Origin of the sequence: Streptomyces chattanoogensis (genome assembly GCF_001294335.1) — a bacterium.
Taxonomy (GTDB): domain Bacteria; phylum Actinomycetota; class Actinomycetes; order Streptomycetales; family Streptomycetaceae; genus Streptomyces; species Streptomyces chattanoogensis.
In genome coordinates this window covers 168167-224474 of the sequence record NZ_LGKG01000163.1, presented here as the reverse complement: position 1 = coordinate 224474, position 56308 = coordinate 168167, and the positions used below count along the sequence as shown (strand labels likewise).

Annotated in this window: 54 protein-coding genes (2 of these 54 cut by a window edge); 34 read left to right on the top strand and 20 right to left on the bottom strand. The window is 72.0% G+C overall.

The features are described 5' to 3' along the window. Together ADL29_RS30750 and ADL29_RS30745 are read right to left on the bottom strand one after the other, a co-directional pair. A protein-coding gene (locus ADL29_RS30750) for a cytochrome P450 family protein (RefSeq protein WP_053926808.1) crosses the window boundary here: on the bottom strand, window positions 1–719 show its 5' portion. It extends 499 nt beyond the left edge of the window; the window shows 719 of its 1218 coding nt (coding positions 1–719); its start codon is at window positions 717–719; the stop codon falls past the left edge of the window. Next, entirely contained in the window at window positions 716–1156 is a 441-nt protein-coding gene (locus ADL29_RS30745; protein ID WP_053926807.1) for a MarR family winged helix-turn-helix transcriptional regulator, read from the bottom strand. The genes ADL29_RS30750 and ADL29_RS30745 overlap by 4 nt, the downstream gene beginning before the upstream one ends. A gap of 122 nt (window positions 1157–1278) precedes the next feature. On the opposite strand from ADL29_RS30745, the gene ADL29_RS30740 reads away from it, so the two are divergent. Beyond that, window positions 1279–1506: a hypothetical protein gene (locus ADL29_RS30740; protein ID WP_053926806.1), complete on the top strand. Its 228-nt coding sequence runs from the start codon at window positions 1279–1281 to the stop codon at window positions 1504–1506. A 77-nt stretch (window positions 1507–1583) separates the two neighbouring features. On the opposite strand, the gene ADL29_RS30735 is transcribed toward ADL29_RS30740, so the two are convergent. Both ADL29_RS30735 and ADL29_RS30730 read right to left on the bottom strand, forming a co-directional pair. Further along, window positions 1584–2348, bottom strand: coding sequence for an SDR family NAD(P)-dependent oxidoreductase (locus ADL29_RS30735; protein WP_053926805.1), 765 nt, complete (start codon window positions 2346–2348; stop codon window positions 1584–1586). A 153-nt stretch (window positions 2349–2501) separates the two neighbouring features. Continuing rightward, the gene (locus ADL29_RS30730) at window positions 2502–3473 is read right to left on the bottom strand and encodes a ScbA/BarX family gamma-butyrolactone biosynthesis protein (RefSeq protein WP_281181983.1); all 972 of its coding nucleotides are present in this window, start codon (window positions 3471–3473) and stop codon (window positions 2502–2504) included. A 190-nt stretch (window positions 3474–3663) separates the two neighbouring features. Here ADL29_RS30730 and ADL29_RS30725 point away from each other — a divergent pair, with 190 nt between their 5' ends. From ADL29_RS30725 to ADL29_RS44685, 19 genes are all read left to right on the top strand, one after another. Next, window positions 3664–4326, top strand: a complete 663-nt coding sequence (locus ADL29_RS30725; RefSeq protein WP_053926803.1) for a ScbR family autoregulator-binding transcription factor — start codon at window positions 3664–3666, stop codon at window positions 4324–4326. A 279-nt stretch (window positions 4327–4605) separates the two neighbouring features. After that, window positions 4606–4932, top strand: coding sequence for a hypothetical protein (locus tag ADL29_RS30720; protein WP_053926802.1), 327 nt, complete (start codon window positions 4606–4608; stop codon window positions 4930–4932). A gap of 276 nt (window positions 4933–5208) precedes the next feature. After that, entirely contained in the window at window positions 5209–5928 is a 720-nt protein-coding gene (locus tag ADL29_RS30715; RefSeq protein WP_053926801.1) for a DUF4232 domain-containing protein, read from the top strand. Between the two features lie 476 nt (window positions 5929–6404). Further along, a complete protein-coding gene (locus ADL29_RS30710; RefSeq protein WP_046924300.1) occupies window positions 6405–7496 on the top strand; it encodes an NADH-quinone oxidoreductase subunit B family protein in 1092 nt (363 codons plus the stop codon). A 167-nt stretch (window positions 7497–7663) separates the two neighbouring features. Further along, entirely contained in the window at window positions 7664–9448 is a 1785-nt protein-coding gene (locus tag ADL29_RS30705; RefSeq protein ID WP_053926800.1) for a nickel-dependent hydrogenase large subunit, read from the top strand. Continuing rightward, window positions 9445–10005 (top strand): NifU family protein, encoded by a 561-nt coding sequence (locus ADL29_RS30700; protein WP_053926799.1) that lies wholly within the window; start codon window positions 9445–9447, stop codon window positions 10003–10005. The genes ADL29_RS30705 and ADL29_RS30700 overlap by 4 nt, the downstream gene beginning before the upstream one ends. Next, a complete protein-coding gene (locus ADL29_RS30695) occupies window positions 10002–10664 on the top strand; it encodes a DUF5947 family protein (protein ID WP_053926798.1) in 663 nt (220 codons plus the stop codon). Before ADL29_RS30700 ends, ADL29_RS30695 begins: the two co-directional genes overlap by 4 nt. Beyond that, window positions 10661–11356, top strand: coding sequence for a DUF6084 family protein (locus ADL29_RS30690; RefSeq protein ID WP_053926797.1), 696 nt, complete (start codon window positions 10661–10663; stop codon window positions 11354–11356). Before ADL29_RS30695 ends, ADL29_RS30690 begins: the two co-directional genes overlap by 4 nt. Window positions 11357–11379: 23 nt before the next feature. Continuing rightward, window positions 11380–12771, top strand: coding sequence for a hypothetical protein (locus tag ADL29_RS30685; RefSeq protein ID WP_211274421.1), 1392 nt, complete (start codon window positions 11380–11382; stop codon window positions 12769–12771). Then, window positions 12768–13319 carry a hydrogenase maturation protease gene (locus ADL29_RS30680; protein ID WP_053926795.1) on the top strand — a complete coding sequence of 184 codons (552 nt, stop codon included), beginning with the start codon at window positions 12768–12770 and terminating at the stop codon, window positions 13317–13319. Before ADL29_RS30685 ends, ADL29_RS30680 begins: the two co-directional genes overlap by 4 nt. Before the next feature lie 16 nt (window positions 13320–13335). Next, window positions 13336–13440, top strand: coding sequence for a DUF6893 family small protein (locus ADL29_RS46750; protein ID WP_425424294.1), 105 nt, complete (start codon window positions 13336–13338; stop codon window positions 13438–13440). Between the two features lie 169 nt (window positions 13441–13609). After that, entirely contained in the window at window positions 13610–13990 is a 381-nt protein-coding gene (gene hypA / locus ADL29_RS30675; protein ID WP_046924293.1) for a hydrogenase maturation nickel metallochaperone HypA, read from the top strand. A 4-nt stretch (window positions 13991–13994) separates the two neighbouring features. Next, window positions 13995–14759 (top strand): hydrogenase nickel incorporation protein HypB, encoded by a 765-nt coding sequence (hypB, locus tag ADL29_RS30670; protein ID WP_053926794.1) that lies wholly within the window; start codon window positions 13995–13997, stop codon window positions 14757–14759. Next, window positions 14756–17113, top strand: a complete 2358-nt coding sequence (hypF, locus tag ADL29_RS30665) for a carbamoyltransferase HypF (RefSeq protein ID WP_053926793.1) — start codon at window positions 14756–14758, stop codon at window positions 17111–17113. Before hypB ends, hypF begins: the two co-directional genes overlap by 4 nt. Before the next feature lie 62 nt (window positions 17114–17175). Continuing rightward, window positions 17176–17499, top strand: coding sequence for a HypC/HybG/HupF family hydrogenase formation chaperone (locus tag ADL29_RS30660; protein WP_046930396.1), 324 nt, complete (start codon window positions 17176–17178; stop codon window positions 17497–17499). Next, window positions 17496–18620 (top strand): hydrogenase formation protein HypD, encoded by a 1125-nt coding sequence (hypD, locus tag ADL29_RS30655; protein WP_053926792.1) that lies wholly within the window; start codon window positions 17496–17498, stop codon window positions 18618–18620. The genes ADL29_RS30660 and hypD overlap by 4 nt, the downstream gene beginning before the upstream one ends. Then, window positions 18613–19683 carry a hydrogenase expression/formation protein HypE gene (gene hypE, locus ADL29_RS30650; protein ID WP_053926791.1) on the top strand — a complete coding sequence of 357 codons (1071 nt, stop codon included), beginning with the start codon at window positions 18613–18615 and terminating at the stop codon, window positions 19681–19683. Before hypD ends, hypE begins: the two co-directional genes overlap by 8 nt. A 497-nt stretch (window positions 19684–20180) precedes the next feature. Further along, window positions 20181–21398, top strand: a complete 1218-nt coding sequence (locus ADL29_RS30645; RefSeq protein ID WP_053926790.1) for a lipase family protein — start codon at window positions 20181–20183, stop codon at window positions 21396–21398. Between the two features lie 133 nt (window positions 21399–21531). Continuing rightward, the gene (locus ADL29_RS44685; RefSeq protein ID WP_046924287.1) at window positions 21532–21756 is read left to right on the top strand and encodes an acyl-CoA carboxylase subunit epsilon; all 225 of its coding nucleotides are present in this window, start codon (window positions 21532–21534) and stop codon (window positions 21754–21756) included. Window positions 21757–21771: 15 nt separating this feature from the next. Here ADL29_RS44685 and ADL29_RS30635 read toward each other — a convergent pair whose 3' ends face one another. Further along, window positions 21772–24009: a HelD family protein gene (locus tag ADL29_RS30635; RefSeq protein WP_053926831.1), complete on the bottom strand. Its 2238-nt coding sequence runs from the start codon at window positions 24007–24009 to the stop codon at window positions 21772–21774. 352 nt (window positions 24010–24361) lie between these two features. Here ADL29_RS30635 and ADL29_RS30630 point away from each other — a divergent pair, with 352 nt between their 5' ends. The 3 genes from ADL29_RS30630 to ADL29_RS30620 all read left to right on the top strand — a co-directional run bounded on the left by ADL29_RS30630 (window position 24362) and on the right by ADL29_RS30620 (window position 28011). After that, complete coding sequence (locus ADL29_RS30630) at window positions 24362–25903, top strand: APC family permease (RefSeq protein WP_245689704.1); 1542 nt, start codon at window positions 24362–24364, stop codon at window positions 25901–25903. Window positions 25904–26126: 223 nt separating this feature from the next. After that, window positions 26127–26960 (top strand): PP2C family protein-serine/threonine phosphatase, encoded by an 834-nt coding sequence (locus tag ADL29_RS30625; protein ID WP_053926788.1) that lies wholly within the window; start codon window positions 26127–26129, stop codon window positions 26958–26960. A gap of 64 nt (window positions 26961–27024) precedes the next feature. Beyond that, window positions 27025–28011 carry an MASE1 domain-containing protein gene (locus ADL29_RS30620; protein WP_053926787.1) on the top strand — a complete coding sequence of 329 codons (987 nt, stop codon included), beginning with the start codon at window positions 27025–27027 and terminating at the stop codon, window positions 28009–28011. Between the two features lie 8 nt (window positions 28012–28019). On the opposite strand, the gene ADL29_RS30615 is transcribed toward ADL29_RS30620, so the two are convergent. After that, on the bottom strand, window positions 28020–29081 hold the full coding sequence (locus tag ADL29_RS30615) for an ATP-dependent DNA ligase (protein WP_053926786.1): 1062 nt from the start codon (window positions 29079–29081) through the stop codon (window positions 28020–28022). Window positions 29082–29171: 90 nt separating this feature from the next. Here ADL29_RS30615 and ligD point away from each other — a divergent pair, with 90 nt between their 5' ends. Beyond that, window positions 29172–30182 carry a non-homologous end-joining DNA ligase gene (gene ligD, locus ADL29_RS30610; RefSeq protein WP_053926785.1) on the top strand — a complete coding sequence of 337 codons (1011 nt, stop codon included), beginning with the start codon at window positions 29172–29174 and terminating at the stop codon, window positions 30180–30182. Window positions 30183–30214: 32 nt separating this feature from the next. Next, window positions 30215–30433, top strand: coding sequence for a hypothetical protein (locus ADL29_RS30605; protein ID WP_046924281.1), 219 nt, complete (start codon window positions 30215–30217; stop codon window positions 30431–30433). A 245-nt stretch (window positions 30434–30678) separates the two neighbouring features. Here ADL29_RS30605 and ADL29_RS30600 read toward each other — a convergent pair whose 3' ends face one another. Then, on the bottom strand, window positions 30679–32226 hold the full coding sequence (locus ADL29_RS30600) for an AMP-binding protein (RefSeq protein WP_053926784.1): 1548 nt from the start codon (window positions 32224–32226) through the stop codon (window positions 30679–30681). Between the two features lie 496 nt (window positions 32227–32722). Here ADL29_RS30600 and ADL29_RS30595 point away from each other — a divergent pair, with 496 nt between their 5' ends. Together ADL29_RS30595 and ADL29_RS30590 are read left to right on the top strand one after the other, a co-directional pair. Next, window positions 32723–34801: a SpoIIE family protein phosphatase gene (locus ADL29_RS30595; RefSeq protein WP_053926783.1), complete on the top strand. Its 2079-nt coding sequence runs from the start codon at window positions 32723–32725 to the stop codon at window positions 34799–34801. A 311-nt stretch (window positions 34802–35112) separates the two neighbouring features. Beyond that, window positions 35113–36561, top strand: a complete 1449-nt coding sequence (locus tag ADL29_RS30590) for an APC family permease (RefSeq protein ID WP_053926782.1) — start codon at window positions 35113–35115, stop codon at window positions 36559–36561. A gap of 321 nt (window positions 36562–36882) precedes the next feature. Here the strand turns inward: ADL29_RS30590 and ADL29_RS30585 are convergent, their stop codons facing one another. Then, window positions 36883–37221 (bottom strand): hypothetical protein, encoded by a 339-nt coding sequence (locus ADL29_RS30585; RefSeq protein ID WP_053926830.1) that lies wholly within the window; start codon window positions 37219–37221, stop codon window positions 36883–36885. Window positions 37222–37772: 551 nt separating this feature from the next. Between ADL29_RS30585 and ADL29_RS30580 the strand changes: the two genes are divergently transcribed. After that, window positions 37773–40502 carry a SpoIIE family protein phosphatase/ATP-binding protein gene (locus ADL29_RS30580; RefSeq protein WP_053926781.1) on the top strand — a complete coding sequence of 910 codons (2730 nt, stop codon included), beginning with the start codon at window positions 37773–37775 and terminating at the stop codon, window positions 40500–40502. Between the two features lie 33 nt (window positions 40503–40535). On the opposite strand, the gene ADL29_RS30575 is transcribed toward ADL29_RS30580, so the two are convergent. Next, the gene (locus ADL29_RS30575; RefSeq protein ID WP_053926780.1) at window positions 40536–41597 is read right to left on the bottom strand and encodes an isopenicillin N synthase family dioxygenase; all 1062 of its coding nucleotides are present in this window, start codon (window positions 41595–41597) and stop codon (window positions 40536–40538) included. Between the two features lie 217 nt (window positions 41598–41814). On the opposite strand from ADL29_RS30575, the gene ADL29_RS30570 reads away from it, so the two are divergent. Beyond that, window positions 41815–42540 carry a Mut7-C RNAse domain-containing protein gene (locus tag ADL29_RS30570; RefSeq protein ID WP_053926779.1) on the top strand — a complete coding sequence of 242 codons (726 nt, stop codon included), beginning with the start codon at window positions 41815–41817 and terminating at the stop codon, window positions 42538–42540. A 27-nt stretch (window positions 42541–42567) separates the two neighbouring features. On the opposite strand, the gene ADL29_RS30565 is transcribed toward ADL29_RS30570, so the two are convergent. The 4 genes from ADL29_RS30565 to ADL29_RS30550 all read right to left on the bottom strand — a co-directional run bounded on the left by ADL29_RS30565 (window position 42568) and on the right by ADL29_RS30550 (window position 46470). Continuing rightward, entirely contained in the window at window positions 42568–43281 is a 714-nt protein-coding gene (locus ADL29_RS30565) for a flavodoxin family protein (protein WP_053926778.1), read from the bottom strand. A gap of 117 nt (window positions 43282–43398) precedes the next feature. Beyond that, the gene (locus ADL29_RS30560; RefSeq protein WP_053926777.1) at window positions 43399–44148 is read right to left on the bottom strand and encodes a glucose 1-dehydrogenase; all 750 of its coding nucleotides are present in this window, start codon (window positions 44146–44148) and stop codon (window positions 43399–43401) included. Further along, the gene (locus ADL29_RS30555; RefSeq protein ID WP_053926776.1) at window positions 44145–45152 is read right to left on the bottom strand and encodes an acyl-CoA dehydrogenase family protein; all 1008 of its coding nucleotides are present in this window, start codon (window positions 45150–45152) and stop codon (window positions 44145–44147) included. Before ADL29_RS30555 ends, ADL29_RS30560 begins: the two co-directional genes overlap by 4 nt. Window positions 45153–45297: 145 nt before the next feature. After that, window positions 45298–46470 carry an acyl-CoA dehydrogenase family protein gene (locus ADL29_RS30550; RefSeq protein ID WP_053926775.1) on the bottom strand — a complete coding sequence of 391 codons (1173 nt, stop codon included), beginning with the start codon at window positions 46468–46470 and terminating at the stop codon, window positions 45298–45300. A gap of 107 nt (window positions 46471–46577) precedes the next feature. On the opposite strand from ADL29_RS30550, the gene ADL29_RS30545 reads away from it, so the two are divergent. Both ADL29_RS30545 and ADL29_RS30540 read left to right on the top strand, forming a co-directional pair. Then, on the top strand, window positions 46578–47360 hold the full coding sequence (locus ADL29_RS30545) for an SDR family oxidoreductase (protein ID WP_053926774.1): 783 nt from the start codon (window positions 46578–46580) through the stop codon (window positions 47358–47360). 122 nt (window positions 47361–47482) lie between these two features. Further along, window positions 47483–48640, top strand: coding sequence for an acetyl-CoA C-acetyltransferase (locus ADL29_RS30540; protein ID WP_053926773.1), 1158 nt, complete (start codon window positions 47483–47485; stop codon window positions 48638–48640). Window positions 48641–48657: 17 nt separating this feature from the next. On the opposite strand, the gene ADL29_RS30535 is transcribed toward ADL29_RS30540, so the two are convergent. Genes ADL29_RS30535 through ADL29_RS30520 form a run of 4 tightly spaced genes read right to left on the bottom strand, consistent with a single transcriptional unit; the run spans window position 48658 to window position 52062 of the window. Then, window positions 48658–49701, bottom strand: a complete 1044-nt coding sequence (locus ADL29_RS30535; protein WP_053926829.1) for an NAD(P)H-dependent flavin oxidoreductase — start codon at window positions 49699–49701, stop codon at window positions 48658–48660. A gap of 11 nt (window positions 49702–49712) precedes the next feature. Next, a complete protein-coding gene (locus ADL29_RS30530) occupies window positions 49713–50456 on the bottom strand; it encodes a CoA-transferase subunit beta (protein ID WP_053926772.1) in 744 nt (247 codons plus the stop codon). Beyond that, on the bottom strand, window positions 50453–51292 hold the full coding sequence (locus tag ADL29_RS30525; protein ID WP_053926771.1) for a CoA transferase subunit A: 840 nt from the start codon (window positions 51290–51292) through the stop codon (window positions 50453–50455). The genes ADL29_RS30530 and ADL29_RS30525 overlap by 4 nt, the downstream gene beginning before the upstream one ends. Continuing rightward, window positions 51289–52062, bottom strand: coding sequence for an enoyl-CoA hydratase family protein (locus ADL29_RS30520; RefSeq protein ID WP_053926770.1), 774 nt, complete (start codon window positions 52060–52062; stop codon window positions 51289–51291). Before ADL29_RS30520 ends, ADL29_RS30525 begins: the two co-directional genes overlap by 4 nt. A gap of 114 nt (window positions 52063–52176) precedes the next feature. Here ADL29_RS30520 and ADL29_RS30515 point away from each other — a divergent pair, with 114 nt between their 5' ends. Then, window positions 52177–52965 (top strand): SDR family oxidoreductase, encoded by a 789-nt coding sequence (locus ADL29_RS30515; protein ID WP_046924265.1) that lies wholly within the window; start codon window positions 52177–52179, stop codon window positions 52963–52965. Window position 52966: 1 nt separating this feature from the next. After that, complete coding sequence (locus ADL29_RS30510; protein WP_053926769.1) at window positions 52967–53914, top strand: SDR family oxidoreductase; 948 nt, start codon at window positions 52967–52969, stop codon at window positions 53912–53914. A gap of 55 nt (window positions 53915–53969) precedes the next feature. On the opposite strand, the gene ADL29_RS30505 is transcribed toward ADL29_RS30510, so the two are convergent. Together ADL29_RS30505 and ADL29_RS30500 are read right to left on the bottom strand one after the other, a co-directional pair. Continuing rightward, a complete protein-coding gene (locus ADL29_RS30505; RefSeq protein WP_342671184.1) occupies window positions 53970–54200 on the bottom strand; it encodes a ferredoxin in 231 nt (76 codons plus the stop codon). Then, window positions 54197–55387, bottom strand: a complete 1191-nt coding sequence (locus tag ADL29_RS30500; RefSeq protein ID WP_053926767.1) for a cytochrome P450 — start codon at window positions 55385–55387, stop codon at window positions 54197–54199. Before ADL29_RS30500 ends, ADL29_RS30505 begins: the two co-directional genes overlap by 4 nt. A gap of 116 nt (window positions 55388–55503) precedes the next feature. Between ADL29_RS30500 and ADL29_RS30495 the strand changes: the two genes are divergently transcribed. Continuing rightward, window positions 55504–56142 (top strand): TetR/AcrR family transcriptional regulator, encoded by a 639-nt coding sequence (locus tag ADL29_RS30495; protein WP_053926766.1) that lies wholly within the window; start codon window positions 55504–55506, stop codon window positions 56140–56142. Here ADL29_RS30495 and ADL29_RS30490 read toward each other — a convergent pair whose 3' ends face one another. After that, window positions 56143–56308: the end of an FUSC family protein gene (locus ADL29_RS30490; protein ID WP_157878617.1), read on the bottom strand. It continues 2018 nt past the right edge of the window; the window shows 166 of its 2184 coding nt (coding positions 2019–2184); its start codon lies beyond the right edge, outside the window; its stop codon occupies window positions 56143–56145.

Below are 56308 nucleotides of genomic sequence, written 5' to 3'. Positions count from 1 at the left end.
GTCGTGGTCTCATGGCCGGCCACCACCAACAGCACGGCCAGGGAGACCAGTTCCGGCTCCGTCAGCCGGTCCTCCTCGTCCCGGGCGGCGATCAGTCCGCTGAGCACATCCTCCCCGGGGGAGTCGCGCCGGGCCGCGATCAGCTCCGTCATGTAGTCGCTCAGCTCGTGCGACGCACGGTCGACGACGTCGTCCGGATCGGCGGCGGCGAACAGGGTGTTGGACCACCGGCGCACGGCCGCCCGGTCCCGCTCCGGCACCCCGAGCAGTTCGCTGATCACGGCGATCGGCAGCGGTACGGCGAAGTCCTCGATGAGGTCGGCGGTCCCGCGCGCGGCAAGGCCGGCGGCCACCGCACCGGCCAGCTCCTCCGCGATCTCCCGGATACGGGGCTCCAGGCGGGCTACGGCCGCCGGGGTGAACGCCTTCATCGCCAGCTTCCGCAGCCGGCCGTGGTCGGGCGGGTCGGTGGCGAGCATGGTGCGGCTGACGGCGGGCGCCAGATTCCGGTGGGCCGGCCGGCCGGCGAAGTACCGGGCGGTGTTCTTCGACAGCCGCCCGTCGGCCAGCGCCGCCCGTGCCTGTGTCCACCCGGTGACGACCCAGGTCGTGCGGCCGTTACCGGTGCGTATCCGCTGGACGGGGCCGCGCTCCCGGAGGGCGGCGAGCAGCGGGTACGGGTCCCGGGAGAACTCCTGTGACTCCAGCGGACCGCTCACGGGCGCTCCGCCTGGGCCAGGGCCCTGCGGAGCAGCTGCAGGGCCGCCGCCTGGTCCTCGGGTCCCAGCGCCGCCAGCGGCGACTGCGCCACCATCGCCTCGATCAGCTCGCCGCGCACCAGCGCCCCCTTGTCCGTCAGCTCGACCGTTTTGGAGCGCCGGTCGGCCGGATCGGGCACCCGCTCCGTGAGCCCCTGCAGTTCCAGGCGGGTGACCAGAAATGTGGCGCTGGAGGGATCGCAGTGCAGCTGGCCCGCCAGCGTCTTCATCGACGGCGCGGGCTGCGCGGGATCGAGCACCCACAGCGCATCCGCGAGCGGGACCGTCAGCCCCAGCCGGTCGAGGGTCTCCCTGAGCTGGGTCTGGGACGCGCCGATGACCGCGCGGAAGGCGATGAGCAGCTCTCGCGTCAGTTCGTCCGGTGTCGGTGTCACCACAAGACCAGCCTACGGGGGACTGCTTGGAGGCTCAAAGCTCGGGGGTCGCGGCCCCCGGTGTGGGGGCCGCCGTCGCGGCTGTTCGACGTGCGCGGGCACGGAGCCCGGCGCACGCTGGACTCATGACCGAGCACCCGCCTGTCATCGTGCATCCGCCGACACCGTCCGGTGGCCGGCGCGTGACCGTACGGGGGCAGATCGTCGGCCTGGCCCACGGCCGGGGCGATGTCGCCGAATTCCTCCGCCGCGCGGGCATCGCCGGACCGGCCGGGGATGTCCAGCTCGATGACCCGCGGCTGGTCGAATGGCGCGGCGGCAACCTGGACGAATGGCCGATACCGCCGGCCTGAGCCGCGGAGCGCGGCGCGGCCGTCCGGGACGGTGGACCGCGGCGCGCGCCGGCCTCGTATCCCGTGCGCGGGCCGCGTCAGAGCATGGAGCCGCCGGTGACGTCGATGCACTGGCCGGTGATCCAGCGGGAGTCGTCGGAGGCGAGGAAGGCCGCGACGTCTGCGATGTCGGCGGGGCTGCCGAGGCGGTTGAACACCGAATAGGCCGCCAGCGCGGCCCGCCCCTCGGGCGTCGCCGTCCGCGCCTCGGTCACATGGGTCTCCACGTAGCCGGGGGCGATGGCGTTCACCGTGATCCCACGCTCGCCGAGGTCCTTGGCGAGCGTGCGGGTGAGAGTTTCCAGCCCGCCCTTGGAGACGCTGTAGGCGATCTGCGGCGGGTGCGCGATTCTCGTCACTGCCGACGAGACATTGATGATGCGTCCGCCGTCCCGCATCCGGCGCAGACCGTGCTGGATGAGAAAGAACGGCGCTTTGACGTTCACCGCGATGGTGCGGTCGAAGTCCTCTTCCGTGGCCTCGTCGATGCGCGCACGGAACCTGGTGCCCGCGTTGTTGACGAGAACGTCGAGGCCGGGTTCGCCGCCGTACGCGGCGAGTTCGGTGTCGAAGGCGGCGAACAGGTCCGCGGCGTCACCGGGTACCCCGAGTTCCGCGCGTAGGGCGAATGCCTGTCCGCCGGCGGCTCTGATGCTCTCGAGTGTTTCCTTGGCCGCGGTGTCGTCGCTGTTGTAGTGAACGGCGACCAGGGCACCGTCCCGGGCGAGGCGCTGGGCGATGGCGCGGCCGATGCCTCTGCTGGATCCGGTGACCAGCGCGGTCTTTCCGTTGAGATCACCCATGGTGGGATGGGGCGCCTTCCTGTCTGCCGTGGTGGTGCGCGAAGAGCTGCTCGTTCGCGCCACTGTCTCGTACGGATGCGTGCCGTGGCCGGTTTTCGACGCCTCGTGGTACCTCGTGACCTGCGGGAGGGTGCTTCTGGGGACGTGCGCGGTTCAGCGGTGCCGCTCCGGCGCGGTGAGGAGGGAGGTGAACACCGGCTCTCCCTGCTGATGGCCGGTCACCTCGACCGTGGTGGTCCCGGGGACGGCGGACGGCAGCCGCCGCGCTGCGATCTCGCAGGGTGCGCTGTGTTCGGCGTAGCGGTGGAACTCCGTGCTGAAGGCGTACGGGACGAAGGGCCCCGGCGCGGTCAGGGCGCGGGTGGCCTGCTGGGCGGCGTCGAGCAGCACCATCCCCGGCACATGGTCGTTCGCCGGGTTCACCAGCGCGGCATGGCCGGGTGCGATGCGCAGCAGCCAGCGGTCGCTTTGGCCGTCGGGGGCGAGCAGGACCTCGCTGTCCGTGCGGCTGCCGGTCAGCCAGTGCGGTACCGGCGCGGGGAGCGGGCTGTCGGCCCGGCGCGCCGAAAGGCGTTCGCCGCGGATCCGGCGGTAGACGGCGGGGGTGGTGACGCTGAACCGGGTGTGGCCCGTGGCGACGGTGCGGCCCGCCGCCCGGAAGGTCATGTCGATGCGGCAGCTGACCAGCGTGCCGACCCGCATGCGGGTGTGGGTCAGGGCGGCCTCGATCGTCAGCTGCCGGGGCCGGCCGTCGACGGCGAGATGTTCGGGGCGTGTGGTGTAGACCAGGTCGGTGAGGACGAAGTGGTGGCCGACGGGCACGCCGAGCTCCGTGTGCGAGAGCAAAAGTGCGGCCTGCCGGATCGTCTCGCCGACGAGCACGATGTTGTGGTGGCCGTGGTGCGGAGTGAAGTACCGGTGGTCGTGGGGCCACCGGGCGGTCAGTGAGAAACGGCTGTCGTCCAGCCGGTTCCACGCGGTGATCAGAATGTCCTCGGTGGCGGGGCGGTGCACGAATTCCCCGGGGACGCCGACGTCACGGCGAGGGCGCGGTACGGCTCGTGGGTCCGGAGCCGGTCGGACCGAGTGCAGGGCTCTTGGCCGAACCGTGCCATCGACGTACATCGTGTCGCTCATGGCTGCCCCCAGGCATCTGACGGATGGTGTCGAACGCGAACGCTGTTAAGATACGTACCATCCGGTTTTCTTTTCAATGCTGGGCGCCGAAAAATGGTAAATACCTGATCTGAAGACGACGGGAGCAGTGACCAGGCATTGCCCCCTTGGCACACTTCGACAGACAGGAGGCGTCCCGATGGTGCAACAGGATCGCGCGATCCGGACCCGGCGATTGATCTTGGAGGCGGCGGCCTCGGTTTTCGACGACCGTGGGTACGACCGGGCCACCATTGCCGAAGTTCTTGAACGCGCCGGCGTGACCAAGGGCGCCCTGTATTTCCACTTCGCCTCCAAGGAAGCGCTTGCGCTCGCCGTGCTGGACGAGCATGTGCTGGACATTGCCGTGGAGCCGCAGCCGATCAAATTGCAGGAATTCGTCGATGTGACACAGGTGCTGTCGCACCGGTTGTGCAGCGACCCGATCCAGCGCGGGGCGGCCCGGCTGGCCGTCGAACAGGGCTCCAACCACCTTGACCGCAAGCGGTCCATGATCTCCTGGACGCAGTTCGTCGAAGGGGTGCTGGGGGAGGCGAGGGATCGTGGCGAAGTCCTGAAAAGCGTGGTTATTCGTGAGACGGCCGAGTTGTATGTCGGTGCCTTTGCGGGGATCCAGTTGATGTCCCAAACCCTGGCGAACAGAACCGATCTCAATCGCCGGGTCACCGTTTTGCATCAGCACACACTGCCCTGCATTGCGGTGCCGGCGATTCTCGCGAAGCTGGATCTCGACCCGGAACGGGGCGAGGCACTCGATGCCGCTATCAAGGCCGGGGCGCTGGTGGATGCGACGGCGCCTTGAGGTTTTTGGTGTGATAACTGCGATTGCGTTGACTTAGGGAGATCAGTCCGTTTTCGGACGCCAAAAAATACCGTCCATATGGTTTTTACTGGCTCGGGTTTCAGGGGTGCCGCAGGAAATTCGGCGCTCCTGTCCGACTTCCGGAGGGGTGCGGCCCCGCGGCGGAGGCCCGACGGTGCTCGTCGGGCCGGGTCCGGCAGGGCCGGTGACGAGGATCATGTTCCGCGGTGCGCGGTATCGTCCGGCATGGGGACAGCGTCCGCGACAGAAACATTCGGTATGCACATACCGGGCCGCGAGGCCCGGCACCCGATGCCGCCGGGACGGAGCGCCGGGACGTCCGGCCGGGACTACCGCCCCGGCAACTCCCGCAAGGTGGCCTCGAGTTCGGTCTCCAGGGAGCGCCCGGGCCGCTTCCCCGTCGCCGCGGACCACCGCCTCCACCAGCTCCGCGTGCCGGGCGTCACCGTGCGGCGGGTCCGTATCGCGGAGATCCAGCAGCTCGACGAGTGCGGTCAGGCCCTTGCGCAGGACGCGGGGTTGTGCGCGGCGTTCCGGTCGTCCACGGGGCCGGGTGTCCCGCGCCCGCTGGTGCCTTGCCGGTGACCTCCGGCTCCGCGCCGGCTCCCGTGCTCTCGGCTTTCCGCCCCGTTTCCGCCCGGTTCCCGTCAATGTCACCCGTAGCGGACCGGAGCGGCGGGGCGCCGGGGGGAATTTCTGCGAGCCTGAGCGGCGCCAGGCCGGGCGCTCCGGCTCGTTAGCGGTGCGTTAGCGCCTCGTTAGCGGACCGGCAGCCCTCGGGGTCACGCTGGAAGCAGAACGGTCCGACCGTGCGCACCCCACCCCGCGAGGGTACGCAATCACCAGACGAGGGGGAGACTGATGTCGCTCACCACCACAACCCTCGGCCGCGGCCGCCGGGTCGCCGCCGGCTCACTGATCGCCGTCGCCGCACTCGCGCTCACCGCCTGCCAGAACGGGACGGATTCCGCGTCCCGCTCCTCGTCGGTCTCCGCGCCCGCAGCGGCCACCAGCCAGGACCCCGGTCACGGCGCGCAGCCGTCGGGCAACACCCCGCCGTCGGGCAACAACCCGCGCCCGTCCGGCAGTCAGGGCCGCTCCGCCGAGGCCTCGGGTCCCTCGTCCCACGCCCCCGGCCCGTCGCAGTCGCGCCCCTCGGCGATGACCGCCCCGGACCGCTGCACCGCGGACAACATGTCGTTGCGCCTGGGCCGCACGGACATCGGTGCGGGCAACATCCACATCCCCCTGGTGTTCACCAACAAGGGCAAGACGGCCTGTTCGCTGCGCGGCTTCCCCGGGGTCTCGCTGATCCTGCGCGACGGCTCGACCGTCGGCAAGCCCGCCACCCGCTCGGGCTCCGCGGGCGGTGCCGTCCGTCTGCAGCCCGGACAGAGCGCGCACGCCGTACTGCACACGGTCAACGACGGTGTCTCCGACACGCCGTGCTGGAAGAAGTCCCAGCTGGTCTTCGTCTACCCGCCCGGCTCCAAGGAGCCGATGACCACCGGCAGCGGCGGGCTGCGGGTGTGCGGCGGAGCGTTCGACGTGTCGACGGTGGAGGCCGGGTCGCTGGGCTGACGTTCGCCACGGCCGGGTAGCGGAAGACACTCCTGGTGGCCGTGGCCGTGGCCGTGGCCGTGGCCGTGGCCGCGCGCTCGGCTGCGCAAGGAGAGGCTTCGTACGCGGGCGTCGCACCATGGGTCCGGGCCGGACCCGGTGCGGCGCCCGCATCCGCCGTTGCGGGGAGTGCCGGGTCGCCGGGGCGCCGGCGGGCAGGGAGCGCATCCATGGGGAAGCGGGTCCGGGCGGCGGTGGGCCCAATCAGGTGATACGGGTGACGCGGACCGTCCGCGGCGCGGGGAGACCGCCCGGCGGCGCCTGCCGAGGGGGCCCGCGGCCCGCGCCACGCCCCCGTCACTGGAACGGACCGTGTGTGCGCTCCGGACGCGGTGATCGGTGTTACGAAGGGGATCGAAAGCCGTCGATCGGGCTTTTGACGCGTACCCCTGCACCCGTACACCCCCTGCACCGCGCCCCTGCGAGGAGGCATCCCCATGGATGCAGCACCGCCGACCGCCGCCGACCGTGCGCACGCGAACGGGAGCCCGCCCGGTGAGGACGAGCCCCCGATTCATGTGCTCTGGATCAATGCGGGCCTCAGCTGCGACGGCGACTCCGTGTCGCTGACCGCGGCGACCCAGCCCAGCATCGAGGAGATTGCGCTCAGCGCGCTGCCGGGCCTGCCCAAGATCCAGGTCCACTGGCCACTGATCGACTTCGAGTGCGGTCCGGTGCAGGGCGCGGACACGTTCATCGAGTGGTTCTTCAAGGGAGAGCGCGGCGAGATCGACCCGTTCGTGCTGGTCGTCGAGGGGTCCATCCCCAATGAGTCGATCAAGCCGGAAGGGTACTGGTGCGGTTTCGGCGACAACCCCGAGACCGGTCAGCCGATCACCACCAGTGAGTGGATCGACCGGCTGGCCCCCAAGGCACTGGCCGTCGTCGCGATCGGCACCTGCGCCACCTACGGCGGCATCCACGCGATGGCCGGCAACCCGACCGGCGCGATGGGCGTGCCCGACTACCTGGGCTGGGACTGGAAGTCCAAGGCCGGGATCCCGATCGTGTGTGTGCCCGGCTGCCCGATCAAGCCGGACAACTTCTCCGAGACGCTCACCTATCTGCTGTACCAGGCGGCGGGCTCGGCGCCGATGATCCCGCTGGACGACCAGCTGCGGCCGACCTGGCTCTTCGGGAACACCGTGCACGAGGGCTGTGACCGGGCCGGGTACTACGAACAAGGGCAGTTCGCGACCAGCTATGACTCGCCCAAGTGCTCGGTGAAGCTCGGATGCTGGGGCCCCGTGGTGAAGTGCAACGTGCCCAAGCGGGGCTGGATGGACGGCATCGGCGGCTGCCCGAACGTCGGCGGCATCTGCATCGCCTGCACCATGCCCGGCTTCCCCGACATGTTCATGCCGTTCATGGACGAGCCGCCGGGCGCGACGGTGTCCGTCACCGCCAGCTCCACCTACGGCAAGGTCATCCGCCGTCTGCGTGACATCACCGCCAGAACCGTGGACCACGAGCCCAAGTGGCGCCACCGCGGTGACAAGCTGACCACCGGCTACCGGTCCCCTTGGTAACCCGGCGGTAGCCCGCGCCCGGAGCCGTCCGGACCGGACCGCACCCCGGCGCTCCGGCACCCCGTCGGATCCGTTGCCCCGCACGCAGCGGACCCCCCACGCGTCAGGCCCCCTCGCCTCAGACCCACCCTCCCTCCCGCGCGTTAAAGAAGGGCACGGCACACACGATGGCACCGAAGACAAAGGCGGCCGGTGACGGCAGCGGTCTGACGGAGATGTCCTGGGATCCGATCACCCGGATCGTGGGCAGCCTCGGCATCCACACCAAGATCGACTTCAAGCAGAAGCAGGTGGCGGAGTGCTACAGCACCTCGTCGGTCTTCCGCGGCTACAGCGTCTTCATGCGCGGTAAGGACCCCCGCGACGCGCACTTCATCACCAGCCGGATCTGCGGCATCTGCGGCGACAACCACGCCACCTGCTCGGTGTACACGCAGAACATGGCCTACGGGGTGAAGCCGCCGCACCTGGGGGAATGGATCATCAACCTCGGCGAGTCCGCGGAGTACATGTTCGACCACAACATCTTCCAGGAGAACCTGGTCGGGGTCGACTACTGCGAGAAGATGGTCCGGGAGACCAATCCGGGGGTGTGGGAGCTCGCCCAGCGGACGGAGGCCCCGCACGCCGGCGACCACGGCTACCGCACCATCGCCGACATCATGACCGCCCTCAACCCCATCGAGGGGGAGTTCTACCGCGAGGCGCTCCAGGTCAGCCGCTACACCCGCGAGATGTTCTGCCTCATGGAGGGCCGCCATGTGCATCCCTCCACGCTCTACCCGGGCGGCGTCGGCACGGTCGCCAGCGTCCAGCTGTTCACCGACTACCTCACCCGCCTGATGCGCTACGTGGAATTCATGAAGCGCGTCGTGCCGCTCCACGACGACCTCTTCGACTTCTTCTACGAGGCGCTGCCCGGCTACGAACAGGTCGGACAGCGGCGGATCCTGCTGGGCTGCTGGGGCGCGCTCAACGACCCCGAACACTGCGACTTCACCTACCGCAACATGACGGACTGGGGCCGCAAGATGTTCGTCACCCCGGGCATCATCGTCGACGGCAAACTGGTCACCAACGACCTCACCCAGATCAACCTCGGCATCCGGATCCTGCTCGGCAGCTCCTACTACCAGGACTGGGAGGGCCAGGAGCAGTTCGTCACCCACGACCCGCTCGGCAACCCCGTCGACCCGCGCCACCCCTGGAACCAGCACACCATCCCCGCCCCGCAGAAGCGGGACTTCAACGACAAGTACAGCTGGGTGATGTCGCCGCGGTGGTTCGACGGCAAGGAGCACCTGGCACTGGACACCGGCGGCGGCCCGATCGCCCGGCTGTGGTCCACCGCGCTGAACGGACTCGTCGACACCCCCTACGTCAAGGCCACCGGCCAGAGCGTCGTCATCGACCTGCCGCGCAGCATGACCAAGCCCGAGGCCCGCTTCGAATGGAAGATCCCGAAGTGGAGCAACGCCCTGGAGCGCAACCGCGCCCGGACCTACTTCCAGGCGTACGCGGCCGCCATGGCGCTGCACTTCGCGGAGCAGGGCCTGGACGAGGTACGCGCCGGACGCACCCAGACATGGGAGAAGTTCGAGGTGCCGGACGAGTCGATCGGCTGCGGATTCACGGAGGCGGTGCGCGGCGTGCTGTCGCACCACATGGTCATCCGCGACGGCAAGATCGCCAACTACCACCCCTATCCGCCGACCCCCTGGAACGCCAGCACCCGCGACTCCTACGGCACCCCGGGCCCGTACGAGGACGCCGTCCAGAACACCCCGATCTTCGAGGAGAACACCCCGGACAACTTCAAGGGCATCGACATCATGCGCACGGTGCGCAGCTTCGACCCGTGTCTTCCCTGCGGTGTGCATATGTACGTCGGCGACGGCAAGTCCGTACAGAAGATGCATGTGCCCACCGGACTGAGCGGACTGGCCGGATGAGCGCCCCCGCCTCCGCCCCGGCCGCCGCGCCGGACGCCGGGACGACCGGCCGCCGCGTCGAGGAGATCCTGGACCGGCTTGCGGGCAGCGGCGACGAGGAGGCCACCGCAGCGGCTGCGGCCGCCGAGGAGCTCGTCCGCGCCCTGATGGACTTCTACGGCGCCGGCCTCGCCCGGGTGATGCGGCTCATCGGCGACGGCCAGCAACTCGCCCTGCTGGGCGATGAGTTGGTGGCCTCCATGCTGGTGCTGCACGATCTGCACCCCGAGAACGTCACGACCCGGATCGGCCGCGCCCTGGACACCGTCCGGGCCCGGCATCCCGTCGAGACGGAGGGCTTCGACCCGGACACCGGTGTGCTGCGGCTGCGGTCCACGTCCCCGGGCGGCTGCGGCTGCCCGAGCACGGCGCAGACGGCCCAGCAGGCCATCGAGAACGCCCTGTCCTGTTTCGCGCCCGAGGTGACCTCGGTGCGGCTGGACACGGCCACGGCGGCGCCGGAGCCGCCGCTGCTGCAGATCTCCCGCCGCCCGCCGACCGCCGCCACGGCCTCGTGAGCGCCCGGCCCACCGCGCCCGCGCACCCCGGAGCACCCCCCGCCCCCCGGGGCCTGCGCAGATTCCGCGCACCGCGACCACCCGCCCCCGAACGCTGCGAACTGTGCGGCGCACTGCTCGCCGACCCCTCCCACCGCCACCTCGTCGACACCGAACGCCGCGCGCTCGCATGTGCCTGCACCCCCTGTGCGCTGCTCTTCGAACGGCCCGGCGCCGGACGCTTCCGTACCGTCCCGGACCGCTATCTCGCCGACCCGGGCCACACCCTCGACGACACCACCTGGAACCTCCTCCAGATCCCCGTCGGTGTCGCCTTCTTCCTCAAGAACACCGACCTCGACCGGCTGGTTGCGTTCTATCCCAGCCCGGCCGGCGCCACCGAGAGCGAACTCGACCCCGGCACCTGGCAGACCGTCCTCGGCGCCACCACCCTCGCCGGCCTCCTCGCACCCGACGTGGAAGCACTGCTGGTGCGCCGCTTCGAGGGCTCGGTCGACTGCTACCTGGTGCCCGTGGACGTCTGCTACGAACTGGTGGGCCGGATGCGGCTGCTGTGGCAGGGCTTCGACGGCGGCGCCGAGGCACGCGCCGCCCTCGCCGACTTCTTCGGCCGGATCGCGCGCCGCGCCCGCGCGCCGAGGGAGGACGACCGTCCGTGACCGACCTCTCCTTCGACTGCACCGGCGTCCGCGCCGATCCCTACGCCGCCGGGCCCACCCTCGTCTTCCGGCTGCGCATCACGGCCGCCGACCCCGCCCGGGTGCACGCCCTCGCGCTGCGCTGCCAGATCCGCATCGAACCAGCCCGCCGCGGCTATGCCTCCGACGAAGCCGAGGGCCTGACCGACCTGTTCGGCGAGCGCTCGCGCTGGGGGAGCAGCCTCAACCCCCTCCAGTTCGCCCAGGTCTCCCTTGTCGTCCCCGGTTTCACCGGCATGACCGAGGTGGACCTCCCCGTCCCCTGCACCTACGACATGGACGTGGCCGCCGCCCGCTACTTCCACGCGCTGCGCGACGGCGAGGTCCCGCTGCGCCTGCTGTTCTCCGGCACGGCGTTCGCGGGACCCGGCGGCTTCAGCGTCTCACCGGTGCCCTGGGACAAAGAGGCCCTGCTGCGGATGCCGGTGTCCGTGTGGCAGGAGATGACCGAGCAGCACTTCCCCGGCTGCGGCTGGCTGCGGCTCTCCCGCGCGACCCTCGACGCGCTGCTCGCCTTCCGGTCGCGGCATGCGCTGCCCTCCTGGGACGCGACCGCCGAGGCGCTGCTCACCACGGCCCGCGCCGCCGACCCGGCCCCGCCGCCCCGCCCCTTCGCCGCCGCCCGCCCCGTCACCGAGAGGACCGCGCCGTGACCACCAGCGTCCTGCCCGACACGATGGCGGCCTCCTTCGCCGCGGCCCGCCAGGTGGCCGACGCGGTGCTGTTCGAGGGCTATGTGCTTTACCCGTACCGCGCTTCCGCCGCCAAGAACCGGCTGCGCTGGCAGTTCGGCGTCCTCGTCCCGCCGGGCTGGGGCGCCGACGGCGGGGAACCCTCCGCCCAGCGCACCGAATGCCTGCTGGAGCCGCGCTCCGGCGCCCGCCTCTCCGCCGAGCTGCGGTTCCTGCAGGCACAGCGGCGTACGGTCCAACGCCTGCTCCCCGACGGCACATACGAGACCGTCGAGGAACTCGAACTGCCGGATCGGGTGCTGGTCCCCTGGGACGAGGGCGTCGAGGAACGGGTCACCTGCACCGTCGACGTCACCGAACTCCTCGGCACCGGCCACACCCTCCCGTTCTCCCTGCCCGCCCAGGAGCACACCGAGCCGGTCCACGACGCGGACGGGCGGCTCGTCGGGCGGCTGGTGCGCCGCCGCCAGGAGACCGAAGGCCGGCTGACGGTCACGGCCCGCGAACTCGACGGCCCCTACGCGGCGTTGCGGCTGACCGCCACCGTCGAGAACACCAGCACCTGGACCCCCGAAGGCCCCGCCGACCGGGACGCCGCACTGCCCCGCGCGCTGGTCGCGGCCCACCTCCTGCTCGGCATCGACACCGGATCGTTCCTGTCCATGACCGATCCGCCGGAGTGGGCCAGGGCCGCCGTCGCCGCCTGCCGCAACGAGCACACTTGGCCCGTACTGGCCGGCGGGCCCGGCCGCACCGATGTGCTCCTGTCCTCCCCGATCATCCTGGAGGACCACCCCGCCATCGCCCCCGAGAGCCCCGGCGCGCTCTACGACGCCCTGGAGATCGACGAGATCCTCACCCTGCGCACCGCCGCCCTCACCGACCAGGAGAAACGCGAGGCGCGCGGTACCGACCCACGGGCCGCCGAGGTCATCGACCTCGCCGACTCGATGCCGCCGGAGGTCCTGGAACGGCTGCACGGCGCCGTACGCGCACTGCGCGAGGTCACCGGGGAGGCACCGGCCACGCCCGAGGACCCGGCCCCCGCCGTGCCCGGTGCGCAGCCCCAGACCCCCTGGTGGGACCCGGCGAGCGACCGCAGCGTCGATCCGGCACGCGACCGCGTCACGGTCGACGGGCGGCCGGTCGGCGCCGGCAGCCGGGTGCTGCTGCGCCCCGGGAAGCGCCGTACCGACGCCCAGGACCTCTTTCTGCACGGCCGCACCGCGCACGTCGAAGCCGTACTGCACGACGTCGACGGCGGGGTGCATCTCGCGGTGACCGTGGACGGCGACCCGGGGGCCGACATCCGGCGCGAGCAGGGCCGGTTCCTGTACTTCCAGCCCGATGAGGTCGCTCCCCTGGAGGACGTGTGAACGACGGCACCCCTCCCGCCCCGACACGGACGCTGATCGCCGGTGTCGGCAACATCTTCCTCGGCGACGACGGCTTCGGCGTCGAGGCCGTCCGCCGGCTCGGTGAGCATCCGCTGCCCGGCCATGTCGAGGTCGTCGACGCCGGTGTCCGCGGTGTGCACCTCGCCTACCAGATGCTGGACGGCTACCACACGGTGCTCCTCGTGGACGCCTCCGCGCGCGGCGGCGCCCCCGGCACCGTCTACCTCCTCGACGCCACCGACCCGGACCCCGCCGCCCCGCGGCCACCTGCGATCGACGGCCACCACATGACCCCGGACAGCGTGCTCGCGCTGCTCGACACGCTCAGCGCGGGCACCGGCGACAGCCGCCCGCAACGCGTCCTGGTCGTCGGCTGCGAACCCGCCGATCTCGACGAAGGCATCGGGCTGAGCGAGCCGGTGGCCGCCGCCGTCGACGAGGCCGTACGGCTGATCCTGCGGCTGGTCGGCGGGGCGGAGCCGGCCGCCGACGACACCCGGCCGCCCACCGGCGCCACCCACCACTGAAAGGAAACCCGACATCATGCTGAAGCTCATCCTCGGCGGAGCAGCCGCCGTCGCCCTCGCCGCCGCCGCCAAGGTCGTCTTCCCCGATCTCAAGCGGTACCTCCGCATCCGGTCCATGTGACGCATCCGGTCATGTGACACATCCGGGCCCGGTGACGGGACGTCGCTGCACCGAACGGCGGACGCCACCGGGCCGCCCCGGCGAGGCACCCCTGCCGCCCGGTGGCCGCGCCGTCTAATGGGCCGGGCGCGGTCGTTGCCGTACCCGTTCCCGTACCGGAGAGACACCGATGCACGAGATGTCCATCGCGCTGGCGATCGTGGACCAGGTCGAGATCACGGCCCGGCCCGCCGGGGCCAGGGCGGTCAGCAGCGTCCGGGTCCAGGTCGGCGAACTGGCCGGAGTGGTCCCCGACGCCCTGGCGTTCTCCTTCGAACTCGCCTGTACGGAAACGGTGCTGGAGGGCGCGGAACTCGTCATGGAGCCGGTGACGGCCCGCGCCCGCTGCGGCCCCTGCGCACACACCTGGGCGGCGGGCATGCCGCCGCAGCTGAGCTGCCCGGTGTGCGGCGGGACGCGCACCGAGCTGCTGTCCGGCCGCGAACTACAGATCGTCAGCGTGAGCTGGCACGACGCCCCGTCGGCCGTACCGACCCACCAGGAGCGCTGAAACCATGTGCCGTGTCGTCGACCTGCAGCAGGCCGTCCTCGCCAAGAACGACGCCTGCGCCCGCGCACTGCGCGAGGACCTGGCCGCCCGGGGCACCGCGGTCGTCAACCTGCTCTCCAGCCCCGGCAGCGGCAAGACCGCCCTGCTGGAGCGCGAACTGACCCTCGCCCGGCACCGCGGCGTCCCGGTGGCGGCCCTCACCGCCGACCTGGCCACCGAGAACGACGCACGGCGGCTGGCCCGGTCCGGTGTGCCGGTCAAACAGGTGCTCACCGACGGCCTGTGCCACCTGGAGGCCGGCATGCTGGGCGGCCATCTGGACGGCTGGCTCCCGCCGGACACCCGGCTGCTGTTCATCGAGAACGTCGGGAACCTGGTCTGCCCGGCCTCCTACGACCTGGGGGAGACCCTCCGGGTCGCCCTGGCGTCGGTGACCGAGGGCGAGGACAAACCGCTCAAGTACCCGACCGCCTTCGGGCTCGCCCATCTGGTCGTGGTGACCAAGTCCGATATCGCCGAGGCCGTCGGCTTCGACGAGGCGGCGTTCCGCGCCAATGTCGAGCGGATCAACCCCGGCGTGGAGATCGTGTGCACCTCGGCCCGGCGCGGCGAGGGCGACGGCGCCCTGCTCGACCGGGCGCTGGCGGCGCGCGACGGCGCACCGGTGCACACCCCGGTGATGGCCCGGCAGCACCACCCTCACCACGAGCCCGCCTCCGTGGTGGACCCCGCCTCCGTCACCGACTCCCTGGCCAAGAGCGGCTCATGACGGTACGGCAGGCCGAATCCGCCGCCCCCGCGACGGCCGCCGTACGCCGCCGGATCACCGTGCACGGAGTCGTCCAGGGCGTGGGCTTCCGGCCGTTCGTCCACACCCTCGCCACCGAGCTGGGCCTGACCGGGCAGGTGACCAACACCGCCGACGGCGTCGTCGCCGAGGTCGAGGGCCCGCCGGCCGCGGTCGCGCGCTTCGGGGTGCGGATCGGCGGTGACGCACCGCCGCTGGCCGTCGTGGAGGCCGTCCACGGCGAGGACATCGCCGCCACCGGGGGCACCGGGTTCGCCATCCTCCCCTCCCGCGCCGACGGCCCCTCCCGCACCCTGGTCTCCCCGGACACCGCCACCTGTGCGGCCTGCCTCGCCGAACTGCGGGACCCGGCCGACCGCCGCTACCGCCACCCCTTCCTCACCTGCACGCACTGCGGCCCCCGCTTCACCATCGTCACCGCACTGCCCTACGACCGTGCGAAGACGACCATGGCCCGCTTCCCCATGTGCCCCCGCTGCGCACGGGAATACGCCGATCCGACCGACCGCCGGTTCCACGCCCAGCCCCTCGCCTGCCACGACTGCGGCCCCCGGCTGCGCCTGACCGGCGCGCAGCCCGGAAGCCCCGGCGGCGACCCCCTGGCCGGCGCCCGCCGGCTCCTCACCGACGGCGCGATCGTGGCCGTCAAGGGACTCGGCGGCTACCACCTCGTCTGCGACGCGGCCAACGACGACGCCGTCACCCTTCTCCGCCGCCGCAAGAACCGCGGCGACAAACCCTTCGCCCTGATGGCCCGTCAACTGACGGACCTCGACACCCTGGTACACATCTCCGCCGAGGAACGCGCCCTGCTCACCGGCCCCGTACGGCCCATCGTCCTGCTGCGCCGCCGCACCCCCGACCCGGTGCCGGGGCTGTCCCCCGCCGTCGCCCCGGGCAGCCCCGACCTCGGCGTGATGCTCCCGTACACCCCCCTCCACCACCTGCTCCTCGGCCTCCCCGGCGATCCTCCCGGGCCCCGGCTGCTGGTGATGACCAGCGGCAATGTCGCGGGCGAGCCGATCGTCACCGATGACGACGAGGCCCTGCGGCGCCTGGCGCACCTTGCCGACGCCTGGCTCGCCCACGACCGCCCCATCCAGGTCCCGTGCGACGACTCGGTGGTCCGCATCTGCGACGGGCAGCCCCTGTTCGTACGGCGCTCCCGCGGCTACGCGCCGCTGCCGGTCACGCTCCCGGTGCCCGTACGGCCCGCCCTCGCGGCCGGCGGCGACCTCAAGAACGTGCTGTGCCTGGGGGAGGGGCGGCGGGCCTGGCTGTCCGCGCACATCGGCGACATGGACGACCTGGCGACGCAGCAGGCCTTCCACCGGGCCGCCGACCACCTCGGGACGGTCACCGGAGTACGGCCCCGCCTCCTCGCCGCCGACCGGCACCCCGGCTACCGCTCCACCCAGTGGGCCCAACGCCACGCAGGTGCACGGGAGGTGGTGCACGTCCAGCATCACCACGCCCATATCGCGTCCGCCATGGCCGAACACGGCCTCGACGGCCGCCGGCCGGTCATCGGCGTCGCCTTCGACGGCACCGGGTACGGCGACGACGGGGCGGTCTGGGGCGGCGAGATCCTGCTCGCCGACTACGCCGGGTACCGGCGCTTCGCACGGCTGAGCTACGTCCCCCTGCCCGGCGGCGACGCCACCGTCCGGCGCCCGTACCGGATGGCGCTCGCCCACCTGCGCGCCGCCGGCATCGACCCGTCCCCGGACCTGCCCCCGGTGGCGGCCTGCCCGCCGGACGAACGACGGCTGCTGGAGCGGCAGCTCCAGCGCGGCCTCCACTGCGTCCCCACCTCCAGCATGGGCCGGCTCTTCGACGCGGTCTCCTCGCTGGCGGGCGTGTGCCACCACGCCGGATACGAGGCCCAGGCCGCCGTCGAGCTCGAGGCGGCGGCGCTGACCGCCGGGGACGACCACGGCCCCGGCTACGCCTTCGCCCTCGACGCCGCCGACCCCGCGGCACCCGCCACCGCCGACCCCGCCCCCGTACTCGCCGCCATCGTCGACGACCTCCGCGCGGACACCGCACCCGCGCTGATCGCGGCCCGCTTCCACACCGCCGTCGCCGCGCTCGTCCGCCGCTGCTGCGCCCTGGCCCGTGCGCGTACGGGCCTGGAGACCGTCGCCCTGACCGGCGGCGTCTTCGCCAACACCCTGCTGGCCGGCACCACCGCCCGGCTGCTGCGCCAGGACGGCCTCACCGTCCTGCGCCACCGCCGCGTCCCGCCCAACGACGGGGGACTGGCCCTCGGCCAGCTCGTCGTGGCGGCGCGCGTGGCGGACGGACCCCGATGAGGCGGGCTGTACCCGGCACCGCACCCACGAACGAGAACGACAAGCACGACGAGGAGAGACCCATGTGCCTGGCGGTACCCGGCAAGGTGGTGGACATCGAGGAACGGGACGGCACCCGGATGGCCACCGTCGACTTCGGCGGCGTGGTCAAGGAGGTGTGCCTGGAATACGTACCGGACCTCGCGGTCGGCGAGTACGCCATCGTCCATGTGGGATTCGCGCTCCAGCGCCTGGACGAGGAATCGGCCCGGCAGACGCTCGCCCTCTTCGAGGAACTCGGGCTGCTGCAGGAGGAGTTCGGCGATCCCTGGGAGGCCGCCGCCACCGAGGCGGGCGTCCTGCCGGGGCCCGCCCTGAGTGACCGAGCGCGGGAGGCGCAGCAGTGAAGTACCTCGACGAGTTCCAGGACCCCGCACTGGCCCGGCGGCTGCTCGACGACATCCGCGCCACGGTGACCCGCCCCTGGGCCCTGATGGAGGTCTGCGGCGGCCAGACCCACACCATCATCCGGCACGGCATCGACCAACTCCTCCCGGACGACGTCGAGTTGATCCACGGCCCCGGCTGCCCGGTCTGTGTGACCCCGCTCGAAGTCATCGACAAGGCCCTGGACATCGCCGCCCGCCCCGAGGTCATCTTCTGCTCCTTCGGGGACATGCTGCGGGTCCCCGGAACCGACCGCGACCTGTTCCGGGTGCGCAGCGAGGGCGGCGACGTACGGGTCGTCTACTCCCCGCTCGACGCGCTCAAGCTCGCCCGCCAGAACCCGGACCGCGAGGTGGTGTTCTTCGGCATCGGCTTCGAAACCACTGCCCCGCCCAACGCCATGACCGTCTACCAGGCCCGCAAGCACCGGATCCCCAACTTCAGCCTGCTGGTCTCGCACGTCCGCGTCCCGCCCGCGATCGAGGCGATCATGACCTCGCCGAGCTGCCGGGTACAGGCCTTCCTGGCCGCCGGGCACGTGTGCAGCGTGATGGGCATGGGCGAATACCCGGACCTGGCCGAACGCTTCCGGGTGCCCATCGTCGTCACCGGCTTCGAACCGCTGGACATCCTCGAGGGCATCCGCCGCACCGTCCGCCAGCTGGAGCGCGGCGAACACACCGTCGAGAACGCCTACCCGCGCGCCGTGCGCACCGAGGGCAACCCGGCCGCCCAGGCCATGCTCGACGACGTCTTCGAGGTCACCGACCGCGCCTGGCGCGGCATCGGCACCATCCCCGCCAGCGGCTGGCGGCTGTCCCCCCGCTACCGCGACTACGACGCCGAACACCGCTTCGCGGTCGGCGACATCGCCACCCGCGAACCCGCCGCCTGCCGCAGCGGCGAAGTCCTCCAGGGCCTGATCAAACCCCATGAATGCGAGGCGTTCGGCACCACCTGCACCCCGCGCACCCCGCTCGGCGCCACCATGGTCTCCAGCGAAGGAGCCTGCGCCGCCTACTACCTCTACCGCCGACTCGGCGCCACACCCACGAAGCTGGAGACGAGCCCCGTTGCCTGACACCTCCCCGCCCGCCCTGGACCTCTCCGGCTGGACCTGCCCGGCCCCGCTGCGCGACCAGCCCCGCATCGTCATGGGACACGGCGGAGGCGGCGCCCTCTCCGCCGAACTCGTCCAGCAGATCTTCGCCCCCGCCTTCGGCGGCGACCACCTCGCCCAGCTCGGCGACTCCGCCGCCGTCACCCTCGGCGGCGTACGCCTCGCCTTCTCCACCGACTCCTACGTCGTCCGCCCGCTCTTCTTCCCCGGCGGCAGCATCGGCGACCTCGCCGTCAACGGCACCGTCAACGACCTCGCCATGAGCGGCGCACGGGCCGCCTATCTCTCCTGCGGGTTCATCCTGGAGGAGGGCATCGACATGCCGGTGGTCGCCCGCGTCGCCGAGGCCATGGGCGCGGCGGCGCGCACCGCCCGCGTCGAGATCGCCACCGGCGACACCAAGGTCGTCGAAACGGGCCACGGCGACGGCATCTACCTCAACACCGCAGGCATCGGCCTGATCCCGGCCGGTGTCGACCTGCGCCCCCAGCGCGTCGTACCGGGCGACGTGGTCATCGTCAGCGGCGACATCGGCGTCCACGGCGTGGCCATCATGAGCGTCCGCGAAGGCCTGGAATTCGGCGTCGAGATCGAGAGCGACAGCGCGGCCCTCGGCGGCCTGGTCGAGACGATGCTCGCCGTCACCCCGGACCTGCACGCCCTGCGCGACCCCACCCGGGGCGGCCTCGCCGCCGCCCTCAACGAGATCGCCACCGCCTCCGGCACCGGCATCGCCCTCCAGGAACGCGCCGTCCCCGTCCCGCCCACCGTCGCCAACGCCTGCGCCGTCCTCGGCCTCGACCCGATGTACGTCGCCAACGAGGGCAAGCTGGTGGCGTTCGTCCCGCGGCAACACGCCGACGCCGTACTGGACGCGATGCGCACCCACCCCCTGGGCGCCGGCGCCGCGGTCATCGGCGAGGCCGTCGAGGCACACCCCGGAATGGTGGTCGCCCACACCTCGCTCGGCGGTACGCGCGTGGTGGATCTGCCGGTCGGCGAACAACTGCCGCGGATCTGCTGAGGCCACACCAGGAGGCCGGGGTGCCGACTCCGCCGCGTACGGCGCCCCGGCCTCCTTCCCACGGCGCGCCGCCACCGCCGCCCTCGGAGCACCGTCGCGACCGCTGACCTCGTCGCTCACGGCTACCGTGCGGGCCATGAGTGTGAGCCGCGCGACGATCCGATGCACCATGTACGGGCCGCGCTGAGCGGCGACGAACGGCACGGCATCGACGCCGTGCCGCTGCCCCAGCCGTCCGGATCCCGCCGCTACTGGCCGCTGCCCGTGCACTTCGGCGCCCAGCACACCGCGGCCGGCTGGGACGCGCACTGGGTCACTGAACCCCTCGTGAGGGAACAGGATCCGCCATGCGGCACCCCCTCCGCCACATGGAGCAACCCTTTTGCCATGGGACAACGGGTCAACAAAGCTGAGCGTCGCGGTCAGCGCCTTCCTTACCGGCGAGTCACTACGGTCGCCCCAACCATCCTGGCACCCGAGTCAGTTGGGAGAGCCGCATGCACCTACGCGCCACAGCACTCACCGCCGTCGCTGCCCTGTCCCTGACGCCAGGCCTCACCGGCGGCCAGGAAACCGGCAGCCGATCGGCAGTCGGCAGTCAGTCGGCAGTCGGCAGCACGTCGGCAGCTGGCAGTCGGTCGGCCGGCAGACCCGGCGACATCGTCTCGTCGTCCCCCAGCTCCTTCCACCCGACGCCGGGTCAGCCCACCAACACCCAGGCCTGGCACATCACCTACCGCTCCACCACCGCCAAGGGCGCCCCCAACACCGTCTCCGGGACGGTCATCGTCCCCAAGGACGGAAAGGAGGGCCCCCGCCCGCTCATCAGCTACGCCCTCGGCACCGTCGGGCTCGCCGACTCCTGCGCCCCCTCGGCCGGCTTCCCCAAGGGCACCACCGTGGAGGCCGCCCTCATCCAGCGGCTCATCAACCGCGGCTGGGCGGTCGCCGTCACCGACTACGAGGGCCTCGGCACCCCGGGCGACCACACCTACACCGTGGGACGCGCCGAGGGCCAGGCCGTCCTCGACGCCGCCCGCGCCGCCCTGCGGCTGCCCGAAGCGGCCGCGGCCGGCGTCACCCGGAAGTCACCCATCGGCATCATGGGCTACTCGCAGGGCGGCCAGGCCGGCGGCTGGGCCGCCGAACTGCACCGGTCCTACGCTCCCGAACTTCGGGTCAAGGGCACCGCAGCCGGCGGCGTACCGTCCGATCTGCTCAGGCTCGCCGAGCACCACGACGGCAACGTCGGCGCCGGGCTGATCCTGATGGCCGCCACCGGCCAGAACGCCGCCTTCCCCGAGCTGCACCTGGAGAACTACCTCAACGACAGGGGCCGGCGCTACGTCGACTACATGAAGAACAACTGCGCGGGCGTCGATGTGGTCGCCGGGCTCTTCAAGAGACTCTCCGAGGTCACCGTCAAGAACCCCCTGGCCCAGCCGGACTGGCAGCGCCAGCTGCACGCCTCCGACGTCGGCACCCGCACGCCGGACGCGCCCGTGTACCTCTACCACGGCACGGTCGACCTGCTGATCCCGTACGCCTTCGGAAAGCAGCTGCGGGCCGACTGGTGCGGCAGGGGCGCCACGGTCCAGTGGAACCCCGTCCTGCTCGGCGAGCATGCCGAGGCCGCGATCCAGGGGGCGGCCCCGGCCGCCGACTGGCTGGCCGACCGCTTCGAGGACAAGCCGACGAGCGGCAACTGCGGCTGACCCGGACTGCCGGCACCGGCGGCCGGTGGCGCCCCGAGACGCCACCGGCCGCCCACCGGTTGCTCACCCGAATGGCCCACGCGGACCGATCTCCCGCGCGACACGGTCCGTGGGCGCTCCTAGCGTCGAGGCTGTGACCTGCACAGACACTCCGGACGAGTTTCCCGAGGTGCCGCTGCGGATCGACCGGGGCCATGCCGAGCCCGAGGAAGTCGCGGCCCTCACCGTCGTCCTGGGAGCACACATCGTCGGCCTCCGCGTCCGCGAGGAGGACCGCCGCCGCAGGGAGGCCGACCAGCAGCACATCGTCCGTGAGACGCCGATCGCCTGCTGGTCGGGGTGCTGGTGCTGCGCCTGACCGGCCTCGCCGCCTTCAGTTCACCGCGGCCAGGCCCGCCAGCCCCGTCGGCAGCGGGCCCGTATGCACCACCCCCAGCCGCTGCGTCGCCCGGGTGAGCGCGACATACAGATCGCTCGCCCCCAGCTCGTCCGGCGCCACCACGATCACCGCGTCGAACTCCAGCCCCTTGGCCTGCCGGGGATCGAGCAGGACCACCGGGCGCGTCAGATCCGGCGCGGCGCCGGCGGAGGCGGCCGGGAGCGCCGCGGACAGGGCCTGGTGCCATGCGCGCGGGGCGATCACCGCAAGGCGGCCCTCCTCGCGGGTCTCCCGTGCGGCGGCCTCGGCGACCACACCGGCCAGGCCGTCGGCGTCGGTGCGCCGCGCCCAGGGCCGTATGCCCGTCGACCGGATCGAGCGGGGCGGCTCGAAGGACGGGTCCGCGGACCGGGGCACCTCCGCCGCGATCTCCATGATCTCGGTCGGCGTACGGTAGTTGACGCCGAGCCGGACATGCTCCCAGCGGTCGCCGACATAGGGCTCGAGGACCGACCGCCAGGTGCCGCAGCCGCCCGGCTCCGCGGTCTGCGCCGGGTCGCCGACCAGCGTCATCGAGCGGGTCGGACAGCGGCGCATCAGCAGCCGCCAGGCCATCGCGGACAGCTCCTGCGCCTCGTCCACGATGATGTGCCCGAACGCCCAGGTGCGGTCGGCCGCGGCGCGTTCGGCGGCGCTGCGGTGATCGGCCTCCTCGTGCCGGTCGGCGAGCCGCTCCGCGTCGAGCAGATCGTGCGCGGCCAGCACCTCCGACTCCTCGTCGTCACGGTCCTCGAACTCCTGCGTACGGGAGCCGTACGACAGGTCGAGCACGCCCTGTGCGTAGGCGATCTGCTCCTGGCGCTCGGCCTCCGCGGCGGCGCGGGCCGCCGAGTCGTCCTCGCCGAGCAGTTCCGCCGCCTCGTCGAGGAGCGGGACGTCCGCCGGGGTCCAGGCGTTCCGGGCGTCACCGGTCCGCCGGATCGCGTCCGCGTCGGCCTCCGGAAGGTGTACCGGGTCGGCGAGGAAGTCGGCGACCAGCTGCTGCGGGGTGAGCGTCGGCCACAGCTCCTCGATGGCGGCGTGCACGTCGGGGCTGGCGGCGATCGCCTTGCCGAGCTGGGCGATGTCGTCGGGGCCGAGGAGGTTGGGACCGCCGTACGGGTCCGCGCCGAGCCGTTCGGCCAGCTGGGCGGTCAGCGCGTCGATGACGCGGAACGCGAAGTGGGGGCGGGCGAGGTTGTGCGGCAGCCGGGTCTCGCGGGCGCGGCGCCGGGCCTCGTCCACCAGGTCCGCGTCCAGCACCAGCTCACCGTCGTCGTGGTCGAGCACGATCGCCGGACCGGGCAGCGTCTGCCGGTCCGTCACGAAGCGCGCGAGGGCCGCCGCCATGGCCGCATCGCCCTTGACCTCGGCGGCGCGGGCGGTGTCGGTGCCGGTCGCGGTCACCCCCGGGAAGAGTTCGCCGGGCGTGGCGAGCAGCACACCGGTCTCGCCGAGCGAGGGCAGCACCTCTCCGATGTAGCCGAGAAACGCCGGGTTGGGCCCGACGATCAGCACCGCGCGGCGGGCCAGCTGCTCGCGGTGCGCGTACAGCAGGTACGCGGCGCGGTGCAGCGCGACGACGGTCTTGCCGGTGCCGGGGCCGCCCTCGACGACGAGGACGCCGCCGTGCGGGGCGCGGATGATGCGGTCCTGTTCGGCCTGGATGGTCTGCACGATGTCGTGCATCCGTCCGGTGCGCGCCGCGTCCAGCGAAGCCAGCAGTACGGCGTCCGCGTCGGATCCCTCGTGGCCGGTGCGTGCGGTGTCGGTGAGGTCCAGGATTTCGTCGTGCAGGGCGGTGACCTGCCGGCCCTCGGCGGTGATGTGCCGTCTGCGGCGCAAGCCCATCGGGGTGTGCCCGGTGGCGAGATAAAACGGACGGGCGACTTCGGCGCGCCAGTCGATGACCAGCGGCGTACGGTCCGCGTCATCGCGCCGGATACCGATACGGCCGATGCGGTGATCGCGGCCGTCGCGGAATACCAGGCGCCCGAAGCAGAGGCCGTTCTCGCCGGCGTTGAAGGCGGCTAGGAGGCCGGACTGCTCGGCCACCAGGACATTGCGCTCCAACCGGGCCTGATGGGTGTTCCCCGCAGGTTGCAGGGCGTTCTGCACCGTCGACTCGGCGATGTCCCGCAGTTCGGTGAGGCGGTCGTGGAGCAGGCCGATGAATTCCTGCTCCTTTTGCAATTCCTCGGTCGGCACGTTTGACAATTCAGCCCCGCTCGGATAGAGTGCACTTGAAAGGTGGTTAGCTTCCTTGAATTCATTCAAGGTGGACAAGCGCCCAATATACGCAGGGAAATACCCCGGCCGTCAATTCGGTCCGGGGATTTTTTGTGGCCGGTGCCGGTCCGATGGCCGGTGGCCGGTGCGGGCCGCCCGCCGTGCCGGAGCGGCACGGTCCGCATCCGGCCACGTCACGTAGGCTCCGAACTGCTGGAACGAGCAGGCAGGGAGGCCGTTTTTCGTGACGGATGGTCAGTTGGCGGGCGGGGGCGACGAGGCCGGCGCGCCAGAAGTGCAGGCGCAGGAACGCCGGTTGCGGCGGGAGCTGGGGTTCTGGGGACTCACCGGGATCGGGTTCTCCAACATCGTCGGCTCCGGATGGCTGTTCGCCGCCATGTACGCGGCGCAGACGGCGGGGCCGGCGTCCCTGCTGTCCTGGGTCGGGGCGGGCCTGCTGTGCGCCCTGGTCGCGCTGGTCATGATCGAGCTGGGGGCGTCGCGGCCGGAGGGCGGCGGTACGGTCCGCTGGCCGCTGTACGCCAGCGGACCGCTGGTCGGCACCCTCGTGGGCTGGTCGGTGCTGCTGTCGGTCGGCGGTACCGCGGCCGAGATCAGCGCGATCATGCAGTACGCCGCCCACTACCTCCCGGACATCTACAACGGCCACACCCTCACCGCCTCCGGGCTGGCGCTGGCCGCCGGGCTCAGCGTGCTGCTGACCGCGCTCAACTGGTTCGCGGTGCGGCTGTTCGCCCGGCTCAACAACCTGGTCTCGGTGTTCAAGATCGTGGTGCCGGTGGTCACCGTCATCGCGCTGATCGCCTCCGGCTGGCACTCCGGGCGGCTGACGGACCACGGGGGATTCGCACCGTACGGCTATGCGGCCTGTCTGACGGCGCTGGCCGGCGGCGGCATCGTCTACTCGGTCAACGGATTCCAGGCACCGCTGGACTTCTCCGGCGAGACCCGCCATCCCCGCCGGACGATCCCGGGCGCGGTGCTCACGGGCATCGGCCTGGCGGTGGCGATGTACCTCGCCCTCCAGGTCGCCTATCTCTTCACGGTGCCGGAGAACCTGCTCGGCGGCGGCTGGAAGGGCGTCTCCTTCGACTCGCCGTTCGGCCAGCTCGCCCTCATCCTCAATCTGCACTGGCTCTCCAGCCTGCTCTACGCGGATGCGGTGCTCTCCCCTGGCGGCTCGGCCTACGTGGGCGTGGCGATCGACGCCCGGCACACCTATGCGCTCGCCAAGAACGGCACTATCCCGCGCTACTTCATGAAGGTCGACGAGCGGTTCGGCGTGCCACGGCGGGCGCTGGTGGTCAACCTCGTGGTGATCGTGGTGTTTCTGCTGCCGTTCGGGGGCTGGCAGGACATCGTCAGCGTGATGGGCGATATGTATTTGCTGATCTACGCGGCCTCGGCGGTCGCGGTCGCCGTGTTCCGCGCCGAGCCCGGCGGCCGTACCGCGGGCTGGGTGCCCGGGCTGCGCTACATCGCGCCGGCCAGCTTCGTGGTGGCCACCGAGTTCGTGTACTGGTCGGGGTGGGGCGATCTGCGGCTGGCGCTGCCGCTGGTGCTGGGCGGGCTGCTGATCTTCCTGGCCATGCGACGCTCCGGCGCCCCCGACGGCCGCTCCCGTCCGCTGCTCGCCGAACTGCGCACCGGCGCCTGGCTGGTGGCGTATCTCGTCGTGCTCACGGTGCTCTCCTGGCTGGGCACCTTCGAGGGCTCCGGGCGGCTGCCCGCGCCGTACGACTCCCTCACCGTGGCGGTCGTCGCGCTGGGGGTGTTCTTCTGGGCGGTACGGTCCGGCGTCGGGCATCTGACGGCATCCCGTGAGGCGGCGGCGTAGCACCCGAGGGGACCGGCCGCGCGGCAGCCCACCGCACCGGCCGCGCGCAAGCCCACCCGACCGGCCGCGCGGAAGCCGACCCGGCTGGCCGCGCGGGAGCCGACCCGCAGAAATATGATGAAGCCGGGAGTTGTGGATCCCGCCAGGTCAGGAGGCCGGTACGACAGTCCGCGCGGATCGCACCCCGCAGTGGCAGAAGCCTCGATGCACCCGGGAGCGCTCCATGCTTCGGCGTCGTCCCCCGCGGTCGGCGAGCGCCGACGACCTGCTGACCACGCTCGGGCGGCTGACCGCCCAGGCGCGGGAAGGAGCCGAGCTCCAGCAGGCCCGGGTGGAACTGGCGGAGGCGCTGCAGCGCGAGATGCTCCCCGCCACCTTGCCGGAGGTGCCGGGGCTGCGGGCCGCCGCCACCTACGCGCCCGCCCGGCACGGCCTGGACATCGGCGGCGACTGGTACGACGGCTTCCCGCTGCCCGACGGGTCCCTGGCGTACTGCATCGGCGATGTGCAGGGGCATGACGTCGAGGCCGCCGCCTTCATGGGGCAGATCCGGATCGGGCTGCGGGCCGTCGCACCGCATGCCGCCGACCCCGGCGAGGTGCTCAGCCGCGCCAACGACCTGCTCCTCTCGGTGCAGGCCGGACTCTTCGCCACCTGCACCTTCCTCCGCTTCGACCCGGCCACCTGGGAACTGGCCAGCGCCCGCGCCGGCCATGTGCCCGGCATCTGGGCCACCACCGACGGGCACCACGGCGTCACCGACGACCCCGGAGGCCTGCCGCTCGGCATCACCCCGGGCGAGACCTACCCGGTCACGCACCGCCGGCTCACGACGGCGGGCACGTTCGTGCTGCTCACCGACGGCGTCGTCGAGGGTCCCTCGTACGCCATCGAGGCGGGGCTGGCGCAGGTGTCCCGGCTGGTCAGCGAGCGGGCCGGGGAGGATCCGGCCCAGGTGGCCGCCGAGGTGATGAACCTGGCCGAGTGCACCGGCCACAGCGACGACGCCGCGGTGGTCGTGCTGAGCTACGCCGCGCCGGCACCCGGCGCCGGGTGACGCGCGCACCCGGCGCGCGTGTCGCGGACGGTGCCGGGACCCTCGGCATTGTCTGATGGCTGCTGTGGTGCGCACCGAGGAATTCCGGCGGCTCGCTACCGCAGCCGTGACGATCGCCGCCCTCGCCGCCGTCTACTACGGCACCGCCCGGATCGGCCTCCTGGAGCAGGTCGTGATCGCGAACACCGTGGTCACGCCCCTGTGGCCACCCACGGGCATCGCCCTGAGCGGTCTGCTCCTGCTGGGCCTGTGGACCTGGCCGGCCAGCGCCCTCGGCACCCTGTGGATCGTCTCCTACCTCAGTCCGCTCGATGTCTCCGTCCTCGGCGTCATCGCGGGCAACACCCTGGCCCCGCTGTGCGCCTGTCTGATGCTCCGCCGGGTGGGCTTCCACCCCGCACTGGACCGGCTGCGCGACGGCGTCGCCCTGGTGCTCCTCGGCGCCTTCGCCGGCATGCTGATCAGCGCGACGTTCGGCGCCGGCACCCAGATGCTCACCGGTTCGCTGCCGGCCGGTGCCTTCTGGCGGACCTGGGTGGCCTGGTGGGTGGGGGATGCGATGGGGGTCCTCATCGTCGCCCCGCTCCTGCTCGCCTGCCGTACGGTCCGCAGGCCGTGGGACATCCCCGTCACCCGGTGGTTCGAGGCGGTGGCGCTGCTGGCCGGAACGGTCGTGGTCTCACTCATCACGGTCAGCAGCCCCATGTCCCTGCTGTTCCTGGTGTTTCCGCTGGTCGTGTGCGCGGCGCTGCGCTTCCAGCTGACGGGGGTCGCGCCCTGCGTGCTGCTGGTGTCCGTCGTGGCGATCTCGGCCGCGACCCGGCGCATCGGACCGTTTGAGGGCCAGAGCCTTCTGGAAGCCATGGTCAACCTGCAGGCCCTCAACGCGTCCATGGCACTCACCGCGCTGCTGCTGTCGGCCATCATCACCGAGCAGATCGGCATCCGTCGCAGGATCGAACACGTCTGCTCCGAGCTGGCCGAAGTGGTGGACCGGCTCGCACCGGGGGAGAGCGGACGCCACTGGCCGCCCAACGGCGGATCCCGCTGACCCGGCCCTCAGCCGTTCAGCAGTTCCCCCAGGTCATAGGCGACCGGCTCCTCCAGCTGCGCATATGTGCAGCTCTCCGGCGTACGGTCGGGCCGCCATCTGCGGAACTGCGCGGTGTGCCGGAACCGGCTGCCCTCCATGTGGTCGTACGCGACCTCGCACACCCACTCCGGGCGCAGCGGCACCCACGACAGATCCTTGCCACCGCTCCACCGGCTGGGCCCGCCCGGCATCCGCCGGGAGGCGTGCGCCGCCTCGTCCGTCCACTCGCCCCAAGGGTGCCCGGCGGCATCGTCCATCCGCAGCGGTGCGAGCTCCTCGACGAGCTTGCGCCGCTTCGCCATCGGGAACGAGGCACACACCCCGACGTGCTGCAGCCGCCCCGTGTCGTCGTGCAGGCCCAGCAGCAGGGAGCCGACCACCGGTCCGCTCTTGTGCAGCCGGTAGCCCGCGACGACGCAGTCGGCCGTGCGGGCGTGCTTGATCTTGAACATCGCCCGGTCGCCCGGCCGGTACGGCAGATGCAGCGGCTTGGCGACCACCCCGTCCAGGCCCGCCCCCTCGAACCGGTCGAACCAGGTGCGGGCCAGCTCCTGATCGGTGGTCGCGGGCGCGGTGTACACCGGCGCGCGGGCCGGCCGCAGCGCCTCGACCAGCGCTTCCCGCCGCGCCGACTGCGGCGCGTCCAGCAGCGAATCCGGGCCCAGGGCCAGCAGGTCGAAGGCGACGAGGGAGGCGGGTGTCCGCTCGGCGAGCGTACGGACCCGGGAGTCGGCGGGATGGATGCGTTCCAGCAGCTCCTCGAAGTGCAGCCGCCCGTCGTGCGCGATGACGATCTCGCCGTCGACGACGCAGCGCGGCGGCAGCTCACGGCGTACGGCGGCGACGGTCTCGGGAAAATAGCGGGTGAGCGGCTTCGTCGTACGGCTGGTGATCTCGACCTCGTCGCCGTCCCGGAAGACGATGACGCGGAAGCCGTCCCACTTGGCCTCGTACTGCATGCCCGCGGGGATGTCGGCCACGAGCTTGGCGAGCATCGGGGAGACCGGGGGCATGACGGGCAGGTCCATGCCTTTGATCCTGACGGCGCGGCGCCCGAGGCGCGCGCCGGGAAGGCCGCCCAGCGCGCGCCGCCGGCCGCCGGAACCTAGCGTTGAGGCATGGCTGCAGGAGCTGTGGAGCTGGACGTCGCGGGGCGCACGGTGCGCGTGTCGCATCCGGACAAGACGTATTACCCCGAGCGTGGCTTCACCAAGCTGGACGTCGCGCAGTACTACCTCGCGGTCGCGGACGGCGTGCTGCGCGGGCTGCGCGACCGGCCCACCACCATGCAGCGCTTCCCGGACGGCGTCGAGGGCGAATTCTTCTACCAGAAGCGGGCGCCCAAGGGGCTGCCGGAATGGCTGCCCACCGCCCGGATCGCCTTCCCCAGCGGCCGGTTCGCCGACGAGATGTGCCCGACGGAACCCGCCGCCGTCATCTGGGCCGCCAATCTGGGCTGTCTGACCTTCCACCCCTGGCCGGTACGCCGCACCGACACCGAGCACCCCGACGAGCTGCGCATCGACCTCGACCCGCAGCCGGGGACGGACTTCGCCGACGCCGTACGGGTCGCCCACGACCTACGGGAGCTGCTGGCGGAGCACGGGCTGCGCGGCTGGCCGAAAACGTCCGGCGGCCGGGGTGTGCACGTCTACGTACCCATCCGCCCCAACTGGACGTTCACCGAGGTCAGACGGGCGGCTATTGCCCTGGCCAGAGCCCTTGAACGCCGCTGCCCGGACCGGGTGACCTCCGCCTGGTGGAAGGAGGAGCGCGGCGCCAAGGTCTTCGTCGACTACAACCAGATGGCCCGGGACCGCACCATCGCCTCGGCCTATTCCCTGCGCGCCCGGCCGCGGGCGACGGTCTCCACACCGCTGCGCTGGGAGGAGCTGGCGGACGCCGCACCCGAGGACTTCGACCTGCGGACCGTGCCGCCCCGCTTCGCCGAACTGGGCGACGTCCACGCGGACATGGCAGAGCACGCCTTCGGCCTGGAGTCCGTGCTGGAGCTGGCGGACCGTCAGGAGGCCGATGAGGGCCTGGGCGATATGCCGTACCCGCCCGACCACCCCAAGATGCCCGGGGAACCGGCCAGGGTGCAGCCGAGCCGGGCGCGTAAGCGGTGACCGGACCGGCAGGGAGCGGTGATCGGACCGGCATGGACGCGCACGCACCGCAGACGACCGTGACCGTGCACCCGCCGGGCCCGGACGGGGCGCGGCGGGTGACGGCCGGGGAGCGCAGGCTCGGGGTCGCCCACCGGATCGAGGACCTGGTGAAGTTCCTGCGGCACGTCGGCCTGGACGACATCGAGATCGAGGAGACCGACCTCATCGACTGGCGGGGCGGCGGGCCCGAGACCTGGGACGAGCCCTAGCCGGCAGGGGCGACTTCCGGCCACCGATACCCCTAGGGGTTGTTCGAACAGATCCCCTAGGGGATACGAGGGCCCCCTGCGGGGCCACAACGTGGTGGGGGCGGGCGGTATTCCCGGTGGGGGAGAGCGGGCCGGGCGGCGATCCCTGTGGAGGGGCCGGGCCGACCGGTGGTCCCTGTGAGTGGGGGACCGGGCCGGGCGGCGATCCCTGTGGGGTACCGGGCCGGGCGGCGATCCCGGCGGAGTCAGCCCGTAGTGGCGAGTTCCTGCTCGGCCCGTCGGCGCAGTTCCTTCTTGTCCGGCTTGCCGGCGTCGGTCAGGGGCAGTGCGTCCACGAAGCCGATGTGGGCCGGCTCGTACATCGCGCCGCGCTGCTCGCGCACCATGGCGCGGAGCCGGTCGCCGTCGATGTCGCTGCCGGGCACGGGCACCACCACGGCGTGCACCCGCTCCATCCGGTCCGCATCGCGGACGCCGAAGACGGCGCTCTGCCGGACCTGCGGGTGGGAGTTCAGCAGGTCCTCGAGCTCGGTGGTGTACACATGGCCGCCGACCACGACGATCATGTCCTTGATGCGGTCGACGATGGTCAAGTACCCCTCGTCGTCGAGGAATCCGATGTCCCCGGTGTGCAGCCACCCGTCCCGCAGTACCTCGGCGGTCAGCTCGGGCTGCTTCCAGTAGCCCTTCATGATCATGGCGGAGCGGACACAGACCTCGCCGTGCTCACCGCTCGGCAGATCGCGGCCGGACTCGTCCCGGATGACCACCTCGACGTCGGCCAGCACCTTGCCCGCCGAGCGCAGCCGGTCCGGGCGCCCGAGGTCGTGGTCCTCCTTGGTGAGGACGGAGACACCGCCCGACTCGTTCTGTCCGTAGCCCTGTATCAGCACCGGGCCGAACCGCCGTACCGCGTCGGCTATTCGGGCCGGTGACGCCTGGCAGCCGCCGTACGTCAGCATGCGCAGGCTGGAGGTGTCGGTGTGCTGGGCGTCCGGATGGTCCATCAGCTGGTAGAGCAGCGGCGGCAGCAGGAACAGATCGGTGATCCGCTCGCGTTCGATCGCGGCGAGCGCCTCCGCCGCGTCGAAGTCGTCGAGCAGCACCACGGTGCCGCCCGCGTGCAGGGTGTTGTCGGCCAGGTGCCCGGCGCCGTGCGCCAGAGTGGTGACCACCAGCTGGCGGCGCTCGAACCCCGGCTCCTCCGGCAGCACCCCGCGGAACCAGCGGACCTGCTCGAACGTGGTGCAGATGCCCTTGGGGTGGCCGGTGGTGCCGCCGGTGTGCCGGATGGCGCAGATGTCGTCGGGCCGGGCGAGGCCGGCGAGCGGCTCGGCGGACTGCTGCGCCGCCAGGTCCAGCAGGTCGGTGCCGAGCTTCGCCGGGCCGAGCACCAGGACGGCCGGAACCGGGGCCAAGTCCGTTACTTCGACGGCCCGTTCGGTGTAGCGGGGGTCGACGATCAGCGCCCGGGTCTCGACATCGCGGACGATGTCGGCCTGCGCCTCGGCGGACAGCTTGTTGTAGAGGTGGTTGACGCGGGCGCCGACCAGGTTGGCCGCGTAACGGGCGGCGACGGTCTCCGGCAGATTCCCGCAGAGCAGGGTGACGGTCTCTCCGCGGCCGACACCCTGGGCGAGCAGTGCCCGCGCCATACGGTGGACCAGGTCACGGAATTCCCCCGCCGTGACGCGCCGGCCCTGGTGGATCAGCGCCTCGTGGTCGGGGCGGGTGCTAAGGGCATCGAGGTTTTCCTCCACGTACGTGCGGAAGTTCTGGTGATCCATGGACATGTGGGGCTTCTCCTGAGGCCGGAGTGGGGTCAGGACTCCGACGGTGCGGGTACGAGAAATTTAGTTGCTAGAGGCAACTAAAAGCCAGGATAGTCGCTGGAGATCGACATCACCAAGTCGGTCGCCCCGCCACGGCTGTTATCCGCCACCCTGTCTGCCGTCGCTGTCTGCCACCGCCGGGAAATTCGGCAGCCCGGACTTCCCCGAGCGGGTCGCCCAGGTGTGCTGTCGCGGCGCATAATGCTTGCTCCCCCGCAGCACACCGTTGTTTCGCAGCACACCGTTGTTTCGCGGTGCACCGCTGTTCGGCAGCACACCGCTGATGCACAGGACACGTTGTTTTCGCAGGACACCGTTGAAGTGAAGATCTCGCTCTCCCTGCGGCGCCGTCCCGTCTGGAGAGATGATGGAGGGCAGCGGACGCACGGCGCAGAGGGCCGGGCGCGGAGAGCACCACGGCTGTCGGTCCCCGGAGGCCGGCGGAAGGAGTGCCTTGATGGGTGCGACCGACGCGTTCCCCGAGGGTGCCGCCCCGGCGAGGGCAGGCACGTCCCGGCCCGGCGGCCTGCTCGATGTCCTGGGCGTGGCCGCGGTGATGCTGGACGCGGACGGCCGGATCACGCTGTGGAGCCCGCAGGCCGAGGACCTGTTCGGCTGGACCGCCGAGGAAGCGCTGGGCCGGCTCGCCGCGCAGCTGCTGGTCGACCCCCAGCACTTCGACCTGGTCCTCAGCCTCTTCTCGGAGGTGATGGCCAGCGGCGAGAGCTGGGCCGGGGTCTTTCCCGTCATGCACAAGGACGGCACCACCCGACTGGTCGAATTCCGCAACATGCGTCTGCAGGACGAGCGCGGCGAGTCCTACGCCCTGGGCATCGCCACCGATCAGGCCGTGCTGCGCCGGGTCGAACGGGATCTGGCGCTGTCCGTACGGCTGGTGGCCCAGTCGCCGATCGGGCTGGCGGTGCTCGACACCGAGCTGCGGTTCGTCATGGTCAACCCGGCTCTGGAACGCATCAACAACCTCCCCGCCGAAGCGCATATCGGCCGCGATGTGCATGAAACGCTGACGTTTCTGGACACCGGCGTCATCGCGTCCCGGATGCGCGAGGTGCTCGCCACCGGAAAGCCGCTGCTCGACCAGTTCACCGTCGGCCGCACCGGCGCCGACCCGGCTGCCGACCAGGCGTGGTCGGTGTCGTACTACCGGCTCGACGACCCCAACGGCCTGGTGCTGGGCCTGGCGACCTCCGTCGTGGACGTCACCGAGCAGCACCGCGCCGCCGCCGAGGCCGCCCGCGCCCGACGGCGCCTCGCCGTCATCGCGGATGCCTCCGCGACCGTCGGCACCACCCTCGACGTCGACCAGACCGCTCATGAACTGGCCGACGTCATCGTTCCCGAGCTGGCCGACCTGGCCGCGGTGGACGTTCTCGACGCGGTGCTCAACAGCCGGCGCCCGGCCTCGCTGCCGCCCGGCTCCCCGGCCCGCTTCCGGGCGCTCGCGGTGGCCACCGCCTACCCCACCGACGCCGCCCGCGCCGCCGACCCCACCGGCCAGATCGCCTCCTACGACGCCGACCGGCTGATCACCCGGTGTGTCACCGACGCCCGGCCCGTGCTGGTCGCCCGGGTCGGCGAGGAGGATCTGCCCCGGATCGCCGCCGATCCGCAGGGCGCCGCACTCCTGAGGAAGGCCGGGCTGCACTCGTATCTGGCGGTGCCGCTGATCGCCCGCGGCGAGGTGCTGGGCGCCCTGTCGCTGTACCGCGTACGCAATCAGCTGCCGTTCGACGAGGACGACGCCGTCCTCGCCGTCGAGCTGGCCGCCCGCGCCGCGGTCTGTATCGACAACGCCCGCTCCTACCAGAGCGAACGCCGCACCGCGCTCACCCTCCAGCGCCACCTGATGAACCACCGGCCGCCCCAGCCCACCGGCATGGAGATCGCCTACCGCTACCAGCCCGCGCAGGCGGCCAGCGAGGTCGGCGGCGACTGGTTCGACGCCATCCCGCTGACCGGCGGCAAGACCGCGCTGGTGGTCGGGGACGTGATGGGCAGCGGGATCAACGCCGCGGCCACGATGGGCCAGCTGCGCACCACCACCCGCGCCCTGGCCGACCTCGACCTCGAGCCCGCCGAGGTCCTGCGCCATCTCGACCACATCGCCGGCGGCCTCGACCCGGCCTTCGCCACCTGCCTCTACGCCGTCTACGACCCCCACGAGGGGCAGTGCCGGATCGCGGTCGCGGGCCATCTGCCGCCGGTCCTCGTCCGCCCCGGCCGCCCGCCGGAGCTGCTGGACCTGCCCACCGGCGCCCCGCTCGGCGTCGGCGGCGTCGCCTTCGAGCAGACCACCGTGCAGGTGGCCGACGGCGACCAGCTCGTCCTCTATACCGACGGGCTGATCGAAACCCGCGAGGACGCCATCGACACCCGCCTCGACACCCTCCTCGAGCTGCTCGCGGAACCCGAGCGGCCGCTGGAGGAGCTCTGCGACCGGCTGCTGGGCGCACTGCGGCACGGCCATGACCACGACGACGTGGCGCTGCTCATCGCGCGGGCGCGGGCCCGCTGACCCTCCCGGCCGGCGCCCGGCGGGGACCGGTTCACCGCCCCCGGCGGCAGAATCCGCAGCCCCTCGCAACCACGGAATCCGCGTAATGATTGGCCCGTTGTCGCTGATCGGTGATCGAGAGGGGCTGTAGACGACGGATATCGTTGTCTCAAGGACTTAACAGAGTCTTGACGGGAGTCGAAGTCGGGGGTTGTATTCCGTCACCGAAGCGGAGCCGGTGGTTCTTCTGGTTCGCCCCGCTTTGTGGCTCTCTCCGTCGAGGAGTGCCCCACTTCCCTGCCGCTCGCACCGATGGGACACGGATAACCGATATGCCCAACTCGAACGTCGTCTCCGCAGCACCCCACACGGAAACCCGCAGTACGACGGAGAAAGCAGCGCCCAAGCTCACCCGTTCCATCGGCGTCGTCGGCGGAACCCTGCTCACCCTCTCCTGTCTGACCCCGGCGTCCTCGCTCTTCGTGATCGTGCCGGACTCGTTCGCCACACTGGGCACGGGCACCGCCCTCACCATCGCCATCGCGGCCCTGCTCTGCATCGGCGTCGCCTTCACCTACTCCGAGCTCGGCACGCTCATCCCGAGCTCCGGCGGCGAGTACGCCATGGTCGGCACCCTGATGGGGCGGCTCGCCGGATGGCTGGTTTTCATACTCTCGCTGATCGTGGTCATGATCGTCCCGCCCATCATCGCGCTGGGCACCGCCGACTATCTGGCCCCCGTCGTCCATCTGGATCCGCAGTACACCGCGGCCGGCGTCATGCTGCTGGCCACCGTCATGGGCCTGCTGGACCTGCGCGCCAACGCCTGGATCACCGGCATCTTCCTGGTCCTCGAGGTCGTGGCCTGCGCCGTCGTCGCCTTCCTCGGCTTCACCCACACCAACCGCTCCGCCTCGGTGCTGGTCCACCCCGTCATGGACGCCGGACACGGCCGCACGACGGCGGTCACCGCCGGGCTGATCGTCGCCGGACTGGCCACCGCGCTCTTCATCCTCCAGGGCTTCTCCACCGCCGTGTACCTCGCGGAAGAGATGGACAACCCGCGCCGCAACGTCTCGCGGACGGTCCTGTGGACCCTGGCCATCGGCGCCGCCGTCGTCCTCATCCCCGTCATCGCCATCACCCTCGGCGCCCCCGACCTCAAGACCCTGGGCGCCGGTGACGTCGCCGGCATGGTGGAGTCCTGGAGCAACTCCGGCGTCGGCACCTTCGTCAGCCTCTGCATCGCCCTGGCGATCATCAACGCCGCCATCGTGATGGTGATCCAGAACTCCCGTGTGGTGTTCTCCTCGGCCCGCGACGCCGCCTGGCCGACCCCGGTCAACCGCGCCTTCTCCCACCTCGGCAAGCGCTTCGGTTCCCCCTGGGTGGCCACCCTCGTGGTGGGCGTCCCCGGCGCGGCGCTGTGCTTCGTCAACCTCGACACCCTCAGCGAGGTCACCGGCGTGGCCGTCGCCGCCATGTACGTCTTCGTCGCGCTGGGCGCGCTGGTCTCCCGCCGCGGGGCGCACAAGCACAAGGCGGCCTGGCGGATGCCGCTGTGGCCTGCGATTCCAGCGCTGCTGGCCCTCGTCCTGGTCTGGGTGCTGTGGCAGCAGAGCGCCAAGAGCCTGCTCATCACGGGGTTCATCGTCGCCGCGGCGGCCGTGTACTGGGCCGTCTACCTCCGCCCCCGGCAGGAGAGCCACTGGGTGATCTCCGTCCCGGAGGACGAGCAGGCGCCCACCGAGGAGAGTGCGGTCTCCTCGGTAAGCGCCTAGGTTTCAGCCCTGCTCCGGCCCGCCGCTGCTCCGCGGCGGGCCGGGTCAGGTCAAGCGCGTCCAGCAGCAGGCATACGCGGTCGACGGCGTCCCGCTCGGCGGGGCCGTCGGCCGTTGTTGTTTGGTCGGGAGGCTTGGCCGTTGCCCGCAGGGGCTCTGCAGGCCTTTGCTCGCGGGGGCCCGTGTATGGGGCCGGGTGCCTGCGCCCGCGGCGGGAGAGCCGCTGGGTGGTCTCCGTCCCGGAGGACGAGCAGGCGCTCACCGGGGAGGGTGTGGTCTCCTCGGTGAGCGCCTGGGTTTCAGGGCCGCTCCGGCCTGCCGTCAGTCCCCGGTGGGCCGGGTCAGGGCCAGTGCGTCCAGCAGCAGGCATACGTGGTCGACGGCGTCCCGCTCGGCGGGGCCGTCGGCCGCTGTCGTTTCGTCGAGCAGCTGGGCCGTTGCCCGCAGGAGGCTCAGCAGGCTTTCGCTGGCGCCGGCCGGCGGCTCCGCGAGCACGAGGACGGAGCGGATCTGCTCGCCGCTCAGCGGCAGGCCCGTCTCGAGGAAGCGGAACAACGCCACAGCGGCTCGTCGGTCGGCGGCGGTGGGCTGCCACAGGCCGAGCGCGTGGTGGTCGATGAGCCCAACCGCCTCGGCGCGGATCTCCTCAGCAACATGCATGCCCACGAACGTCTCATACGCGATTGCCGGCCCGCCGCGGCGTCCGGCGGCCGCACCCGTCGCCCGCCCGGCATTCGCGGTCCGCCGGCAATACGGGCTGACCAGGCACATTGCGAATGGCCCGCACTCACCCGGCCGGCCGCAAACCGGAATTCCGGCGGTCAAACCTGTGGCAAGAGTTACATGGCCGGTAATAGGGCCGGGGCAATTGCGTTTCCGTCGGTTGGCGGAGCGTGACGGGCACGAATGCCGTACACCTCGCAATTCCATGGCCTCACCGGACAAAACGCCCACCGCCGCGGCATTAGGCACATGGCTACCCATCCACGGATACGCATCCACGGATAAAGAACTCCGCAACCGGATAGCCGTGAAACATACCCGCTGGTTTACTGGCCCTCTGGTGCCCGAGCCAGGAGCGCGGGATCATCGGACCACTCCGGGACGCCCGTGAACTCGGCCGTTGCGATGCGGCCAGGAGCCGCTGCGCTCCGCATTGCGCGGCTCGCCCACCGTAAGCGGATCGCAAGCAGGGGGTGTAGAAAGAGGACATGGCCGGACGCTACGACCGCCCGCGTTCGGTTCTGAGAATGCGAACTGTCGCAGGCCAGGTCTTTCTCCTGCAGGTGGCGATCGTGGTGCTGCTCGTCGCCGCGGCCATTGCGGCACTCGTGCTGCAGTCCAGAACCGACTCGGAACGCGAAGCCCGCAACCGTTCGGTCGCCGTGGCCGAATCCGTCGCCAACGCCCCAGGCATCGAGCGGGCACTCAAGAGCGCCGATCCCACCCTCGTACTGCAGCCCCGCGCCGAAGCCGCCCGCAAAGGATCCGGCGTCGACTTCATCGTCGTGATGAACACCCAGGGCATCCGCTACACCCACCCTCTGCCCGACCGCATCGGCAAGAAATTCGTCGGCAACCTCGCGCCCGCGCTGGCCGGAGGCATCACCACCGAGAAGATCACCGGGACCATAGGCCCCCTCATCCAGGCCGTCGTCCCGGTCGTCGGCGACAACGGCAAGGTCATCGGCCTGGTGTCCGCCGGCATCACCATCAGCAAGGTCAGCGGAGTCGTCGACCAGCAGTTCCCGCTCCTCTTCGGCGCCGCCGCGGGCGTGCTGCTGCTGACCACCGGCGGCACGGCGCTGGTCAGCAGGCGGGTGCGCCGCCAGACACACGGCCTCGGCCCGGCCGAGATGACCCGGATGTACGAGCACCACGACGCGGTGCTGCACGCCGTCCGCGAGGGCGTGATCATCGTCAGCGGCAGCGGCCGGGTGCTGCTCGCCAACGACGAGGCGCGCCGGCTGCTCGGCCTGCCCGCCGATGTCGAAGGCCGCCAGGTCGCCGACCTCGAGCTCGGCCCGGACGTCAAGGCGCTGCTGTCCTCTGGCCGGACGGCGACCGACGAGGTGCATCCCGTCGGCGACCGCCTGCTCGCGGTCAACCAGCGCTCCACCGACCAGGCCGGCGGGCCGCCCGGCAGCGTGACCACGCTGCGCGACACCACCGAGCTCCAAGCGCTCACCGGCAGGGCCGATATCGCCCGCGGTCGCCTCAAGCTCCTCTACGAGGCGGGCACCGAGATCGGCACCACCCTCGACGTGGTGCGCACCTGCGAGGAACTGGCGGAATTCGCCGCCGCCCGGTTCGCCGACATCGTCACCGTCGACCTCGCCGGGGCCGTACTGCGCGGCGAGGAGCCGACCGCCTCCGCCGCGGGCCCGGAGATGCGGCGTACGGCGGTCAGCGGCGACGGCGCCGAGGACACCGCGCTCTATCCCGTCGGCAAGGTGATCAGCTTCCGCCCGGACACCACCCTCGGCGCCGGCCTGGCCAACGGCGAACCCGTCCTCGAAGCGGACCTGGCCGCCCTGTCCGGCTGGCAGCGCCAGGACCCCGAGCGGGCCCGTCGGCTCATCGCCTACGGCATCCACTCGATGATCGCCGTCCCGCTGCGCGCCCGCGGCGTCATCCTGGGCGTGGCGATGTTCTGGCGCGCACAGGAGCCGGAGGCCTTCGACGAGGAGGACCTCTCCCTCGCCGAGGAGCTGGTCGCCCGCGCCGCGGTCAGCGTCGACAACGCCCGCCGCTACACCCGCGAACACGCCATGGCGGTCACCCTGCAGCGCAGCCTGCTGCCGCGGGGCCTGCCCGAACAGAACGCCGTCGAGGCCGCCTACCGCTACCTTCCCGCGCAGGCCGGACTCGGCGGCGTCGGCGGGGTCGGCGGCGACTGGTTCGACATCATCCCGCTGCCCGGCGCCCGGGTCGCCCTCGTCGTCGGCGACGTCGTCGGCCACGGTCTGCACGCCGCCGCCACCATGGGCCGGCTGCGCACCGCCGTCCACAACTTCGCCAACCTCGATCTGCCGCCCGACGAGCTGCTGTGGCACCTGGACGAGCTGGTCACCCGGATCGACCAGGACGAAGCCGGTGACGCCGACGGCTCCGCCGGAGTCACCGGCGCCACCTGTCTCTACGCCATCTACGACCCGGCATCCGGCCGCTGCACCATCGCCCGCGCCGGCCACTGCCAGCCGCTGCTGCTGCGCCCGGACGGCACCGCCGAGTACGCCGAGGTGCCCGGCGGCCCGCCGCTCGGCCTCGGCGGCATGCCCTTCGAGAACTGGGAACTCGTGCTCCCGGAGGACAGCCGCCTGGTCCTCTACACCGACGGCCTGGTCGAGGACCGCGACCGGGACATCGACGCCGGTATGGCCGCGCTGGCCCGGATCCTGCGCGGCCACGCCGGCCGGACCCCGGAGGAGACCTGCGAGGCTGCCCTGCGCGAGCTGCTGCCCGAGCGCCCCAGCGACGACATCGCCCTGCTCGTCGCCCGCACCCGCGTCCTGGACTCCGCCCATGTAGCCGACTGGGACGTCCCGGCCGACCCCTCGGCCGTCGCCCGGGTACGCGCCGCCGCCGTCCGCAAACTCACCGAATGGGACCTGGCCGACGAGGCCTTCACCACCGAACTCATCCTCAGCGAGCTCGTCACCAACGCCATCCGCTACGCCTCCGGCCCCATCCACGTACGCCTCATCCGCGACCGCTCCCTGATCTGCGAGGTCTCCGACCGCAGCAGCACCTCCCCGCATCTGCGGCAGGCCGCCACCACCGACGAGGGCGGCCGCGGCCTCTTCCTCATCGCCCAGCTGGCCGAACACTGGGGCACCCGGTACACCGGTGACGGCAAGATCATCTGGACGGAGCAGCCGCTGGTGGGAGAGGTGGTGGGTGAGCAGGGGGCGCCGTCGATCGGTCCGCCCGCCGTCTGAGCCCCGCCGCGGGTCCGACGCCGCCCTGCGGGGTCAGCCGTCCTCGGCGGCCCGCAGACGGGCGGCTTCCCGCGGCGAGTCCGCGTTGAGCCGCCCGGCCCGGGAACCCGCCAGTTTGGCGGCGAGATGCCGGCCCACCGTCGTCGGCGGATGGAGCGGCTCACCGCCGTCCGGGACACAGCCCGGCAGACAGCTGATCTCCGCGTCCCAGTTGCCGTCGTGGAAGTACGCCGCGGACCGGCGCCGTACCGCCCGACCCCGCTCATCGGCCGGCGGCAGCACCCGGTGCATCGTCGAAAGCCATTGGTCATTGGTCCAACGGGCCAGCAGATCACCGAGGTTGACCAGCAGACAGCCCGGCTCCGGCAGGACGTCGTGCCAGGCGCCGTCGCCGCCGAGGATCTGCAGTCCGGGGACGCGGTCCGCCCACAGCACCGTCACGATGCCGTAGTCGGTGTGCGCACCCATCCCCATCTGCGCGCGGCCGGTCACCGTCTCCTCTTCCGGGGGCGGGTAGTGGACCATCCGCAGGACGTCGAGGGAATGATCGGTGAACGGAACGAAGTAGCCCTCCTCGAGCCCGAGGGCCCGCGCGAAGATCTCCGTCAGCCGCCTGGCAAGACCTCCGGCGACGGCGCACCACTCCTCCACCGCCTCCCGGAAGCCCGGCAGAGACGGCCAGATGTTGGCGGGGTAGTGCGCCTCCGGAAGATCCAGATCCGGGAAATCGGTGGCCTGGGAGCCCACATTGAACGCCTCGAAGAGATCCTCGGCGGCCGCCGCAACGCCCAGGCTCAGACTGAGCTTCTCGGTGCGCGGCGGGGTGTAGCCGCGGTTGATACCGGGGGACGGCGGCCGCAGCGCCTTCTTCTCCTCCAGGGGGAGCCCGAAGAACGCGTCCAGCGCCGCCGCGAAGGCCTCCGCCGTGGCCTCGGGGATGCCGTGCCCGCGGATCTGCAGGAACCCGACGGTACGCGCCGCATCGTCGACCTGCGCCGCGATGGCCGCACGGTCGGCCTCGCCGCCGTCCCGCCAGGCGGAGATGTCGATGACGGGCACCTCCAGCACACCGTCCGCTGCCATGGCCCTGCCCATGACGAGACTCCTCTCTGCACCCGGCGCTGCCCGACCGCGCTCCGTCGAGACCGCTGCATCTGATGTTCTCTTGATGTCCGCTCAGCAACGTGCTTCGCTGCTTCTCCATTGTGAGGAACACCGCGTCACCTGCCATGGTTGCCTGTCATGGTCGGATCACGCCGGACCTGCGGGAATCCCGTGGCCCGCCCGCCGTGCCCGATGGCATGCTGGCCGCGTGAACGGTCCCGAAATCCATGTGACATTCCCGCCTGAGCTGCACCTCTTCCTCGCGACGGGCCGCACCCCGGCGGGCACCCGCGTCGTCACCGACGGAGCGTCGACGCTCGGTCATGTCATCGAGTCCCTGGGCGTCCCGCTCACCGAGGTCGGCCGGCTCCTCGTCGACGGCCGGGAAGTCTTCGTCTCCCATATCCCGCAGGCGGACGAACACGTCGAGGTCCGCGCCGTCGAACGCCCCCAGCAGGTCCCCGGCGCACCGCTGCGCTTCCTCCTCGACGTCCACCTCGGCACCCTGGCGCGACGCCTGCGGCTGCTCGGCGTGGACGCCGCGTACACCAACGAGGACCCGGGCGACGCCGCACTCGCCGCGCTCTCCGCCAGGGAACGCCGGGTCCTGCTCTCCCGTGACCGGGGACTGCTGCGCCGACGGGAGATCTGGGCCGGCGCCTACATCTACAGCGACCGCCCCGAGGACCAACTCCACGACGTCCTGCGGCGTTTCGCCCCCACCCTCGCCCCCTGGACCCGCTGCACCGCCTGCAACGGCCGGCTGGCCGACGCCGACAAGGACTCCGTCCAGGAGCGGCTCGAGCACGGCACCCAGCGCACCTACGACGTCTTCGCGCAGTGCACGTCCTGCGGCCGGGTCTACTGGCGCGGGGCGCACCATGCCCGCCTGGAGGCGATCGTCAGCAGGGCGCTGCGGGAGACGGCCCGCTGAGACGGGCCGCCGCCACCGCTCGCACGCTCAGCGGTGCTCGGGATTCGGGGCGTCCGCCCGGCAGCCCGCGTCCCACTCCGTGCGCTGGTTGCCGTGCGCCGGGATGCCGCCCGCCGCCTTGAGCAGGGCGGCGAGATGCATCAGGTTCCAGGTCATGAAGGCCGTGTTGCGGTTGGTGAAGTCGTTCTCCGGGCCGCCCGAGCCGGGATCCAGATAGGACGGCCCGGGCCCGGCCTCGCCGATCCAGCCGGCGTCGGCCTGGGGCGGGATGGTGTAGCCCAGGTGCTGGAGGCTGTAGAGGACGTTCATGGAACAGTGTTTGATGCCGTCCTCGTTGCCGGTGATGAGGCAGCCGCCGGCCCGTCCGTAGTAGGCGTACTGGCCGCGGTCGTTGAGGATGCTGGAGCAGGCGTAGAGCCGTTCGATGACCTGTTTCATGACGGAGCTGTTGTCGCCGAGCCAGATCGGGCCGCAGAGGACGAGGATGTCGGTGGCCATCACCTTCTCGTACAGCTGCGGCCAGGCGTCGGACGCCCAGCCGTGCTCCGTCATGTCCGGCCAGACGCCGGTGGCGATGTCGTGGTCGACGGCGCGGAGCACTTCGGTGGAGACGCCGTTGCGCTCCATGATGCCGCGGCTCTTGTCGATCAGCCCCTCGGTGTTGCTGGTCTCGGGGGAGCGTTTGAGGGTGCAGTTGATGAAGAGGGTGCTCAGGTCGTCGTAACGCAGTGCGGGGGGCATGGGGAACTCCTCGTGGCGGGCGGACGCGCCCCCAGCCTGCGGCCGTCGGCGGGGCCGGGCCACCCGGCAGCCCCGAATGCATGAGCCCGAATGCATGAGCCGGCGGGGACGGCCCCCTCAGGTGGTCAGCCCCCCGTCCACGGCGAATTCGGCGCCCGTGATGTACGCGGATGCGTCCGAGGCCAGGTAGCGGACCAGCTCCGCCACCTCGTCCGGCCGCCCGATGCGCCGCAACGGGACCCGCGGGTGGTCCCGTTCGCCGCGCTCCGGCCCCAGCGCGCCCGCCACCATCGGAGTGTCGATCACACCCGGATGCACCGAGTTGACCCGGATCCGGTCGCCGGCCAGGTCGACGGCGGCGGACCGGGTCAGACCGCGCAGCCCGAACTTGCTCGCTCCGTAAGCCGCATGCCCGGGGAGTCCCTTGAGGCCGGCCGTCGACGAGATGTTCACGATCGAGCCGCCGCCCGCGGTCCGCAGCTCCGGCACGACCGCCTTGATGCCGAGGAACGGGCCGAGGAGGTTGACGCGGAGCAGCAGCGCGAAGCTCTCCTCCGTCTCGGTGTCCACGGGGGCGGTGCGCCACAGCGCCGCGTTGTTGACGAGGACGTCGAGCCGCCCGAAGGACGCCACGGCCGTCCTGGTGACGGTCTCCCAGCCCGCGGCCTCGGTCACGTCGTGCCGGACGAAGACGGCGGCGTCACCCAGCTCGGCGGCGACCGCGCGGCCCTCTTCCGCGCGCACATCGGTGATCACCACGCACGCCCCCGCCTGGACGAACAGCCGTGCCTCGGCCGCCCCCTGGCCCCGCCCGGCGCCGGTGATCACGGCCACCTTGCCGTCCAGGCGCGGCCCGTCGGCGCTCACAGGGGCCCCTCGGCGGATGCGCCGGCCCCCGCCAGCACCCGCGCCCGGCACTCCGCAGGCGTCCCCCAGGCATCCCGCAGCGCGCGGGCCTTGCGGATCCACAGCGAGAGGTCCAGCTCTTCGGTGTAGCCGAGGGCGCCGTGGAGCTGGAGTGCGGTACGTGCCGCCGCGTACGCCGCCTCGCCGGCCGCGACCTTCGCCGCGGCGATCTCGCGCCCCGCCGCCGGGGCGCCCGCGGCCACCGCCAGCGCCGCCGCGTGCACCAGCGGCTGCGCGAACTCCAGCCCGATGAGGGTGTCGGCGAGCCGGTGCTTCACTGCCTGGAAGGAGCCGATGGGCGCGTGGAACTGGGTGCGCTGCCTGGCGTGGTCCACGGTCGCCGTCAGCAGCGCGCGGCCCAGGCCGAGGGACTGTGCCGCGGTGACCAGCCGCGCGAGGTCGAGGGCGGGCGCGGCGGCCGCGGCCACCGCCGGGCCCCGGACCAGGACGGTGCCGTCGAGGGGGCGGGACAGGCGGCGGGCGGGGTCGAGGGAGGGCTGGACGGGGCCGTGGCGTCCGGTGCGGCGGGCAACGCCGTCCTGGATGACGAAAACGGTGTCGGCGGCGTCCGCGTCCAGCGCGTACGGGGACCCTGCGCAGAGACCGACGACCGCCTCGCCGGAGGCGATCCGGGGCAGCCACTCCCCGGCCGCCGCACCGTCGCCGAGGCGGTGCAGGAAGACGGCCGCGGCCACCGTCTCCGCCAGCGGCCCCGGTACCGCATGGCGTCCCAACTCGCAGAAAGCAACGGTGAGTTCGAGCGGGAGCAGGCCCATACCGCCGTGCTCCTCCGGTACGGCGAGCCCGAACACCCCCGCCTCCGCGAGCCGCGCCCACAGCGCACGCCCCGGCTTGTGGTCGCCGGACGCCCAGGCCCGTACGGCGGCCGGGGTGCCGGCCGCGCCGAGCAGGGCGTTCAGCGTGCGGCCGAACTCCCGCTGCTCATCGCTCAGGAGGAACCGCATCACCGACGTCCCTTCGGCAGGCCGGACAGCCGCCCGGCGGCACTGTGCTGTCCCGGGGGCCGCCCCCCGGACCCCCGGCCGTTGCGGTCGGGGCGGAGTGCACCGCCCGGTCGCCGGTCCCCGGCACTCCGCAGGGGCTGCATCGTCACGCCCTTCTCCCCTTCGGCAGGCCCAGCAGCCGCTCGGCGACGATGTCGCGCTGGATCTCGTTGGTCCCGGCATAGATCGGACCGGCGAGGGAGAAGGTGTAGCCGTCGGCCCAACTCCCTTGCCCGGGCGCATCGTCGGCGTCGTCGGCGAGCGTTCCGTACGGGCCGAGCAGATCCAGTGCGGTCTCGTGCAGGGCGATGTCCAGCTCGGACCAGAAGACCTTGTTGAGGCTCGACTCGGCGCCGATCGAGCCCCCGGCGGCCAGCCGGGAGGCGTGGGCGTAGGTGAAGAGCTGGTAGGCGCGGGCGCCGATGACCGCATCGGCGACCCGGTCGCGCAGCGCGGTGTCGGAGGGGTCCCCTGCGGAGCGCCACAGTGCGGTCAGCCGGCCGGCCGCCGCGGTGAAGCGGCCCGGACTGCGCAGGGTCAGCCCGCGCTCGTTGCCGGCCGTGCTCATCGCGACCCGCCAGCCCTGCCCCGGCTCGCCGATGACATCCGCGTCGGGGACGAAGACCTCGTCGAGGAACAGCTCGGCGAAGGCGGGCTTGCCGTCGAGGCGGCCGATCGGGCGGACCGTCACACCCGGCGCGTCCAGCGGGAACATGAGGTAGGTGAGCCCCTGGTGGGGCCGGGCGGTGCCCTGCTCACTGCGGAAGAGGCCGAAGGCGCGGTCGGCGAAGGCGGCCCGGGACGACCACGTCTTCTGGCCGCTCAGCAGCCAGCCGCCCGCGGTCCGGACGGCCGTCGAGCGCAGCGACGCCAGATCCGACCCCGACTCCGGCTCCGACCAGGCCTGCGCCCAGATGACCTCGCCGCTCGCCATGGGGCCGAGGACCCGGGCGCGCTGTGCGTCGGTGCCGTGCTCGAAGAGGGTGGGGGCGAGGAGGCTGATGCCGTTCTGGCCGACCCGGCCGGGCGCGCCCGCGGCGTAGTACTCCTCCTCGAAGGCCAGCCATTCGAAGAGCGAGGCCCCGCGGCCGCCGAGCTCCTCGGGCCAGGAGACCACCGACCAGCGGTCCGCGGCGAGTTGCCGCTCCCACTCGCGGTGCGCCGCGAAGCCCTCCGCGGTCTCGAGCGAGGGGAGGGGAGCGGCGGGCACATGCGCGGCGAGCCAGGCGCGGGCCTCGGCCCGGAAGGCGTCCTCGGCGGGGGTGAAGTCGAGGTCCATCAGGTCGTCCGCCCTCCTTCTCTAACAAGTGTTTGGTAGATTACCGTACCGTCATGAGCAGCGTCGAGGCCCCGCCGGCGTCGACAGCTTCCGAAGGAGGCCCGCCCATGGCACCGCCCCCCTATGTGTCCGGCCACGACTTGCTCGCCGGCCGGACCGCCGTCATCACCGCCGCCGCCGGAGCCGGGATCGGCGGCGCCACCGCACGCCGCTTCCTGGAGGAGGGCGCCCGGATCGTCATCGGCGACGCGCATACCCGGCGGCTCGAGGAGAGCGCGGCGGCGCTGGCGGCGGAGTTCGGCCCCGCCAAGGTGGCCGGACTGCCCTGCGATGTCACCGACGAACACCAGGTCACGGCCCTGCTGGACCTCGCCGAGGAACGCCACGGACGCCTCGACATCCTGGTCAACAACGCCGGGCTCGGCGGCACCGCCGACCTCGTCGAGATGACCGACGAGCAGTGGGACAAGGTCATCGACGTCACCCTGAACGGCACCTTCCGCTGCACCCGGGCCGCCCTGCGCCGGATGAGGGCCGCCGGCCGGGGAGGTGTGATCGTCAACAACGCCTCCGTCGTCGGCTGGCGCGCCCAGCGCGGCCAGGCCCACTACGCCGCCGCCAAGGCGGGGGTGATGGCCCTGACCCGCTGCGCCGCCATGGAGGCGGCCGGGTACGGCGTGCGGATCAACGCCGTCTCGCCCAGCCTCGCCATGCACCCGCACCTGGTGAAGGTCACCACGCCCGAGCTGCTGGCCGAGCTGACGGAGAAGGAGGCGTTCGGCCGTTACGCCGAGCCCTGGGAGGTCGCCAACGTCATCGTCTTCCTGGCCGGCGACTACGCCTCGTACATGACCGGGGAGACCGTGTCCGTCAGCTCCCAGCACGCCTGAGACCAGCACGCCTGAGACCAGCACGCCCGAGATCAGCACGCCCGAGACCCGCCGCCGGGAACTCCGGAGCGCCTTGCGGAGCCGGCCGGCAGCTCCGCAGAATCGTCATCAAGGAGACCGCCATGCCCGAGGCCTACATCGTCGAAGCGCTCCGCTCCCCGGTCGGCAAGAAGGGCGGCGGACTGGCCGCCGTCCACCCCGCCGACCTCGGCGCGCATGTCCTCAAGGCGCTGATGGACCGTACGGGCGCCGATCCGGCCGCCGTCGAGGACGTCGTCCTCGGCTGCCTGGACACGGTGGGACCGCAGGCCGGGGACATCGCCCGGACCTGCTGGCTGGCCGCCGGGCTGCCCGAAGAGGTCCCCGGCGTCACCGTCGACCGCCAGTGCGGCTCCTCCCAGCAGGCCGTCCACTTCGCCGCCCAGGGCGTGCTCTCCGGTACCCAGGACCTGGTCGTCGCGGGCGGCGTACAGAACATGTCGCAGGTCCCGATCGCCTTCGCCAGCCGCCGGGCCGCCGAGCCGCTCGGCCTGACCGAGGGCCCGTTCGCCGGCTCCGAGGGCTGGCGGGCCCGCTACGGCGACGCCCCCGTCAACCAGTTCCACGGCGCCGAACTGATCGCCACCAAGTGGGGCATCAGCAGACAGGACATGGAGGAGTTCGCGCTGCGGTCGCATCAGCGGGCCGTCCGCGCCATCGACGAGGGCCGCTTCGACCGGGAGATCGTCGCCTACGGGGACGTCACCGCCGACGAGGGGCCGCGCCGGAACACCTCGCTGGCGAAGATGGCCTCGCTGGCCCCGGTCGTCGAGGGCGGCCGGCTGACCGCGGCGGTCTCCTCGCAGGTCTCCGACGGCGCCGCCGCCATGCTGCTGGCCTCCGGGCGCGCGGTCGCCGAGCACGGCCTCACCCCGCGCGCCCGGATCCATCACCTCTCGGTGCGCGGCGAGGACCCGATCCGGATGCTGTCGGCGCCCATCCCCGCCACCGCGTACGCCCTGAAGAAGACCGGTATGTCGCTGGACGACATCGACCTGGTCGAGATCAACGAGGCGTTCGCACCGGTGGTGCTGGCCTGGCTGAAGGAGACCGGCGCCGACCCGGAGCGGGTCAATGTGAACGGAGGGGCCATCGCCCTGGGCCATCCGCTCGGCGCCACCGGAGTCCGGCTGATGACGACCCTGCTGCACGAACTGGAGCGCACCGGCGGCCGGTTCGGGCTGCAGACCATGTGCGAGGGCGGCGGGCAGGCCAACGTGACGATCATCGAGCGGCTCTAGGCGGCCCCGGCCGGGGATCAGCGGGGCAGCGCCGCCAGCGTCTCCCGCGCCTCGGCCATGATCCGGTCCACCAGCTCCGCGCACGAGGGCAGGTCGCCGATCAGCCCGGCGACCTGGCCGGAGGCCATCACACCGAGGTCCGTACGGCCGTCGACCATCGATGCCTTCAGCAGCATCGGGGTGTTGGCCGCGAGCAGCACCTGACTCCAGGTCAGATCCTTGCCGTGCTTCATCGCCAGGCCGTCGCGCACCATCTGCGCCCAGCTCAGCCCGGACAGCTTCTTGAACGACGCGGCCTGGCGCACGGCCCTGACCAGCGCCGTCGTGCGTCCGGACCGTTCCAGGGCCGCGACCAGCTCGCTGCGCAGCATCCGGTGCGGCAGTCCGTCCACCTTGGTGGTGACGGTGATGTCCGCGACCGACGCCGCCAGATACCGGGCCTGTACGGCCGGTGGCACGGTGCTGTCGGAGGTCAGCAGGAAGCGGGTGCCCATGGCGACCCCGGCCGCGCCGTAGGCGAGCGCGGCGACCAGGCCCCGGCCGTCGAAGAAGCCGCCCGCGGCGATCACCGGGATGCCGACGGCGTCCACGACCTGGGGGAGCAGCACGGTGGTGGCGACGTTCCCGGTGTGCCCGCCGCCCTCGCCGCCCTGGACGAGGACTGCATCGGCACCCCAGGCCGCGACCTTCTCGGCGTGCCGGCGGGCACCGATGGACGGGATGACGACGACGCCCGCGTCCTTGAGCCGGGCGATCAGCTCGCGCGAGGGCGCCAGCGCGAAGGAGGCGACCCGTACCCCCTCCTCCACGATGATCCGTACGCGCTCCGCCGCGTCCCCGGCATCCGCCCGCAGATTGACGCCGAACGGCGCGTCCGTACGGGACCTGACCTCGCGGACGGCGGCCCGCAGCCGGTCGGGCGTCATGGTGGCGGAGGCGAGGATCCCGAGAGCGCCCGCGTTCGCCGCGGCCGAGACCAGCCGCGGTCCGGCCACCCAGCCCATGCCGGTCTGCACGACCGGATGCCGTACGCCGACGAGCTCGGTCAGCGCGGTCCGTATGCCGGCGCCGCTCACACCGGCACCTCGCCGTCACGCAGCCCCTCGGGGTCGATGACCTCACGGATCAGCCGCAGCTCCTCGGGGGTGGGCTCGCGGGTGGCGGGCACCTCGTCGGGGCGGACGAGCGGGAAGCCCGTGGCCTCCTCGGCCTCGGCCACGGTGACGCCGGGGTGGAGGGAGGCGAGGCGCATCGTGCGGTCACCGGTCTCGAAGTCGAGGACGCCGAGGTTGGTGACGACCCGCGGGATGCGGTGATAGCGGGTCGCGGACGGCCCGGCCGCGGCGGCGCTGTCGTAGCCGACGCCGCTGATCATGTCGACCTTCGGGACGAAGACCCGGGGGGAGTGCCTGGGCACCCAGTAACTGACCGGATTGTTCAGGGTGTTGACGGGTGCGCCGCGCACCCCGAGCAGCTGCCGGTCGGGCCGTGCCCAGTCGCCGATGCAGGAGATGTTCTGGTTGCCGAAGCGGTCGAGCTGGCTCGCGCCCATCATGACGTGGCGCCTGCCGCCGGTGACCATGGCGAGATGCTGACGGTACGGCAGCCAGCCCTCGGTCGCCCCGTCGAGGCCCACGATCATCGCCTCGCCGTCGGTGAGGAGCAGATCGGGGGAGAAGGTCCGCTTCGCGAGCCGGGCGCCGATCGACGGGATCGTGCCCATCGGGCTGGCGAGCACCTCGCCGTTGTCCCGCCAGGCCTCCGCGCAGGCGATCACGCAGTATTCGGCGCGGGTCGTCGTGGAGGGTGTCGTCACCGCTGCTCCTCGTGCCAGGCCTGGACCGCGGACTGATACGTCTTCTCGTCCCCGTGCAGAAACCGCTCGGCGAACTGCGGCCAGGGCGTGGTGGCGTACAGCTTCTGGAGGGGCTCGTCGCGCCCGTAATCGGGGGCACAGGAGGTGAAGTGCGCTCCGTTCGGCGTCTCGACGACTCCGGTGACCGAGTGCCGTTTGACGAGCAGGGTCTGCGGAACGGCGTCCGCGAAGCCGTCCACCAGCCGCTCGCAGGAGAGATACGCGTGGTCCGCGGCCTCGCAGAACAGGTCGTCGAAGTACGGGTCCGGGCCCAGGTACTGGCCGTTGCCGAGCCGGTCGGCGCGGTTGACGTGCACCAGGGCGGCGTCCAGTCGCAGCGCGGGCATCGCGACGAAGGTCTCGCCGTCCTCGTACGGGGACGTCACCGTCTTCAGACCGGGGTTGACGCGCATGACGTCGGAGCCGAGGCCGGCACGGACGGGCAAAAACGGCAGGCGGTTCGCGGCGGCGTGCAGGCCCCACATGAACATCGCCTCGTCGACCTCCGTCAGGGCGAACGCACCGCGCTGGCGGGCCGCCCGGAAGTGCGGTTCGAGGGGGATGGAGTCCAGGGTCGCGAACGGCGCGACCAGCTTGCGGATCTTCCCGGCCGCGGCGAGCATCCCGACATCGGGTCCGCCGTACGCGACGACGGTGAGATCGGTGATCTCGGAACGGAGCAGCGCCCGCACCAGAGCCATCGGCTTACGGCGCGAACCCCAGCCGCCGATGCCGAGGGTCATCCCGCTGTGGAGCCGGGAGACGGCCTCCTCGGGCGTCATGGTCTTGTCGGTCATGGCTGTCCGGCCCCCTGCCGGTTCTCGGTGCCGAAGGTGTCACGGATCCGGTCGGCGACTCCGCTGAGGTTCGCCTCGAAGGTGAAGCCCTGCTCGAAGCGGTAGCTGCGGTGTACGTCGACCGGGTCGATGCCGTTGAGGGCGGCCTTGGCCAGCCGGATGAGGCAGCCGTCCTTCTTGGCGATCTCGCGCGCCAACTCCAGTGCTGCTTCGTGGAGTCGGTCCCGGGAAACCACCCGCCACACCGAGCCGTGGGCATGCAGTTCCCGGGCCGTCGCCGTCCGCGAGGTGTAGTAGAGCGCGCGCATCAGATGCTGGGGGACGAGCCGGGCCAGATGTGTGGCCGCACCGAGCGCACCGCGGTCCAGCTCCGGGAGGCCGAACACCGCGTCGTCGCTCGCCACGATCGCATCGGCGTTCCCGGCGAGGCCGATGCCGCCGCCCAGACAGAACCCGTGCACCGCGGCGATGACCGGCACCTCGCACGCGTAGACCGCCGAAAACGCCTCGGCGCAGCCGCGGTTGGCGCCGATCAGCGCGCCATGGCCGCCGGTGGCGGTGTCCCGCTGCATCTCCTTGATGTCGACGCCCGCGTTGAAGCCGCGCCCCTCGGCGGCGAGCACCACGCAGCGGACGGCGGGGTCCCGGCCCGCCGTGCGCACGGCGTCGGCGAGGTCGTACCAGCCCTGTACGGGAAGGGCGTTGACCGGTGGGAAGTCCACGGTGACGACCGCGATGCCGGGCTCGGGCCCGGAGGTGGAGACACCCATGAGCGGATCAGCTACCTTTCCACCAAGCATTCTTTCCACCAAGCGTTTGTTAGGTAATGCTGTTCGATAAGCAGTGAAGTTAGCAGCGGACCGCGCGCTGCGGGAGGGTGTCGTATGAGCCTGACCCTCGATCTGGCCGGACAGGTGGCCGTCGTCACCGGCGGCACCAGGGGCGTCGGTGCCGGTATCGCCCGCGCGTTTCTGCAGGCCGGGGCGGAGGTCGTGGTCTGCGCCCGGCGGCCCCCGGACGCCCCCGTCGAGGCCGCCGGCCGCACCGCGCACTTCCGGCCGCTCGATCTGCGCGACCCGTCCGCCGTACGGGACTTCTTCCCCCGCGTCGCCGCCGCCCACGGCCGCCTCGACTGCCTGGTCAACAACGCCGGCGGCACCCCGTACCGCCTCCTGGGCGAGGCCGACGCCGAACGCCACGCCCGGGTCGTCGCACTCAACCTCACCGCGCCGCTGACCGCCTCGCTCGCCGCCTACGACGTCATGCGCACCCAGCCGCACGGCGGTTCGGTCATCATGATCGGCAGCGTCAGCGGCACCCGCCCCTCACCCGGCACCGCCGCCTACGGGGCGGCCAAGGCGGGCCTGGACAGCCTCGCCCGCTCCATGGCCGTCGAATGGGCCCCGGCGGTCCGCGTCAACACCCTCGTCCCGGGCATGGTGCGCACCGAACTCTCCGCCCTGCACTACGGGGACGAGGCCGGTATCGCGGCCGTCGGCGCCACCGTGCCGCTCGGCCGGCTCGCCGAACCCGCCGAGATCGGCGACGCCTGTGTCTTCCTCGCCTCCGGACGCGCCGCGTATCTGAGCGGCGCCAGCCTGCTCGTCCACGGCGGCGGGGAGCGTCCCGCCTTCCTCGACGCCGCCACCGTCAACCACCCCAAGGAGCCGTGACATGCCCGGAATCCCCACCGAGAGCCCTACCGGCGACCGCAAGGGCATCTGCGCCGGACGTGTCGCCGTCGTCACCGGGGCCGGCCGGGGGCTCGGCCGTGCGCATGCGCTCGCCCTCGCCGCCGAGGGGGCCGATGTCGTCGTCAACGACCTGGGCGTGGCGGCCGACGGGGCCGGCTCCTCAGCCGGCCCCGCCCAGCAGGTGGTTGAGGAAATCCGCGGCCTCGGCGGCCGGGCCGTCGCGCATACCGGCGACATCACCACCACCGACGGCGCCGCCTCCCTCGTCGCCGCCGCCCTCGACTCCTTCGGCCGCCTCGACGCCCTCGTCAACAACGCCGGATTCCTGCGCGACCGGATGCTCGTCAACCTGGACGAGGACGACTGGGACGCCGTGCTGCGGGTCCACCTCAAGGGCCATTTCCTGCCGCTGAGGCACGCCGCCGCACACTGGCGCGCCGAGGCCAAGGCGGGCCGTACGCCACAGGCCCGGGTCGTCAACACCAGCTCGGGGGCCGGACTGCTCGGCAGCGTCGGCCAGGGCAACTACTCCGCCGCCAAGGCCGGGATCATCGGTCTGACCCTCGTCGCCGCCGCCGAGCTGGGCCGCTACGGCGTCCAGCTCAACGCCATCGCCCCGGCCGCCCGCACCCGCATGACCGAGCAGACCTTCGCCGCGACGATGGCCGCCCCCGGCGCGGGGGAGTTCGACGCGATGGCCCCGGAGAACGTCTCCCCGCTGGTGGTCTGGCTCTCCTCCGCCGCCAGTGACGGCGTCACCGGCCGGGTCTTCGAGGCCGAGGCCGGCCGGATCACCGTGATGGAGGGCTGGCGCCCCGGCCCCACCGCGGACAAGGGCGCCCGCTGGACCCCGGCCGAGGCCGGCGAGGCCGCCCGCAGGCTCCTCGCCGCCGCCGAGCCGCCGCAGCCGGTGTACGGGGCGCGGTGACGGGCCGGTGCACGGCGGGCCCGGCCCCCAGCCGCGGCCACGGCCGGGGATACGGCTACGGCCGGGGGCCGATGACGTTCCCCCCGTCGTCGGACACGGTGATGGCGAGCGCCGGGCAGCAGTCGGCGGCGTCCAGCGCCCGCTCGTCCTCCTCGATTTCCGGGGTCACCGGGCGGGAGCGCGCCTCACCCAGGACGAACAGCTCCGGCGCGATGTTCGCGCACATCCCCGACGCCATGCACTGCTTCGCATCGACTTCGACCCGCCAGGTCATCGCTGCACTCACCACCCCACCGGCAGGACCCGCGGGCCACGCACCAGCATCTGGCTCTTCCACACCACATCCCCGGCCACATGGAGACCGGGGAACCGGTGGATCAGCGCACCGATCGCTTCCTGGAGCTCCAGTCTCGCGAGCGGCGCGCCCAGGCAGTGATGCACGCCGTGCCCGAAGCCCAGGTGCTGATTGCCGTCCCGGGAGATGTCCAGCCTGCCCGGCTCGCTGAAGCGCAGCGCATCCCGGTTGGCGGCGCCCACCGCGACCAGTACGGGGGAGCCGGCCCGTACGAGCGTACCGCCGACCTCGACGTCCTCCTTCGCATAGCGCGCCTGGCCGGCGCCGCTGCCGAGCGGGACGAACCGCAGCAGTTCCTCCACGGCGCTGCCGATCAGCTCCGGCCGTTCGCGGAGGCGGGCGAGCTCGTCCGGATGATCCAGCAGCGCGAGAACGAAGTTGGGGATCTGGGTCGCGGTCGTCTCATGGCCCGCGACGAGGATCCCGACACACAGATCGACCAGTTCCGGCTCGGACAGCCGGTCGTCGACATCCCGGGCGTCGATCAGCGCCGTCATCAGGTCATCGCGCGGTGCCCGCCGGTGATCCTCGATCAACTGCCGCATATAGGTGCGGAGTTCCTCGAAGCTGACGTCGAATTCCTCCGCCGTGAGCGAGCTCGTCGACAGCGCGGCATCGCTCCACACCCGGAACCGCGGCCGGTCCTCGGCCGGCACCCCGAGCAGCCGGCAGATCACCGCCACCGGAAGGGGCAGCGCATACCGGTCGACCAGGTCGGCCGGCGGCCCGGCCGCCTCCAGCTCGTCCAGCAGCGCGCCCGTCAGCTCCCTGACCTGCGGCCGCAGCTTCTCGGCCTGACGGACCGTGAAAGCCTTGGCGACCAGGGAGCGCAGCCGGGTGTGATCGGGCGGGTCCATGCCCAGGATGCCGCTGTCACGGCGGCCTTCGGACTGCCGGGGCTCGTCGTGCAGCGCGCTCTCGGCCCGGCTGAAGCGCTGGTCGCCGAGGACCAGCCGGGCCTCCGCATACCGGGTGACGAGCCAGGCGGGCTCCCCGTAGGCCAGTTGTACGCGTAACAGGCCAGGACGGCTGCGCGCTTGCTCGTACTCTTCGGCGAGCTCGAGGCTCTCGGGTGTGTTGAAAGGGTAGGAGAGTGGTGCTGTGTCGGCCGTGGTCATGGGGACCTCCCTCATGTAAGCACCTGCTTACACAAGAAGGTAGGCCGCTCCCGCCGGAGCGGTCAACGATGCAATGTGGCCGTCTTGGTGACGGGCCGCCGGAGAGGAGCGTGACGATGGGGGAGACCCCGTACGGCACCGGCAACGAGGACGACGACAGGGCGCGGGACTCCCGCCGCAACGCCCAGGGCACCCGGCTGCGGCTGCTCGATGCCGCGTCGGAACTGTTCGCCGAACGCGGCTACGAACGCGCGACGGTACGCGATATCGCCGCCCGCGCCGACGCCAACCAAGCCCTTCTCTTCCGCTACTTCGGCTCGAAGAAAGCCCTGTTCGGAGAGGTGATGGCGCGGGGCGGCCAGGAGCAGCTGCGGACCACCCCGCCGGACCGGCTCTTCGAGGTCGCCCTCCGCGGCATGCTCGACGGCGACGGCGGTGACGGCACGGCCAAGGACCGCTCGCTGGAGGTCTGCCTGCGCTCCATCGGCGGCAGCGACGAGATCGCCGAAGCGCTGCGGGGGCTGGGCGAGGAGTACGCGGAGGTGCTGGCGACCCTCTCCGACGCCGAAAACGGCGATCTTCGGGCCGATCTGGCGCTTTCCTGGCTGCTCGGAATTGGCTTGATGCGGGTGGTTGTCGGAAAGGAACCCCTGGCGAGCGCCGACCCGGACACGATATGCGAGCTCGCCGGCAGCGCCCTCGGCACGCTGCTCAAGGGGCTGCCGGAGGAGCGGGGGCGGCGGCCCGGAGGCTGATCAGCCGGTGCGCGGCGGGGGAGCGGACAGCTCCGCGCGGATCCGGTGCAGATCGGCCGTGAGCGTGTCCAGCCAGATGACCGAATCGACGAGCAGCGCGGCGGACACGGCGCGTTCCGTGTGCGCCTCCGGAGGGTTCTCGTCCGCAGGCGGGGGAGGTGCGGCG

Excerpts from the sequence above, each read along its gene's own strand:
- ADL29_RS30740 (WP_053926806.1), top strand. The coding sequence starts at position 1,279 with ATGACCGAGCACCCGCCTGTCATCGTGCATCCGCCGACACCGTCCGGT.
- ADL29_RS30735 (WP_053926805.1), bottom strand. The coding sequence starts at position 2,348 with ATGGGTGATCTCAACGGAAAGACCGCGCTGGTCACCGGATCCAGCAGA.
- ADL29_RS30730 (WP_281181983.1), bottom strand. The coding sequence starts at position 3,473 with ATGTACGTCGATGGCACGGTTCGGCCAAGAGCCCTGCACTCGGTCCGA.
- ADL29_RS30725 (WP_053926803.1), top strand. The coding sequence starts at position 3,664 with ATGGTGCAACAGGATCGCGCGATCCGGACCCGGCGATTGATCTTGGAG.
- ADL29_RS30720 (WP_053926802.1), top strand. The coding sequence starts at position 4,606 with ATGCACATACCGGGCCGCGAGGCCCGGCACCCGATGCCGCCGGGACGG.
- ADL29_RS30715 (WP_053926801.1), top strand. The coding sequence starts at position 5,209 with ATGTCGCTCACCACCACAACCCTCGGCCGCGGCCGCCGGGTCGCCGCC.
- ADL29_RS30710 (WP_046924300.1), top strand. The coding sequence starts at position 6,405 with ATGGATGCAGCACCGCCGACCGCCGCCGACCGTGCGCACGCGAACGGG.
- ADL29_RS30705 (WP_053926800.1), top strand. The coding sequence starts at position 7,664 with ATGGCACCGAAGACAAAGGCGGCCGGTGACGGCAGCGGTCTGACGGAG.
- ADL29_RS30700 (WP_053926799.1), top strand. The coding sequence starts at position 9,445 with ATGAGCGCCCCCGCCTCCGCCCCGGCCGCCGCGCCGGACGCCGGGACG.
- ADL29_RS30685 (WP_211274421.1), top strand. The coding sequence starts at position 11,380 with ATGGCGGCCTCCTTCGCCGCGGCCCGCCAGGTGGCCGACGCGGTGCTG.
- ADL29_RS46750 (WP_425424294.1), top strand. The coding sequence starts at position 13,336 with ATGCTGAAGCTCATCCTCGGCGGAGCAGCCGCCGTCGCCCTCGCCGCC.
- hypA (WP_046924293.1), top strand. The coding sequence starts at position 13,610 with ATGCACGAGATGTCCATCGCGCTGGCGATCGTGGACCAGGTCGAGATC.
- hypB (WP_053926794.1), top strand. The coding sequence starts at position 13,995 with ATGTGCCGTGTCGTCGACCTGCAGCAGGCCGTCCTCGCCAAGAACGAC.
- hypF (WP_053926793.1), top strand. The coding sequence starts at position 14,756 with ATGACGGTACGGCAGGCCGAATCCGCCGCCCCCGCGACGGCCGCCGTA.
- ADL29_RS30660 (WP_046930396.1), top strand. The coding sequence starts at position 17,176 with ATGTGCCTGGCGGTACCCGGCAAGGTGGTGGACATCGAGGAACGGGAC.
- ADL29_RS30645 (WP_053926790.1), top strand. The coding sequence starts at position 20,181 with ATGCACCTACGCGCCACAGCACTCACCGCCGTCGCTGCCCTGTCCCTG.
- ADL29_RS30625 (WP_053926788.1), top strand. The coding sequence starts at position 26,127 with ATGCTTCGGCGTCGTCCCCCGCGGTCGGCGAGCGCCGACGACCTGCTG.
- ADL29_RS30615 (WP_053926786.1), bottom strand. The coding sequence starts at position 29,081 with ATGGACCTGCCCGTCATGCCCCCGGTCTCCCCGATGCTCGCCAAGCTC.
- ligD (WP_053926785.1), top strand. The coding sequence starts at position 29,172 with ATGGCTGCAGGAGCTGTGGAGCTGGACGTCGCGGGGCGCACGGTGCGC.
- ADL29_RS30605 (WP_046924281.1), top strand. The coding sequence starts at position 30,215 with ATGGACGCGCACGCACCGCAGACGACCGTGACCGTGCACCCGCCGGGC.
- ADL29_RS30600 (WP_053926784.1), bottom strand. The coding sequence starts at position 32,226 with ATGTCCATGGATCACCAGAACTTCCGCACGTACGTGGAGGAAAACCTC.
- ADL29_RS30595 (WP_053926783.1), top strand. The coding sequence starts at position 32,723 with ATGGGTGCGACCGACGCGTTCCCCGAGGGTGCCGCCCCGGCGAGGGCA.
- ADL29_RS30590 (WP_053926782.1), top strand. The coding sequence starts at position 35,113 with ATGCCCAACTCGAACGTCGTCTCCGCAGCACCCCACACGGAAACCCGC.
- ADL29_RS30585 (WP_053926830.1), bottom strand. The coding sequence starts at position 37,221 with ATGCATGTTGCTGAGGAGATCCGCGCCGAGGCGGTTGGGCTCATCGAC.
- ADL29_RS30580 (WP_053926781.1), top strand. The coding sequence starts at position 37,773 with ATGGCCGGACGCTACGACCGCCCGCGTTCGGTTCTGAGAATGCGAACT.
- ADL29_RS30575 (WP_053926780.1), bottom strand. The coding sequence starts at position 41,597 with ATGGGCAGGGCCATGGCAGCGGACGGTGTGCTGGAGGTGCCCGTCATC.
- ADL29_RS30565 (WP_053926778.1), bottom strand. The coding sequence starts at position 43,281 with ATGCCCCCCGCACTGCGTTACGACGACCTGAGCACCCTCTTCATCAAC.
- ADL29_RS30555 (WP_053926776.1), bottom strand. The coding sequence starts at position 45,152 with ATGCGGTTCCTCCTGAGCGATGAGCAGCGGGAGTTCGGCCGCACGCTG.
- ADL29_RS30550 (WP_053926775.1), bottom strand. The coding sequence starts at position 46,470 with ATGGACCTCGACTTCACCCCCGCCGAGGACGCCTTCCGGGCCGAGGCC.
- ADL29_RS30545 (WP_053926774.1), top strand. The coding sequence starts at position 46,578 with ATGGCACCGCCCCCCTATGTGTCCGGCCACGACTTGCTCGCCGGCCGG.
- ADL29_RS30540 (WP_053926773.1), top strand. The coding sequence starts at position 47,483 with ATGCCCGAGGCCTACATCGTCGAAGCGCTCCGCTCCCCGGTCGGCAAG.
- ADL29_RS30525 (WP_053926771.1), bottom strand. The coding sequence starts at position 51,292 with ATGACCGACAAGACCATGACGCCCGAGGAGGCCGTCTCCCGGCTCCAC.
- ADL29_RS30520 (WP_053926770.1), bottom strand. The coding sequence starts at position 52,062 with ATGGGTGTCTCCACCTCCGGGCCCGAGCCCGGCATCGCGGTCGTCACC.
- ADL29_RS30515 (WP_046924265.1), top strand. The coding sequence starts at position 52,177 with ATGAGCCTGACCCTCGATCTGGCCGGACAGGTGGCCGTCGTCACCGGC.
- ADL29_RS30510 (WP_053926769.1), top strand. The coding sequence starts at position 52,967 with ATGCCCGGAATCCCCACCGAGAGCCCTACCGGCGACCGCAAGGGCATC.
- ADL29_RS30500 (WP_053926767.1), bottom strand. The coding sequence starts at position 55,387 with ATGACCACGGCCGACACAGCACCACTCTCCTACCCTTTCAACACACCC.
- ADL29_RS30495 (WP_053926766.1), top strand. The coding sequence starts at position 55,504 with ATGGGGGAGACCCCGTACGGCACCGGCAACGAGGACGACGACAGGGCG.